44 protein-coding genes and 1 pseudogene (2 of these 45 running past the window's edge) are annotated in these 57,671 nt (G+C 60.9%); 31 read left to right on the forward strand and 14 right to left on the reverse strand.

Annotated features, from left to right (window positions below; all coding sequences use genetic code 11):
• From ACZ5BO_RS16655 to ubiT, 6 genes and pseudogenes are all read left to right on the forward strand, one after another.
• Positions 1 to 273: pseudogene (locus tag ACZ5BO_RS16655) on the forward strand (pyridoxine/pyridoxamine 5'-phosphate oxidase); it begins 214 nt to the left of the window's first position.
• 102 nt (positions 274 to 375) lie between these two features.
• Positions 376 to 930 carry a molybdenum cofactor biosynthesis protein B gene (gene moaB / locus ACZ5BO_RS16660; RefSeq protein WP_464701127.1) on the forward strand — a complete coding sequence of 185 codons (555 nt, stop codon included), beginning with the start codon at positions 376 to 378 and terminating at the stop codon, positions 928 to 930.
• Positions 927 to 2,162: a molybdopterin molybdotransferase MoeA gene (locus ACZ5BO_RS16665; protein ID WP_464701129.1), complete on the forward strand. Its 1,236-nt coding sequence runs from the start codon at positions 927 to 929 to the stop codon at positions 2,160 to 2,162. The genes moaB and ACZ5BO_RS16665 overlap by 4 nt, the downstream gene beginning before the upstream one ends.
• A 130-nt stretch (positions 2,163 to 2,292) precedes the next feature.
• Positions 2,293 to 3,288 carry a ubiquinone anaerobic biosynthesis protein UbiU gene (gene ubiU, locus ACZ5BO_RS16670; protein ID WP_464701131.1) on the forward strand — a complete coding sequence of 332 codons (996 nt, stop codon included), beginning with the start codon at positions 2,293 to 2,295 and terminating at the stop codon, positions 3,286 to 3,288.
• 10 nt (positions 3,289 to 3,298) lie between these two features.
• Positions 3,299 to 4,189 carry a U32 family peptidase gene (locus ACZ5BO_RS16675; RefSeq protein ID WP_464701133.1) on the forward strand — a complete coding sequence of 297 codons (891 nt, stop codon included), beginning with the start codon at positions 3,299 to 3,301 and terminating at the stop codon, positions 4,187 to 4,189.
• Positions 4,183 to 4,671, forward strand: coding sequence for a ubiquinone anaerobic biosynthesis accessory factor UbiT (gene ubiT / locus ACZ5BO_RS16680; RefSeq protein ID WP_464701135.1), 489 nt, complete (start codon positions 4,183 to 4,185; stop codon positions 4,669 to 4,671). Before ACZ5BO_RS16675 ends, ubiT begins: the two co-directional genes overlap by 7 nt.
• Positions 4,672 to 4,712: 41 nt before the next feature.
• Here ubiT and narL read toward each other — a convergent pair whose 3' ends face one another.
• Complete coding sequence (gene narL, locus ACZ5BO_RS16685; protein WP_025129134.1) at positions 4,713 to 5,360, reverse strand: two-component system response regulator NarL; 648 nt, start codon at positions 5,358 to 5,360, stop codon at positions 4,713 to 4,715.
• Positions 5,357 to 7,159 (reverse strand): HAMP domain-containing protein, encoded by a 1,803-nt coding sequence (locus ACZ5BO_RS16690; protein WP_464701138.1) that lies wholly within the window; start codon positions 7,157 to 7,159, stop codon positions 5,357 to 5,359. Before ACZ5BO_RS16690 ends, narL begins: the two co-directional genes overlap by 4 nt.
• Before the next feature lie 314 nt (positions 7,160 to 7,473).
• On the opposite strand from ACZ5BO_RS16690, the gene ACZ5BO_RS16695 reads away from it, so the two are divergent.
• From ACZ5BO_RS16695 to ACZ5BO_RS16750, 12 genes are all read left to right on the forward strand, one after another.
• Entirely contained in the window at positions 7,474 to 8,769 is a 1,296-nt protein-coding gene (locus ACZ5BO_RS16695; protein WP_025129132.1) for an MFS transporter, read from the forward strand.
• A complete protein-coding gene (locus tag ACZ5BO_RS16700; RefSeq protein ID WP_464701140.1) occupies positions 8,756 to 10,153 on the forward strand; it encodes a NarK family nitrate/nitrite MFS transporter in 1,398 nt (465 codons plus the stop codon). Before ACZ5BO_RS16695 ends, ACZ5BO_RS16700 begins: the two co-directional genes overlap by 14 nt.
• A gap of 69 nt (positions 10,154 to 10,222) precedes the next feature.
• Entirely contained in the window at positions 10,223 to 13,990 is a 3,768-nt protein-coding gene (locus ACZ5BO_RS16705; protein WP_464701142.1) for a nitrate reductase subunit alpha, read from the forward strand.
• A gap of 11 nt (positions 13,991 to 14,001) precedes the next feature.
• The gene (narH, locus tag ACZ5BO_RS16710) at positions 14,002 to 15,540 is read left to right on the forward strand and encodes a nitrate reductase subunit beta (RefSeq protein ID WP_025129129.1); all 1,539 of its coding nucleotides are present in this window, start codon (positions 14,002 to 14,004) and stop codon (positions 15,538 to 15,540) included.
• A gap of 2 nt (positions 15,541 to 15,542) precedes the next feature.
• A complete protein-coding gene (narJ, locus tag ACZ5BO_RS16715) occupies positions 15,543 to 16,298 on the forward strand; it encodes a nitrate reductase molybdenum cofactor assembly chaperone (protein WP_464701144.1) in 756 nt (251 codons plus the stop codon).
• Entirely contained in the window at positions 16,291 to 16,971 is a 681-nt protein-coding gene (narI, locus tag ACZ5BO_RS16720; RefSeq protein WP_464701146.1) for a respiratory nitrate reductase subunit gamma, read from the forward strand. Before narJ ends, narI begins: the two co-directional genes overlap by 8 nt.
• A 10-nt stretch (positions 16,972 to 16,981) precedes the next feature.
• Positions 16,982 to 17,899 carry a peptidylprolyl isomerase gene (locus ACZ5BO_RS16725; RefSeq protein ID WP_025129127.1) on the forward strand — a complete coding sequence of 306 codons (918 nt, stop codon included), beginning with the start codon at positions 16,982 to 16,984 and terminating at the stop codon, positions 17,897 to 17,899.
• Between the two features lie 10 nt (positions 17,900 to 17,909).
• On the forward strand, positions 17,910 to 18,902 hold the full coding sequence (gene moaA, locus ACZ5BO_RS16730; RefSeq protein WP_464701149.1) for a GTP 3',8-cyclase MoaA: 993 nt from the start codon (positions 17,910 to 17,912) through the stop codon (positions 18,900 to 18,902).
• Positions 18,903 to 19,045: 143 nt separating this feature from the next.
• Positions 19,046 to 21,058, forward strand: a complete 2,013-nt coding sequence (locus ACZ5BO_RS16735; RefSeq protein WP_025129125.1) for a ribonucleoside triphosphate reductase — start codon at positions 19,046 to 19,048, stop codon at positions 21,056 to 21,058.
• Positions 21,059 to 21,090: 32 nt separating this feature from the next.
• The gene (nrdD, locus tag ACZ5BO_RS16740) at positions 21,091 to 21,258 is read left to right on the forward strand and encodes an anaerobic ribonucleoside-triphosphate reductase (RefSeq protein ID WP_025129124.1); all 168 of its coding nucleotides are present in this window, start codon (positions 21,091 to 21,093) and stop codon (positions 21,256 to 21,258) included.
• Positions 21,255 to 21,950, forward strand: a complete 696-nt coding sequence (locus tag ACZ5BO_RS16745) for an anaerobic ribonucleoside-triphosphate reductase activating protein (protein ID WP_029978425.1) — start codon at positions 21,255 to 21,257, stop codon at positions 21,948 to 21,950. Before nrdD ends, ACZ5BO_RS16745 begins: the two co-directional genes overlap by 4 nt.
• A gap of 274 nt (positions 21,951 to 22,224) precedes the next feature.
• The gene (locus ACZ5BO_RS16750) at positions 22,225 to 22,854 is read left to right on the forward strand and encodes a LysE family translocator (RefSeq protein ID WP_025129122.1); all 630 of its coding nucleotides are present in this window, start codon (positions 22,225 to 22,227) and stop codon (positions 22,852 to 22,854) included.
• Between the two features lie 293 nt (positions 22,855 to 23,147).
• On the opposite strand, the gene ACZ5BO_RS16755 is transcribed toward ACZ5BO_RS16750, so the two are convergent.
• Positions 23,148 to 23,780, reverse strand: coding sequence for a TetR/AcrR family transcriptional regulator (locus tag ACZ5BO_RS16755; protein WP_464701153.1), 633 nt, complete (start codon positions 23,778 to 23,780; stop codon positions 23,148 to 23,150).
• 279 nt (positions 23,781 to 24,059) lie between these two features.
• Between ACZ5BO_RS16755 and ACZ5BO_RS16760 the strand changes: the two genes are divergently transcribed.
• From ACZ5BO_RS16760 to ACZ5BO_RS16790, 7 genes are all read left to right on the forward strand, one after another.
• A complete protein-coding gene (locus ACZ5BO_RS16760) occupies positions 24,060 to 25,847 on the forward strand; it encodes an ABC transporter ATP-binding protein (protein WP_464701155.1) in 1,788 nt (595 codons plus the stop codon).
• Positions 25,841 to 27,607, forward strand: a complete 1,767-nt coding sequence (locus ACZ5BO_RS16765; RefSeq protein ID WP_464701157.1) for an ABC transporter ATP-binding protein — start codon at positions 25,841 to 25,843, stop codon at positions 27,605 to 27,607. Before ACZ5BO_RS16760 ends, ACZ5BO_RS16765 begins: the two co-directional genes overlap by 7 nt.
• Positions 27,607 to 28,548, forward strand: a complete 942-nt coding sequence (locus ACZ5BO_RS16770) for an ABC transporter permease (protein WP_025129118.1) — start codon at positions 27,607 to 27,609, stop codon at positions 28,546 to 28,548. The genes ACZ5BO_RS16765 and ACZ5BO_RS16770 overlap by 1 nt, the downstream gene beginning before the upstream one ends.
• The gene (locus tag ACZ5BO_RS16775) at positions 28,545 to 29,495 is read left to right on the forward strand and encodes an iron chelate uptake ABC transporter family permease subunit (RefSeq protein WP_029978424.1); all 951 of its coding nucleotides are present in this window, start codon (positions 28,545 to 28,547) and stop codon (positions 29,493 to 29,495) included. The genes ACZ5BO_RS16770 and ACZ5BO_RS16775 overlap by 4 nt, the downstream gene beginning before the upstream one ends.
• A complete protein-coding gene (locus ACZ5BO_RS16780) occupies positions 29,492 to 30,253 on the forward strand; it encodes an iron ABC transporter ATP-binding protein (protein WP_464701160.1) in 762 nt (253 codons plus the stop codon). The genes ACZ5BO_RS16775 and ACZ5BO_RS16780 overlap by 4 nt, the downstream gene beginning before the upstream one ends.
• 10 nt (positions 30,254 to 30,263) lie before the next feature.
• A complete protein-coding gene (locus ACZ5BO_RS16785) occupies positions 30,264 to 31,259 on the forward strand; it encodes a siderophore ABC transporter substrate-binding protein (RefSeq protein WP_464701162.1) in 996 nt (331 codons plus the stop codon).
• A 121-nt stretch (positions 31,260 to 31,380) separates the two neighbouring features.
• Positions 31,381 to 33,600 (forward strand): TonB-dependent receptor, encoded by a 2,220-nt coding sequence (locus tag ACZ5BO_RS16790; protein WP_025129114.1) that lies wholly within the window; start codon positions 31,381 to 31,383, stop codon positions 33,598 to 33,600.
• 233 nt (positions 33,601 to 33,833) lie between these two features.
• Here the strand turns inward: ACZ5BO_RS16790 and ACZ5BO_RS16795 are convergent, their stop codons facing one another.
• The 8 genes from ACZ5BO_RS16795 to ACZ5BO_RS16830 form a co-directional block, all read right to left on the reverse strand.
• Complete coding sequence (locus ACZ5BO_RS16795) at positions 33,834 to 36,872, reverse strand: HD domain-containing protein (RefSeq protein WP_464701164.1); 3,039 nt, start codon at positions 36,870 to 36,872, stop codon at positions 33,834 to 33,836.
• A gap of 1,005 nt (positions 36,873 to 37,877) precedes the next feature.
• Complete coding sequence (locus tag ACZ5BO_RS16800) at positions 37,878 to 38,633, reverse strand: ABC transporter ATP-binding protein (RefSeq protein WP_025129113.1); 756 nt, start codon at positions 38,631 to 38,633, stop codon at positions 37,878 to 37,880.
• Positions 38,627 to 39,688 carry a FecCD family ABC transporter permease gene (locus tag ACZ5BO_RS16805; RefSeq protein WP_464701167.1) on the reverse strand — a complete coding sequence of 354 codons (1,062 nt, stop codon included), beginning with the start codon at positions 39,686 to 39,688 and terminating at the stop codon, positions 38,627 to 38,629. The genes ACZ5BO_RS16800 and ACZ5BO_RS16805 overlap by 7 nt, the downstream gene beginning before the upstream one ends.
• Positions 39,685 to 40,863 (reverse strand): ABC transporter substrate-binding protein, encoded by a 1,179-nt coding sequence (locus ACZ5BO_RS16810; protein ID WP_464695785.1) that lies wholly within the window; start codon positions 40,861 to 40,863, stop codon positions 39,685 to 39,687. The genes ACZ5BO_RS16805 and ACZ5BO_RS16810 overlap by 4 nt, the downstream gene beginning before the upstream one ends.
• 61 nt (positions 40,864 to 40,924) lie before the next feature.
• Complete coding sequence (locus tag ACZ5BO_RS16815; protein ID WP_464695786.1) at positions 40,925 to 43,339, reverse strand: TonB-dependent siderophore receptor; 2,415 nt, start codon at positions 43,337 to 43,339, stop codon at positions 40,925 to 40,927.
• Positions 43,340 to 43,437: 98 nt separating this feature from the next.
• Positions 43,438 to 44,415 (reverse strand): FecR domain-containing protein, encoded by a 978-nt coding sequence (locus ACZ5BO_RS16820; protein ID WP_464695787.1) that lies wholly within the window; start codon positions 44,413 to 44,415, stop codon positions 43,438 to 43,440.
• Complete coding sequence (locus ACZ5BO_RS16825; RefSeq protein WP_464695788.1) at positions 44,416 to 44,931, reverse strand: sigma-70 family RNA polymerase sigma factor; 516 nt, start codon at positions 44,929 to 44,931, stop codon at positions 44,416 to 44,418.
• Positions 44,932 to 45,253: 322 nt separating this feature from the next.
• A complete protein-coding gene (locus ACZ5BO_RS16830; RefSeq protein WP_464695789.1) occupies positions 45,254 to 46,498 on the reverse strand; it encodes an MFS transporter in 1,245 nt (414 codons plus the stop codon).
• A gap of 553 nt (positions 46,499 to 47,051) precedes the next feature.
• On the opposite strand from ACZ5BO_RS16830, the gene ACZ5BO_RS16835 reads away from it, so the two are divergent.
• Together ACZ5BO_RS16835 and ACZ5BO_RS16840 are read left to right on the forward strand one after the other, a co-directional pair.
• A complete protein-coding gene (locus ACZ5BO_RS16835) occupies positions 47,052 to 49,292 on the forward strand; it encodes a TonB-dependent receptor (RefSeq protein ID WP_464695790.1) in 2,241 nt (746 codons plus the stop codon).
• Positions 49,293 to 49,361: 69 nt separating this feature from the next.
• On the forward strand, positions 49,362 to 49,739 hold the full coding sequence (locus ACZ5BO_RS16840) for a fe2+ zn2+ uptake regulation protein (protein WP_464695791.1): 378 nt from the start codon (positions 49,362 to 49,364) through the stop codon (positions 49,737 to 49,739).
• A gap of 243 nt (positions 49,740 to 49,982) precedes the next feature.
• Here ACZ5BO_RS16840 and ACZ5BO_RS16845 read toward each other — a convergent pair whose 3' ends face one another.
• The 3 genes from ACZ5BO_RS16845 to ACZ5BO_RS16855 all read right to left on the reverse strand — a co-directional run bounded on the left by ACZ5BO_RS16845 (position 49,983) and on the right by ACZ5BO_RS16855 (position 51,357).
• Complete coding sequence (locus ACZ5BO_RS16845) at positions 49,983 to 50,174, reverse strand: hypothetical protein (protein ID WP_464695792.1); 192 nt, start codon at positions 50,172 to 50,174, stop codon at positions 49,983 to 49,985.
• A complete protein-coding gene (locus ACZ5BO_RS16850) occupies positions 50,174 to 50,473 on the reverse strand; it encodes a hypothetical protein (RefSeq protein ID WP_464695793.1) in 300 nt (99 codons plus the stop codon). Before ACZ5BO_RS16850 ends, ACZ5BO_RS16845 begins: the two co-directional genes overlap by 1 nt.
• Positions 50,474 to 51,024: 551 nt before the next feature.
• Positions 51,025 to 51,357: a hypothetical protein gene (locus tag ACZ5BO_RS16855; protein ID WP_464695794.1), complete on the reverse strand. Its 333-nt coding sequence runs from the start codon at positions 51,355 to 51,357 to the stop codon at positions 51,025 to 51,027.
• A gap of 1,177 nt (positions 51,358 to 52,534) precedes the next feature.
• On the opposite strand from ACZ5BO_RS16855, the gene ACZ5BO_RS16860 reads away from it, so the two are divergent.
• From ACZ5BO_RS16860 to ACZ5BO_RS16875, 4 genes are all read left to right on the forward strand, one after another.
• Positions 52,535 to 53,685, forward strand: a protein-coding gene (locus ACZ5BO_RS16860) for an IS3 family transposase (RefSeq protein ID WP_464695795.1) whose coding sequence is annotated in 2 segments (ribosomal slippage) — positions 52,535 to 52,778 and positions 52,778 to 53,685 — 1,152 coding nt in all. Because the reading frame shifts where the segments join, the coding sequence is not laid out codon by codon here.
• Positions 53,686 to 54,025: 340 nt separating this feature from the next.
• Positions 54,026 to 55,459 carry a hypothetical protein gene (locus ACZ5BO_RS16865; RefSeq protein WP_464695796.1) on the forward strand — a complete coding sequence of 478 codons (1,434 nt, stop codon included), beginning with the start codon at positions 54,026 to 54,028 and terminating at the stop codon, positions 55,457 to 55,459.
• Between the two features lie 10 nt (positions 55,460 to 55,469).
• Positions 55,470 to 56,276, forward strand: coding sequence for a hypothetical protein (locus tag ACZ5BO_RS16870; protein ID WP_464695797.1), 807 nt, complete (start codon positions 55,470 to 55,472; stop codon positions 56,274 to 56,276).
• On the forward strand, positions 56,277 to 57,671 hold the 5' portion of the coding sequence (locus tag ACZ5BO_RS16875; protein WP_464695798.1) for a hypothetical protein. Its footprint extends 90 nt past the window's final position; only the first 1,395 of its 1,485 coding nucleotides appear in the window; it begins with the start codon at positions 56,277 to 56,279; its stop codon lies off the right edge, out of view.

Consider the following 57,671-nt stretch of genomic DNA (forward strand, 5'->3'; position numbering starts at 1 on the left):
ACCACGAGGGCTTCACCTTCTTCGGCAATTACCTGAGCGCCAAGGGCCTGGAGCTGGCCGCCAATCCCCATGCCGCCATGACCTTCTTCTGGCCGGGCCCAGACCATCCGCCGCTTTGTCGACGAGCCCCTGCACCGTCCCGAGCACTGGGGCGGCTATTGCCTGCGGCCCGAGCGGCTGGAGTTCTGGCAGGGGCGCGCCGACCGCCTGCATGACCGTCTCGACTACCGCCGCCAGGACGGCCAGTGGCGACGCCGGCGCCTGGCACCTTGAGTCGCACCCCCGGAGGTACCTCCAAGGAGGGATGGGTTCAGCGCAGCTTTGGGTCCAGGCTTGGACCCATTCCCCATCCCCCCGCCAGAGGAGACCCTGGTCATGGCCCATTTGTCGCAACGCAGTTTCCAGCCCTTGAATATCGCGGTGCTGACCATCAGCGATACCCGCACCTTCGATACCGACAGTTCCGGACAGACCCTGGTCGACCTGTTGCAGGCCGCCGGCCATGTGCTGGTGGAGCGTGATCTGGTCAAGGATGACATCTACCAGATCCGCGCCACGCTCTCGCGCTGGATCGCCGACCCCAGGGTGCAGGTGGTGCTGACCACCGGCGGCACCGGCTTCACTGCTCGGGACAACACGCCGCAAGCGGTGCTGCCGCTGCTGGACAAGCATGTGGAAGGGTTCGGCGAGCTGTTTCGCCAGGTGTCCCTGGCAGAGATCGGCATGTCGACCCTGCAATCCCGGGCCCTGGCCGGAGTCAGCAACGCCGTGCTGGTGTGCTGCGTACCCGGTTCGCCCGGGGCGTGCCGCACCGCCTGGACGCAGATCCTGCACAACCAACTGGACAGCCGCACCGGCCCGTGCAACTTCGCCCCCCATCTCAAGCCGCAACCCGGCACGGCGGTCGAGGCATGTGAGGCACGACCATGAACGCCAGCCCCTGCAACAGCGGCGCGCTGATGCCGGTGGACCTGGCCATCGCTCACTTGCTCGAGCGTGCGCCCGGCCCACCGCAGGTGCATGGCCTGGCCCTGGACCAGGCCCTGGGCCGGGTACTGGGGGCAGCTATCCATGCCCCGCGCCAGTTGCCCGGCTGGGACAACAGCGCCATGGACGGTTACGCCTTGCGCGCGGCCGACCTGCCGGCCACTGGCGGCTGCCTGACCCTGGCCGGGCGCATCGCCGCGGGCCAGCCGGCGACCAGGGCCTTGCTGCCCGGACAGGCGCTGCGCATCTTCACCGGGGCGCCCTTGCCGCCGGGCGCCGACACGGTGGTGCCCCAGGAACTGTGCCGGGTCGAAGGCCAACAGCTGTGGCTGCCAGCGGTCAGGGGTGGCGAGCACGTGCGCAAGGCCGGCGAAGAGGTGCGCCAGGGCCATCTGCTGCTGCCCGCCGGCAAGCGCCTGCGGGCCCAGGAACTGGGCCTGCTGGCAGCCTGTGGGGTGAACTGGGTCGAGGTCTACCGGCCGCTGCGGGTCGGTGTGTTGAGCAGCGGTGACGAGTTGCGTGAGCCCGGCCAGCCGTTGGCTCCGGGGCAGATCTACAACAGCAATCGCTATTGCCTGTCGGCGCTGCTGCAAGGCTGGGGTGTCCAGGTGCACGACTACGGCGCCATGGCCGATGAACTCCAGGCCAGCCAGCAGGCCCTGTACCTGGCGGCGCAGGAGTGCGATCTGCTGCTGACCTCCGGCGGGGTCTCGGTGGGCGAGGAGGATCATCTCAAGCAGGCGATCCAGGAGCTGGGGCAGGTGGATTTCTGGCGCCTGGCGATCCAGCCCGGCAAGCCCCTGGCCTTTGGCCGGGTGGCGGGCAAGCCCTGGTTCGGCCTGCCGGGCAACCCGGCAGCGGCGCTGATCACCGCCTTGGTGGTGCTGCGCCCGTTCCTGCTGCGCGCCCAGGGCCGGCGCGATGTATTGCCACAGCCGGTTGGCCTGCCGGCCGGTTTCGACTGGCTGCAGGCCAACCGGCGCCGCCAGTACCTGCGCGCCCGGCTGGTGGCCGATGGTACGGGGGGCTGCAGCGTGCAACTGCACCCGCAGCAAAGCTCGGCGATGCTCAGTGCTGCCTGCTGGGCCGATGGCCTGGCGCTGGTGGAGTGCGAACAACGGCTGCAGCGGCAGGACAAGGTGCAGTTCCTGTCGTTTGCCGAGCTGATGCAGTGAGCGCGGTTGATTATGGTCAAGGTGCCCGCGGGGGCCCTGGCTAGACTGGCAGCGCTTTCTCCAGCGCTCCGGGCCTGCTCGCGGTCTGCACGACAGGCGAGTGGAGCAGGTCCTTTGAAGAGGAATGCCCATGCAACTGGTCTGTCCGGCAGGCAACCTGCCTGCACTCAAGGCTGCGGTGCGCCAAGGCGCCGATGCGGTCTACGTCGGTTTTCGCGATGACACCAATGCCCGGCATTTTGCTGGGCTGAACATGGACGACAAGCAGTTCGACGCCGCCGTCGCCCATATCCGCCAGCACCAGCGCCAGCTCTATGTGGCGGTCAACACCTATCCCCAGCCCCAGGGCTGGGAGCGCTGGCAGCGGGCGGTGGATCGCGCCGCCGACCATGGCGTGGATGCCCTGATCGCCGCCGACCCCGGAGTGCTGGGTTATGCCACCCAGCGCCATCCGCACCTGAGCCTGCACCTGTCGGTGCAGGGCTCGGCCACCAATGCCGCTGCCCTGGCGTTCTACTCCGAGCACTACAACATCCGCCGCGCGGTGTTGCCGCGGGTGCTGTCCCTGGCCCAGGTGCGCCAGGTGGCGGTCAACAGCGCGGTGCCCATCGAGGTGTTCGCCTTCGGCAGCCTGTGCATCATGGCCGAGGGGCGTTGCCACCTGTCTTCCTATGTCACCGGCGAGTCGCCGAACCTGTGCGGCGTCTGCTCGCCGGCCAAGGCGGTGCGCTGGAGCGAGGATGCCGAGGGCCTGAGTGCGCGCCTGAGCGAGGTGCTGATCGACCGCTACGGCGCCGACGAGCCGGCGGGCTACCCGACCCTGTGCAAGGGGCGTTTCATGGTCGGCGGCAAACGCTTCCATGCCCTGGAAGAACCCACCAGCCTCGACACCCTCGACCTGCTGCCGGAGCTCGCGGCGATCGGTGTGCAGGCAGTGAAGATCGAAGGGCGCCAGCGCAGCCCGGCCTATGTCGAGCAGGTCACCCAGGTCTGGCGCGCAGCGCTGGACGCCCACCGTCTGGCGCCGCAACGCTTCGCGGTCAAGGACCAGTGGCGCCGGGTGCTGGCCGGTCTTTCCGAAGGCAGCCAGACCACCCTGGGTGCCTATCACCGTTCATGGCAATGAGGGATGTGCAATGAAACTCAGCCTGGGCCCCGTGCTCTTCTACTGGGACAAGCAACGATTGACGCAATTCTATGGCCAGATGGCCAGCCTGCCGCTGGAGACGATCTACCTGGGGGAGACCGTGTGCTCCAAGCGCCGGGCGCTGAACCTGGACCAGTGGCTGGGCCTGGGCCGCGAGCTGCAGGAAGCCGGTTCGGCGCAGATCGTGCTGTCGAGCCTGACCCTGATCGAGGCCGCCTCCGAGCTGTCGAGCCTGCGCCGCCTGTGTGATAACGGCCAGTGGCTGGTGGAGGCCAACGACATGGGCGCGGTGCAGTTCCTCGTCGAGCGCAAGCTGCCGTTCGTGGCAGGCCCAGCGCTGAACCTGTACAACGGCCATGCCCTGGCCAAGCTGCAGGACTGCGGGATGATCCGCTGGGTGCCGCCCGTGGAGTGTTCGGCGACGCTGATCCGCGCGGTGCTCGACCAGCTCGCCGGCCAGGGCCGGGCGTTGCCCGAGGTCGAGGTGTTCGCCTATGGCCACCTGCCGCTGGCCTATTCGGCGCGCTGCTTTACCGCTCGGGCGGAAAACCGGCCCAAGGACGATTGCCAGTTCTGCTGCATCAAGCACCCCGACGGCCTGGCCCTGAGCAGTCAGGAGGGCCAGGCGCTGTTCACCCTCAATGGCATCCAGACCCTGTCGGCCGAGGTCACCAACCTGCTGGCCGACTATCCGGGGCTGGTGGCTTGCGGCGCCGATCTGCTGCGCCTGAGCCCCCGTGCCGAGGGCATGCCCGAGGTGATCGAGGCTTTCGCCCGGGTGTGCCAGGGCGCCGCGCCGCCGTTGTTCGTCGACGGCTGCAACGGCTATTGGCATGGCCAGGCGGGCATGCTGCGGGTAGAGGAGGTGGGGCTGTGCTGAACCATGGACCGTGGCTGCTCAAGGGCGCCGAGCGGGTGTTGCCGCTGCTGCGCCGGGTGCCGTTCAGCCTGCAGCGGCTGGCCCTGGAGCAGATGCTCAAGCGCTGCCTGGCCGAGCCCCTGGCCGACGGTGAGTTCGAACTGCTGCGCGGACGCTGGTTGTGCCTGCGCATTGTCGACCTGGACCTGACCTGGTACCTGACCCGGCATCGCGACGGCCTGCAGATAGCCCGGCAGGCCAGGGCCGATGTCACGGTCCGCGGCAACTGGCGCGAGTTCCTGCTGCTGGCCAGCCGTGAGGAAGATCCCGACACCCTGTTTTTCCGTCGACGCCTGGTGATCGAGGGCGATACCGAACTGGGGCTGGCCCTGAAGAACCTGATCGACAGCCTCGATCCAGAGGTGCTGCCGCCAGGGTTGTGGCGCGCTTTGCAGCGTGCCGGCAAGGGCCTGGCCAGCGAGCCCGGCGCCCAGCCCGGCTAGCCGGCCAGGCGCGCTGCTCAGGCCGGCCTGCACAGGCGTCGTCAGGCGTTGTGGCGCAAGTGCTCCATGGCCCAGACGGCGGCCTCGACCCGCGAGCGCAGGCCGAGCTTGTGCAGCAGGTTCTTCACATGCACCTTGACCGTGCCTTCGGTGATGCCCAGCTTGTGGCCGATGACCTTGTTGCTGTAGCCGCCGGCGATGGTCCGCAGCACCTGGCGCTCGCGCTCGGTGAGCTCGACCTCGGACTGACGCGGTGGTGAACGCAAGGCCTGGGCCATGACCCGGGTCAGCCCCGGGCTGATTACCAGGGCACCGTTCATGGCGTCGCGGATGTAGGGGATCAGCAGCTCCGGTTCCATGTCCTTGAGCAGGTAGCCGTCGGCGTCTAGCCGAAGCGCGTCGCGGATATCGTCTTCGGCATCGGACACGGTGAACAGCAGGACCTTGCCGGCAAAGTTCAGGCTGCGCAGATGGCGCAGGGTTTCAATGCCGTTCATCTGCGGCATGTTGTTGTCCAGCAGCACCAGGTCGGGGCGCGACGGTTCGATCAGGGCCAGGGCCTCTTCGCCATGGCTGGCTTCGCCGACAATCTCGAAGTCGTCTTCCAGTTCGAGCATCTGGCGAATGCCGCGACGCATCATTGGGTGGTCGTCCACCAGCAGGATCCGGTAGCGCGGGGAGGGGGTCATGAGGGATTGCCTTCTGTCAGGTGCCCGAAGAACTCCGGGCGAAATTCCATCCGTACCAGGGTGCCTTGCGGCGTGCGGGAAAAGATCTGCAATTGCCCGCGCAGGCTGCGCGCCCGCTCATCCATGATATTCAGGCCGTGGTGTTCGCGCAGGTCGTGGGTGCCGCTGAAGCCGCGTCCGTCATCCTCGATCGACAGGTAGACACGTTCACCGTTCTGGCGCAGTTCCAGCCAGGCGTTCTCTGCGTGGGCATGGCGCAGGCAGTTGGACAGGGCCTCGCGGGTGATCTGCAAGAGGTGGATCTGCTCGCTGGCCGAGAGTTCGAAGGCCAGGCTATCCACATGCAGGTGCACCTGGAATTCGCCGCGGCGGGAGAACTCCTCGGCCGTGTCCTTGAGTTCCTGTACCAGCCCGGCATCGTGGATCTGCAGGCGAAAGGTGGTGAGCAATTCACGCAGTTGCCGGTAGGCGGTGTTCAGCCCCTCGCGCAGCTCGCCAGTGACGACCTCCAGAGTCGCCACCGGCTCGCCACGGCGCAGCAGGGTTTGCATGCGGCTGACTTGCAGCTTCATGTAGGACAACGCCTGCGCCAGGGAATCGTGCAGTTCGCGGGCGATGATCGCGCGTTCCTCCAGCAGCACCAGCCGATGATCCTGTTCGCGTTGGCGCTTGAGGGACAGCGAGGTGCCGATCAGGTTGGCCAGGGCCTGGATCAGCTCGGTCTCCCAGGCTTGCGGCTCCTGGCCATCGATGAAGTGCGCCTTGAGCTCGCCCAGGGTGCTGCCCTGGTTGCTGATGCTGAAGGTCTGGCTATGGCTGCGCGGGTGGCGCTGGCAACTGGCGCAGTCGCTGCTGGCGCAGATCTTGCGGCTGTCGGTGCCATGCAACATGAGCAACTGCGAGGCCGGTGCCTGTACCTGGCCGTGCAGGCACAGCGACAGGCGCAAGCCTGGCAGGCGCTGCTGGAAGCGGCGGATCAGCTCATCGAGGCCTTCGGCATTGGCCAGGCGGGTGGCCTGGCTGCGACTGCTTTGGTACAGCAGTTCGAGGGCAGCGTTGGCCTGTTGCAAGTTGAGGGTTTTTTGCCGCACCTGGGTTTCCAGGGTGCGATGGGACTCTTCGATCGTTTCGGCCATGGCGTTGAAGCTGGTGGCCAACTGGCCGAGCTCGTCTGCGGACTGGTGATTGACCCGGGTCTGGAACTCGCCGCAGCGAAAACGCTGAGTCGCGTCCACCAACTCCTTGAGTGGGGTGATCACGCCGTACTGCAGCTCGTACAGGCCAAACAGCAGGATGATCATGGTGGTGAACAGCGCGGCTCCCTGGATTACCTGCTGCCAGCTCTGCTTATGTTCGTTCTGCTGCTGCAGCAGGCTGACGAACTGGTTGAGCTGGTCGACGAAGGCTTGGGCGCTGGCTTGAAAGCCTGCGGCGTCGCGGTTGTGCAAGGCCGCGAGCAGGGTCTGGCGCCAGTAGGTCTGCAACTGTTGGTAGCTGGTCTGCAGCGCGGCGTTGTTGCCGTCTTCGAGTACCGCCTTCAGGGCCGGGCTATTGAGGCGCTGCTGCAGGCTATCGCTGATCAGGCGGATTTCCGCTTCACCGGCACCGGCGGCGAGTTTCCAACTCAGGTGGTAGGTTTCCATGCGCACCGAGCCTGCGGTGTTGATCGCCGCCGCGTCGCCCTGGCTGAACCAGGCGATCAGCCCGGCGCTGAGGGAGCTGGCGAGGGCCAGCACGGTGATCAGGATCACCGCCAGCCCCGCGCGCGCGGGCAAGGAACTGCGCAGCCAGCCGATCATGGACGACGGCCAGGGGCGGGAAGGGGGAAACGGCGCATGGGGTGCTCCAGGGTGTGCCAGCTGATTGTTCCGCAGCCGTTCCCTGGCGCTCTACCTCTAAAGAGTTTGCAACGGTCATTTTCCTGGCGATGCCCCGAGGAAACCCGGCAAGACCCTGATAAACAAAGGGTTTAGAGGTTTTTTGGCTCTACCTCGTTGGAGGTAGGCGGCGCAAGCATAGGCATGGAGGCGCCTGGCGTTCATTGATCAGGGTCAAGTTTTTCCGGGGTTTGCCTCTCTAGTCTGCGGCCATAGCTAACGACTGGAGGCCCCTTATGACTCAACCGCGAATACGCCAAGGCCTGGTACTGGGCATGAGTACGCTGGCTTTCACTGTCTGTTTCATGGTCTGGATGATGTTTGCCGTGCTCGGCGTGCCGATCAAGGAACTGCTGCACCTGAACGAAACCCAGTTCGGCCTGTTGGCCGCGACGCCGGTGCTCACCGGTTCGCTGGTGCGCCTGCCGCTGGGAATGCTCACCGATCGCTTCGGCGGGCGCAGCGTGTTCTTCCTCTTGATGCTGTCCTGCGTGCTGCCGCTGTACCTGATCAGCCACGCCACCGCCTATTGGCAGTTCCTGGTACTGGGGCTGTTCGTGGGGTTGGCCGGTGGTTCGTTCTCGGTGGGCATCGCCTATGTCGCCAAGTGGTTCGAGCAGGACAACCAGGGCCTGGCCATGGGCATCTTCGGCGCTGGCAACGCAGGCGCCGCGGTCACCAAGTTTCTCGCTCCAGCACTGATTGCCGCGGGCAGCTGGCAGCTGGTGCCGAAAGTCTTCAGCGCCATCCTGTTCATTACCGCCTTGCTGTTCTGGTTCCTCAGCGCCGAGAACAAGGCCCATCGCAGCGTCGCCGGGGCGAGTCTCGGCGAGCAGCTCAAGGCCTTGTCCGAGCCGGCGGTGTGGCGCTATTGCCAGTACTACTCGATCGTGTTCGGCGGCTATGTAGCCCTGGCCCTGTGGATGACCCAGTACTACGTCGAGGAATACGGCTTCAACCTGCAAAGCGCTGCGCTGCTAGCCGCCTGCTTCTCTCTGCCGGGTGGCGTGCTGCGTGCCGTCGGCGGCTGGATGTCGGATCGCTGGGGCGCCCAGAGCGTCACCTGGTGGGTGCTGTGGGTCAGTTGGATCTGCCTGTTCCTGCTGTCGTATCCACAAACCCAGTTGCAGGTGCAGACCGTCAATGGCCCGGTGGATTTCCACATCGGCCTGAGTCCGGCACTGTTCACCGTGCTGCTGTTCGTCATGGGGATCGCCTTCGCTTTCGGCAAGGCCTCGGTATTCAAGTACATCGCCAGCGACTACCCGCAGAACATGGGCGCGGTCTCCGGCATCGTCGGCCTGGCCGGAGGCCTGGGCGGCTTCATCCTGCCGATCCTGTTCGGCGCCCTGGTCGACCTCACCGGCGTGCGCTCCTCCTGTTTCATGCTGATGTACGGCGTGGTCTGGGTGTCGCTCACCTGGATGTACCTCAGCGAAATCCGCAAGCGACCGCTGCTGGGCAAGCAGCGGCCGGCGACCTCGTATCCGTTTTCCAGCCTGACCCAAGGAGAAGAACATGTCGGTTCTTAACACCCCTGACAAAGGCCCGGTGATTCACGACTGGCGCCCGGAAGATCCCGCGTTCTGGGGGCGCAGCGGCAAGAAGACCGCGGCCCGCAACCTGTGGATCTCGATTCCTGCACTGCTCCTGGCCTTTGCCGTGTGGATGGTGTGGAGCACGGTGATCGTGCGCCTCAATGCCATCGGCTTCAGCTTCACCACCGACCAGCTGTTCTGGCTGGCAGCGCTGCCGGGGCTCTCCGGGGCTGCCTTGCGGGTGTTCTACTCGTTCATGGTGCCGATCTTCGGCGGCCGGCGCTGGACGGCCCTGAGCACAGCGTCGCTGCTGATCCCGTCGCTGTGGATGGGCTTTGCCGTGCAGGATCCGAACACCCCCTACAGCGTGTTCGTGATGATCGCGCTGCTCTGCGGATTGGGGGGTGGCAACTTTGCCTCGAGCATGTCCAACATCAGCTTCTTCTATCCCAAGTCGCAGCAGGGCACGGCCCTGGGCCTGAATGCCGGCCTGGGCAACCTCGGTGTCTCGGTGATGCAGTTCTGTGTGCCGCTGGCCATCACCTTCGGCCTGTTCGGAATGCTGGGCGGGCAGCCCCAGGTGCTGGCGGACGGTGGCCAGCTGTGGCTGCAGAATGCCGGCTTCATCTGGGTCCCCTTCATCATCATCGTGACCTTGCTGGCCTGGTTCGGCATGAACGATCTGTCCAGCGCCAAGGCCTCGTTCAGCGAACAGGCGGTGATCTTCAAACGCAAGCACAACTGGCTGATGTGCTGGCTGTACTTGGCCACCTTCGGTTCGTTCATCGGTTTTTCGGCGGCCTTCCCGCTGCTGATCAAGACTGCCTTTCCCCAGGTCAACGCCTTGACCTTCGCCTTTCTCGGCCCGCTGGTCGGGGCGCTGGTGCGCCCCCTGGGTGGCTGGCTGGCAGACAAGCTGGGGGGCGCCCGGGTAACCCTGTGGAACTTCGTCCTGATGATCGCGATGGTCTTCGGCGTGCTGGGGTTCATACCGCAGCCGGGTACAAGCGGCAACTTCTACGGCTTTCTCGGCATGTTCATGTTGCTGTTCATCACCACCGGCATCGGCAACGGTTCGACCTTCCGCATGATCCCGGTGATCTTCCGCACCCTGCATGAGCGGGCCGCCAGCGGCAAAGGCGCTGCGGCTCGCGAACAGGCGATCCGCGATGCCGGCAAGGAGTCGGCCGCAGTGCTCGGTTTCAGCTCGGCCATGGGGGCCTTCGGCGCCTTCTTCATTCCCAAGACCTTCGGCAGCTCCATGACCCTGACCGGCAGCCCGGCGATGGCGTTCTACATGTTCGTGGGTTTCTACCTGAGCTGCATTGTCGTGACCTGGTGGTGGTACGCCCGCAAGGGTGCCGAAACCCCCTGCTGACATGACCCGAATCCAACTGTTGCCTGGATGGGGCACAGAACCCCACAGCAAGCCTGAGAGGAAAGCATCATGAGTCATCTGCTCGATCAACTGCGGTTCTTCAACCGCAAGCAAGGCGAGTTTTCCCAGGGCCACGGGGAAACTCGCAAGGAGTCCCGCGACTGGGAGAACGTCTACCGTTCGCGCTGGCAGTACGACAAGATCGTGCGTTCCACCCATGGAGTGAACTGCACCGGCTCCTGTTCGTGGAAGATCTACGTGAAGAACGGTCTGATCACCTGGGAAACCCAGCAGACCGACTACCCGCGCACGCGCAATGACCTGCCCAACCATGAGCCGCGGGGCTGCCCCCGTGGCGCCAGCTACAGCTGGTACATCTACAGTGCCAATCGGCTCAAGTACCCGAAGATTCGCAAACCGCTGCTCAAGCTATGGCGTGAGGCGCGCCAGACCCTGGCACCGGTCGAGGCCTGGGCAAGCATTGTCGAGGACCCGGCCAAGGCCGAGTCGTACAAGAGCAAGCGCGGCATGGGGGGCTTCATTCGCTCCCACTGGGATGAGGTCAACGAGATCATCGCTGCCGCCAACGTCTATACCGTCAAGCAATACGGGCCGGACCGGGTGGTGGGGTTCTCGCCAATCCCGGCCATGTCCATGGTCAGCTACGCCGCAGGCTCGCGCTATCTGTCGCTGATCGGCGGCGTATGCCTGAGTTTCTACGACTGGTACTGCGACCTGCCACCGGCTTCGCCAATGGTCTGGGGCGAGCAGACCGACGTGCCGGAGTCGGCCGACTGGTACAACTCCAACTACATCATCGCCTGGGGTTCGAACGTTCCGCAGACCCGAACCCCGGATGCGCACTTCTTCACCGAGGTCCGCTACAAGGGCACCAAGACCGTGGCCATCACCCCCGACTATTCGGAAGTGGCCAAGCTCACCGACCTGTGGTTGAACCCCAAGCAGGGCACTGACGCAGCCCTGGCCCAGGCCTTCAACCATGTGATCTTCAAGGAATTTCACCTGGATCGACCGAGCGCCTACTTCACCGACTACGTCAAGCGCTACACCGACTTGCCGGTGCTGGTGATGCTCAAGCCGGTGACCGGCTTCGCACCGGGAGCCGGATTCCAGCCGGATCGTTTCCTGCGGGCCTCGGACCTCACCGGCAACCTCGGCCAGGACAACAATCCGCAGTGGAAGACCATTGCACTCGACGAGAGCGGCGAGCTGGTCTCGCCGCAAGGCTCCATCGGCTATCGCTGGGGTGAGCAGGGCAAGTGGAACATCCTCGCCAAGGAGGGCGGTGAAGGTCGGGCGATCGACCTGAAGCTGAGCCTGATCGGCAATGAGGTCGCCGAAGTGGCCTTCCCGTACTTTGCCGGTGAAAGCCACGAGCACTTCCAGCACGTTGCCGGCGACGCCGTGCAGTTTCGCCGGGTGCCGGTGCACAGTGTGACCCTGGCCGACGGCAGCGTAGCCAAGGTGGCCAGCGTGTTCGACTTGTCGGCCGCCAACCTGGCCATCGACCGTGGCCTGGGTGGCAGCAATGTGGCCAGGGACTATGACGACGCCAGCGTGCCGGGCACGCCGGCCTGGCAGGAAGCGATCACCGGCGTCAGCCGTGAAAAGGCCATCCAGATCGCCCGCGAGTTCGCCGACAACGCCGACAAGACCCGGGGCCGCTCGATGATCATCGTCGGCGCGGCGATGAATCACTGGTACCACATGGACATGAACTACCGTGGGCTGATCAACATGCTCATGCTCTGTGGTTGCGTTGGCCAGACCGGCGGTGGCTGGGCTCACTACGTCGGCCAGGAAAAGCTCCGTCCGCAGTGCGGCTGGCTGCCACTGGCCTTTGGCCTGGACTGGAACCGTCCGCCACGGCAGATGAACGGCACCAGCTTCTTCTACGCCCACAGTTCGCAATGGCGCCACGAGAAGATGAGCATGCACGACGTGCTCTCGCCGCTGGCTGACAAGAGCCAGTTTCCCGAGCACGCCCTGGACTACAACATCCGCGCCGAACGTGCCGGCTGGCTGCCCAGCGCACCGCAGCTCAACCGCAACCCGCTGCATGTCTGCCGTGACGCCGCTGCCGCTGGCATGGAGCCCAAGGACTACGTGCTCAAGGGCTGGCAGGACGGCAGCCTGCGCTTTGCCTGCGAACAGCCGGACAACCCGGCGAACTTCCCGCGCAACCTGTTCATCTGGCGGTCCAACCTGCTGGGTTCCTCCGGCAAGGGCCACGAGTACATGCTCAAGTACCTGTTGGGCACCCGGAACGGGGTGATGAACGAAGACATCGGCCACAGTGCCGAATGCAAGCCGAGCGAGGCCGAGTGGGTCGACGAGGGCGCCATTGGCAAGCTTGACCTGGTGACCACCCTGGACTTTCGCATGTCCTCGACCTGCGTGTATTCCGACATCGTCCTGCCGACCGCGACCTGGTACGAGAAGGACGACATGAACACCTCGGACATGCATCCCTTCATCCATCCGTTGTCGGCCGCCATCGACCCGGCCTGGGAATCGCGTTCGGACTGGGAAATCTACAAGGGCATCGCCAAGGCCTTTTCGCGCATGACCGAAGGGCACCTGGGCGTCGAGCAGGATCTGGTCACCGTGCCGCTGATGCATGACAGCGTTGGTGAGCTGGCCCAGCCGTTCGGCGGCAGCGACTGGAAAACCGCCGGCGTTGCCCCGCAGCCTGGCAAGAATGCGCCCAACCTGCAGGTGGTCGAACGTGACTACCCGAATATCTACAAGCAATTTTCCTCCCTCGGCCCGCTGCTGGAGAAGCTTGGCAACGGCGGCAAGGGCATCAACTGGAACACCGATGAGGAAGTGCAGTTCCTTGGCGAACTGAACTACCGCGAGACCGCTGCCGGGATCAGCCAGGGCCGGCCGAAGATCGATACCGCGATCGACGCCGCTGAAGTGATCCTGTCCCTGGCGCCGGAAACCAACGGGCATGTGGCGGTCAAGGCGTGGGCGGCATTGTCGGCCTTCACCGGCATCGACCACAGTCACCTGGCGCTGCCCAAGGCGCACGAGGCCATTCGTTTCCGCGACATCCAGGCCCAGCCGCGCAAGATCATCTCCAGCCCGACCTGGTCAGGCCTTGAAGACGATCACGTCAGCTACAACGCCGGCTACACCAACGTCCACGAGAACATCCCGTGGCGCACCATCACCGGCCGCCAGCAGTTCTACCAGGACCACCCATGGATGCAGGCCTTCGGTGAGCAGTTGATGAGCTACCGGCCACCGGTCAACACCCAGACCATTGCCGGGGTGAAGGACAAGCGCAGCAACGGCCACCCCGAGATCGTCCTGAACTGGATCACTCCGCACCAGAAATGGGGCATCCACAGCACCTACAGCGACAACCTGCTGATGCTCACCCTGAGCCGCGGCGGACCGATCGTCTGGCTGTCGGAGATCGACGCGCAGCAGGCCGGTATCGAGGACAACGACTGGGTCGAGTGCTTCAACGTCAACGGTGCCCTGACGGCCCGCGCGGTGGTCAGCCAGCGGGTCAAGGAAGGCATGGTGATGATGTACCACGCCCAGGAACGGATCGTGAACGTGCCGGGCTCGGAAACCACCAAGACCCGAGGCGGCCACCACAACTCGGTGACCCGAGTGGTGCTCAAGCCGACCCACATGATTGGCGGTTATGCCCAACAGGCCTACGGCTTCAACTATTACGGCACGGTCGGCTGCAACCGCGATGAGTTCGTCGTGGTGCGCAAGATGGCCAAGGTCGACTGGCTCGACGGCTCGCGTGGCGATGAGTTGCCCCGTCCGCTGTCGGGCGCGATGGAATAAGGAGTGCTGTGATGAAGATTCGCTCACAAATTGGCATGGTCCTGAACCTGGACAAATGCATCGGCTGCCACACCTGTTCGATCACCTGCAAGAACGTCTGGACCAGCCGCGAGGGCATGGAGTACGCCTGGTTCAACAACGTCGAAAGCAAGCCTGGGGTAGGTTATCCGAAAGAATGGGAAAACCAGGACAAATGGAAGGGCGGCTGGGCGCGCAACAGTAACGGCAGCATCAGCCCGCGCATCGGCGGCAAGTTCCGGGTGCTGGCGAACATCTTCGCCAACCCCGACCTGCCGGGCCTAGATGACTACTACGAGCCGTTCGACTTCGACTACCAGCACCTGCACACCGCGCCCCTGGGGCAGCACCAGCCCACCGCACGCCCGCGTTCGCTGGTGTCCGGCAAGCGCATGGAGAAGATCGTGTGGGGGCCGAACTGGGAAGAGATCCTGGGCAGCGAGTTTGCCAAGCGCCGCAAGGACAGGAACTTCGATCAGATTCAGGCGGACATCTACGGCGAGTACGAAAACACCTTCATGATGTACCTGCCGCGCCTGTGCGAGCACTGCCTGAACCCGGCTTGCGCGGCCGCGTGCCCGAGCGGGGCGATCTACAAGCGTGAAGAGGACGGCATTGTCCTGATCGACCAGGAGAAGTGCCGCGGCTGGCGCATGTGCATCAGTGGCTGCCCGTACAAGAAGATCTACTTCAACTGGAAAAGCGGCAAGTCCGAGAAGTGCATTTTCTGCTACCCGCGGATCGAGGCCGGGATGCCGACTGTCTGCGCCGAAACCTGCGTTGGGCGCATTCGCTACCTCGGCGTGCTGCTGTACGACGCTGACCGCATCAGTGACGTGGCCAGCACGGCCAACGAGCATGACCTGTACGAGAAGCAACTGGAGATCTTCCTCGACCCCAACGACCCGGCGGTGATCCGTCAGGCCCTGGAGGATGGCGTGCCGCAGTCGGTGATCGACGCCGCGCAACGTTCGCCGGTGTACAAGATGGCCGTCGACTGGAAGCTGGCGCTGCCACTGCACCCGGAATACCGCACCCTGCCGATGGTCTGGTACGTGCCACCGCTGTCACCGATCCAGAACGCCGCCGCCGCGGGTACCGTGGGCATGAGCGGGGTGATCCCGGATGTCGACAGTCTGCGTATCCCGCTGCGCTACCTGGCCAACCTGCTGACCGCCGGCGACGAGAAACCGGTGAAGCGCGCACTCAAGCGCCTGCTGGCGATGCGTGCCTACAAGCGGGCGGAACAGGTCGAGGGCGTGCAGGACCTGAAAGTGCTCGAAGACGTCGGCCTCAGCGTCGGCCAGGTCGAGGAAATGTACCGCTACCTGGCCATCGCCAACTACGAAGACCGCTACGTGGTGCCCAGCGCGCACCGTGAAGAGGCCATGAGCGACGCCTTTGCCGAGCGTTCCGGTTGCGGCTTCAGTTTCGGCAGCGGCTGCAGTGGCAGCTCCGACACCAACCTGTTCGGCGCGAAGAAGGCCAACCGCCGCGACATCCTCAAAACCGTACAGCTGTGGGAGGACTGAGCATGCGCATTCTCAAAGTGATTTCGCTGTTGCTCGATTACCCGACCGAGGCCCTGGTCGCCGGTCGCGATGAACTGGAACAGGCGATCATCCAGTCCCGGGAAATCAGCCCGCATCAGCGCGGGGCGCTGTTCGAGCTGCTGGAACTGATCTGCAGCAACGACCTGATGGATGGCCAGGAACACTACGGGGCGCTGTTCGGCCGGGGCCGGGCACTGTCGCTGCGGTTGTTCGAACATGTGCATGGCGAGTCGCGGGACCGTGGCCAGGCCATGGTCGACATGCTCGCCCAGTATGAGGCGGCGGGCTTTGCCATCGGCGTCAAGGAGTTGCCGGACTACATCCCGCTGTACCTGGAATACCTCTCGACCCGGGAAAGCCTCGAGGCCCGCGAGGGCCTGGCCGACGTCGCGCACCTGCTGGCCTTGCTGGCCGCACGCCTGGAGGAGCGCGAGAGCGCCTATGCCAGCTGTTTCCGGGCCCTGCTGCAGATCTCCGGCGCTGAACCGCACCAGGCGGTGGCCGACCTGCGCGAGCAAGTGGCGGCCGAGCAGCGGGACGACTCACTTGAAGCCCTGGACAAGGTCTGGGAAGAGGAGGCCGTGGACTTTCTCCAGGCCGAGCAGCAGGAGCGGTGTGGCTCGCTGCCCAGTGCCCCCGGCAAGGCTCGCGAAGAAAGCGCGGTGCCGCTGCACTGGGTCGATTTTCAGCATCAAGGGCCGGCCAGCGTGCCGGCCGGGGAGGTGGACAATGTCTAAGTGGAATCTGTTGGTGTTCGGGGTCTATCCCTATGTAGCCCTGGCGATCTGCCTGCTGGGCAGCTGGGCGCGTTTCGACCTGTCCCAGTACACCTGGAAGGCCGGCTCCAGCCAGATGCTGTCCGGGCGTGGCATGCGCGTGGCGAGCAACTGCTTCCATATTGGCGTGCTGTTCGTGCTGGCCGGGCACTTCGTCGGCCTGCTGACACCCGCCTCGGTCTATCACTCGGTGATCAGTACCGAACACAAGCAACTGCTGGCGATGGTCTCAGGTGGCTTCTTCGGCCTGGTGTGCCTGTTCGGGTTGGTGATGCTGATCCATCGACGGCTGACCGATGCGCGGGTACGCGCCACGTCCAGCACCTCGGACATCCTGATCCTGATGGTGCTGCTGGCACAGCTGGTACTGGGCCTGCTGACGATCGTCGCGTCCACCGGCCACATGGACGGATCGGTCATGGTGAGGTTGGCCGACTGGGCACAGAACACCGTGCTGCTGCGTCCCGTGGCGGCGGCAGCGGCCATCGCCCCGGTCAGCCTGGTGTACAAGCTGCACGTATTCCTTGGCCTGACGCTGTTCGTGCTGTTCCCGTTCACCCGTCTGGTGCACATCGTCAGCGCACCGATCTGGTACCTGGGACGACGCTATCAGATCGTTCGGCAGAAAGTTTGAGGAGGCAATCATGTCAAGCGGATGTGGATGTGGCGGCGGTAGTGGCGGCGGCGTTGGCTGCGCGTCTTCGCGCCAGGAGCCGGTGGTCGTCGAGGCCGCTGTGCCCGTGCTGGAAAACCCAGCGCAACTGATCGCCAGCAGTGAACAGCAATGGCCGATCATCAGTGTCAATCAGGTGCCGATCAGCCCTGAGGCACTGGCCCAGGAACTGCAATACCACCCGGCCGCCGATCGCCAGGAGGCGATGTTCATGGCGGCTCGCGCCCTGGTGATACGCGAGCTGCTGCAGCAGCGGATCGCCGCACTGGGGCTGCAGTTGCAGGTCGGCGCCGGGGAGAACCAGGAGGAGGCTGCGACCCGTTTGCTGCTGGAGCGCGAGGTGCAAGTGCCTGGGTGTGACGAAGCCACCTGCCAGCGTTATTACGACCGCAACCGAGGGCGCTTTCACAGCGCACCGTTGCTGGCAGTGCGGCACATTCTGCTCGAGTGCGCCCCGGATGATGCCGAAGCGCGCAGCCTGGCGCTGGTGCAGGCCGAGATGCTCCAGGAGCGCCTGAGGCGCTTCCCGGAACAGTTTGCCGAGCTGGCACTGCAGTACTCGGCCTGCCCGTCGAAGGCGCAGGGGGGGGAGCTGGGCCAGATCAGCAAGGGCCAGACCGTGCCGGAGCTGGAGCGCCAGTTGTTCACCCTGGCGCCGGGGCTGGCCGAGCAACCGCTGGAAAGCCGCTATGGCTGGCATGTGCTGAGCATCGATCAGCGCATCGAAGGCCAGCCACTGCCCTATGAGGCCGTCGCCACGGCGATCCGCACCCAGTTGCAACAGGGCGTGTGGCAGAAGGCGGTGGTGCAGTACCTGCAGACCCTGATCGGTGCGGCAGACATTTGCGGGATCCAGTTGCAGGGTACCGATTCCCCCTTGGTGCAGTAGGAGGCAGGCGATGGGCAATGTGATGCAGGACGGCTTCGGGAGACAGATCGACTACCTGCGCATGTCGGTAACGGATCGTTGTGATTTTCGCTGCCTGTACTGCATGGCTGCCAACATGACCTTTCTGCCGCGTCAGCAGGTGCTGACCCTGGAGGAATTGCAGCGCCTGGCCAGCCTGTTCGTTGGCCAGGGCGTGCGCAAGATCCGCCTGACCGGCGGCGAGCCGCTGATTCGCCCGGGGATTGTCGACCTGTGCCGTCACATTGCCGCCTTGCCGGGCTTGCGCGAACTGGTGATGACCAGCAATGGCTCGCAATTGCAGCGCCTGGCCCGGCCGCTGGTCGACGCCGGGGTCAAGCGCATGAACATCAGCCTCGACAGCCTGGACCGCCAGCGCTTTCGCGCGATTACCCGCAACGGCGACCTCGACCAGGTATTGCGTGGCATCGACGTGGCGAGCACGGCGGGGTTCGAGCGGGTCAAGCTCAACTGCGTGGTGATGCAGGGGCGCAATTTCGACGAGGTGCTGCCTTTGCTGCAGTACGCCATCGACCTGGGCATCGACATCACCTTTATCGAAGAGATGCCCCTGGGTGATGTGGGGCGCTCGCGTGCGGAGTCGTTGTGTTCCAGCGATGAGGTGCGGGCGCTGATTGCGGCCCGGCATCCTTTGCTCGACAGCGCCGAGAACAGCGGCGGCCCAGCGCGGTATGTGCGTCTGGCGCACCACCCGGATACCCGCATCGGTTTCATCTCGCCCAACAGTCACAACTTCTGCGGCAGTTGCAACCGCGTGCGCATGACCGTGGAGGGACGCTTGCTGCTGTGCCTGGGCCAGGAGGACTCCGTGGACCTGCGCGGCTTGCTGCGACGCTACCCGCTGGATGACCAGCCGCTGGTCAGTGCCTTGCGACAGGCGTTGCAACGCAAGCCCTTGCGTCATGACTTCAGCCCTGAGGGTGAGGTCCAGATCCTGCGCTTCATGAACATGAGCGGTGGTTGAATCCGGGCTCGTGCCCGGCGTCGCGACAGTTGCTGCCGATCTTGATGTCGATCAATTGTTTCCCCGGTCTTTATCCGTAGCCTGCACTACATGTTGTGTTTTGTTGCTTATTAAATATCCATATGTAGTTTTTTGGAGGTCGGATGGACAGCACGCTGAGCAGGGTAGGCCACAACGGGTTGTACAAGCGCGATGGCAGTCTGGTGGCCTTTGCTGCGGACAAGATCCGTCAGGCGCTGATCGCCGCCGGCAAGGCCAGCGGTGATTACGCCGAGGCGCAGGCCGAGGGATTGCTCGACGCGGTACTGGCTCGTCTGCAAGCCTGCACGAGGTTGCAGGTCGAGCAGGTCCAGGATCGAGTCGAACGGGTGCTGATGGACGCCGGGCACTTTCAAGCTCTGCGCGCTTATATCGTTTACCGGGAGCAGCACGGGCGCTTGCGACGCGACCGCAAGACCCTGATCGAGGTGGCGGCCTCGATGAACGAATACCTCAACCGTGAAGACTGGCGAGTCCAGGCCAACGCCAACCAGGGGTACTCCCTGGGCGGGCTGGTGCTCAACGTGGCGGGCAAGGTCACGGCCAACTACTGGCTGGACGAGGTCTACAGCGAAGCCATAGGCCGTGCCCACCGCGAGGCCGATCTGCATGTCCACGACCTGGACATGCTCGCCGGCTATTGTGCGGGCTGGTCGCTGCGCATGCTGCTGCATGAAGGCCTCAACGGCGTGCCGGGGCGGGTCGAGGCCGGTCCGCCCAAGCACCTGAGCAGCGCCCTGGGGCAGATGGTGAACTTTCTAGGCACGCTGCAAAACGAATGGGCCGGAGCCCAAGCCTTCAGCTCGTTCGATACCTACCTGGCGCCCTATGTCCGCAAGGACCGGCTCAGTTATGAGCAAGTGCGCCAAGCCATCCAGGAGTTCATCTACAACCTCAACGTGCCGTCGCGCTGGGGAACCCAGACCCCTTTCACCAACCTGACTTTCGACTGGGTCTGCCCCCAGGACCTGCGCGAGCAGATCCCGGTGATCGGCGGTGAAGAAATGCCCTTTGCCTATGGCGAGCTGCAGGCCGAGATGGACGTGCTCAACCGGGCCTACATCGAGGTGATGCAAGAGGGCGATGCCAAGGGCCGGGTGTTCACCTTTCCGATCCCGACCTACAACATCACCCATGACTTTCCCTGGGACAGCGAAAACGCCGAGCGCCTGTTCGAGATGACTGCGCGCTATGGCCTGCCGTATTTCCAGAACTTCCTCAATTCGGACATGCAGCCCAATCAGGTGCGCTCCATGTGCTGTCGCCTGCAACTGGATGTGCGTGAACTGCTCAAGCGCGGTGGCGGCCTGTTCGGTTCCGCCGAGCAGACCGGCTCGCTGGGAGTGGTAACCCTTAATTGCGCGCGTCTGGGCTATCTGTTCAAGGGCGACCGCAGTGGTTTGCTGCAGCGCCTGGATACCCTGATGGCACTGGCCATGGAGAGCCTGGAGGTCAAGCGCAAGGTGATCCAGCATCATATGGACGCCGGTCTGTATCCCTACACCAAGCGTTACCTGGGCACCTTGCGCAATCATTTCTCGACCATCGGCGTCAACGGCCTGCATGAGATGCTGCGCAACTTCAGCAACGACCAGATGGGCCTGCACACCACGGAGGGGCGGCGCTTCGCCCTTGATGTGCTGGACCATGTGCGGGGCGCTCTGGTGCGTTTCCAGGAGGAAACCGGACACCTCTATAACCTGGAGGCAACCCCCGCTGAAGGCACCACCTATCGCTTTGCCAGGGAAGACCTCAAGCGCTTTCCCGGGATTATCCAGGCCGGTTGCCAGCAGGCTCCGTACTACACCAACTCCTCGCAACTGCCAGTGGGCTATACCGATGATCCTTTCGAGGCACTGGAGTTGCAGGACGAACTGCAATGCAAGTACACCGGCGGCACGGTGCTGCACCTGTACATGGCCGAGCGGATCTCCTCGGCCCGGGCCTGCAAGCAACTGGTGCGCAAGGCCCTGGGGCGGTTTCGGCTGCCTTACCTGACCGTCACCCCGACTTTTTCCATCTGCCCGGTGCACGGCTACCTGGAGGGCGAGCATGAGTTCTGCCCCAAATGCGACGAGGCCCTGTTGCTGGCGCACGCGTCGGGCCACGTCGATTGATTTCGATCCACTCAACCGCAAGGAGCTCCACCATGACTGCACTGCAAACCCTGCCTGTGGCGCAACGCCAGCGCTGCGAAGTCTGGACCCGGGTGATGGGCTATCACCGCCCGGTGTCGGCGTTCAACCCTGGTAAACAGTCCGAGCACCACGAGCGGCGGCACTTCCAGGAGGGAGCCGCCACGGCCGGCCACTCGTGAGTCGAACACTGCGGGTCGGGGGCCTGGTGCCCCTGACCACCCTTGATTACCCAGGCAGGCTGGCGTGCGTGGTGTTTTGTCAGGGGTGCGCTTGGCGCTGCCGTTACTGTCACAACCCTCTATTGATCCCCCCACGCGGTCGCCAGGAACTGGAATGGGAGCAGGTCCTGGCATTCCTCCAGCGGCGCCAGGGCCTGCTCGAAGCAGTGGTTTTCAGTGGTGGTGAAGCGACCCTGCAGGCCTGCCTGCCGGATGCCATGGCGCAGGTCCGAGCGCTGGGCTTCAAGGTTGGCCTGCACAGCGCCGGGATCAACCCGGCGGCTTTTGCCCGGGCCCTGCCGGGTGCCGACTGGATCGGTTTCGACGTCAAGGCCCTGGCCGAGGACTGCGCGAACATCACCGGCGTGCGCGGCAGCGGCATGGCCAACTGGCACAGCCTGGACCTGCTGCTGGCCAGCGGCATCGCCTATGAGTGCCGCACCACGGTGCATTGGCATTTGCTTGAGCCATCAGGTTTGTTGAGCCTGGCCCGGCGTTTGAATGAGCGCGGGGTCACGCGGTTCGTGGTACAGCGGGTGCGCACGGCCGACATGTTGGACCCGAGTCTGTCGAAGGCGCCGGCGCCGCCCCCGTTGCCCGCGTTGTGGGAGGCCCTGGGGCAACTGTTTCCCGCGTTCGAGGTGCGGGGCTGATCCCCATGACGGCCTGTCAAGGCTACGGGTGGTTGTTTCTACACAGGCGGGGCACAGGGCCCGGCCGCGATCCGGATTGAGCAGGTGGAGCCGGCAGTGCTGCTCGCCAGGGAAACACCTTGAGCGTCATCGCTCGGTTTGCCCAAGGGCGGTTCCGGCAAGCATGGCTGGGCTGGTGCTCGCGGTGCATCGGCGGCGCCATTGCCGGCCAGGTGGTGGGAAAGCTACATTGGCGCCACTGTCTGTTCTCCACGATCGCCGGAGCCTCCCTGTAATGGCCACTTCCACGTTGTTCCTCTATGTCGTTGCGGTAAGCGCGGTGATGATGACGCCTGGTCCGTCGATGCTCCTGGCACTGAGCAATGGTGCGGGCCACGGGATGCGGGTGGCGTCGTTCGGCATCGCCGGGGCGGCGTTGTCGGACCTGCTGCTGATCGCCGCCGTCGGTTGTGGCCTGGGGGCGTTGTTGCAGGCCTCCGAGCAACTGTTCTCAGTGGTGAAGTGGGCCGGCGCCGCCTACCTGCTGTACCTGGCCTGGGTCCTTTGGCATGCACCGATTCGGCCGTTGTCGGAGACGACCGTGGCTCGTTCGGCAACGGGGCGCTCGGCCTTTATGCGGGCATTGTTCGTCGGTCTTTCAAACCCCAAGGGCGTGCTGTTCTTTTCAGCCTTCCTGCCGCAGTTCATCCAGCCCGCGGAACCCGTCGCTGAGCAATACGTGATCCTGGCCGTCACCAGCGCACTCATCGATTGCCTGATGATGAGCCTCTACGCCTTGGGCGGGCGACAGGCGATGCGAACGTTTTCGTCAAGGGTGATGCAGTGGATCAACCGCTGCAGTGCCGGCATGCTGGCATTGCTTGCCCTGGGCCTGACCCTGTACCGCCGCAACGAGTCGCGTTGAGTTTGCCGGGGCAGGGGAGCATGGGCTGAAGTGCGGTTTTATGGGGCTGCAGATTCCTGGTCCCTTGCCTGAGCACTGAACGGCCTCGCCTCGATCGCGGCGCACCTGTCTTCAGTCCTGCGAGGTGTTCCCGCCGGGTGTGGCCAGCCCTGCACGCAGCGCACTGAGGCCACCCAGGCCGAAGCGGGCCTCGCTTGCTGAAGGCGCTTGGCCCACCGTCGACCCTCTCGATGGTGGGCCCTGGCCCGGGGTGCCTTGGCAAAGTGACGAAGACCCGGGGCGTGGCCGGCACTCTATGGCTGGGCGGGCGATGTCTGCGCCTGTTCCTCCAGCATGACCAGGGCGCCGACGATAAGTGCCTGCATGCCCTGGTCGAGTTCCGCCTCCATCTCCGTTTCCTCCGCTGCCCGATCGGCCTCGATCAGCGGTTCGCGGCCGGTGACCGAATACACCGTGTCGGCCACGGCGATGCCGTGGAAGGCCACGGTCGCCAGCAACCAGCGCGCGTGATCCTTGGAAAGGCCATAGGCCTGGGCGATGTGGCTCTGGTGTTCGTCGATCTTGCTGAGCATGGGCTGGGTCGCCGCCAGGCGGCGAATGACGTAGGGCGTGAGTCCCGGGTGGGCCTTGACGAAGACCCGCACCGAGGTGGCAAACACGGTCATGTATTCGCGCAGTCCGCCGCGTTGGCCAGCCTCGGCCCGGGGGATCTGCCAGCGGGTGAAGATCTCCTCGGCAACCATGCCTTTGAGCGCTTCCAGGTTGGCGACGTGCTTGTACAGCGCCATATGGCTGACCCCGAGTGCCGCGGCGACGCCGACGAAGGTGATGCTCGGCAAGCCCATCTCGATACCGGCATTGACGATGCGCTCGCGGGTGATGGTCCGAGGGCGGCCGCGGGTCGCGGGCTGTGGTGGCGCTTTCATGGTGGGTCCTTGATCGGTGGTGACAGTCTTTTAGCTGTCTTGTCAGCATTTCGCAAATTAGTTTATAGTCATGCAACTAATTGAGATTCTGATTTCCAAGGCTGTTCCATGCTGATCCCACGCCCTCTGTATCCCCCTTGCAGCCAGCCTCGATCGCACTCACCCAAGACCGACCGGCCCGTCATTGCATCGGGCACTGCCGCCAGCCGGCAGGCCGTGCGGTGTGACGGCCAGGCGCGAGCCATTCCATCCTTTTGAATTTGCGGATGTTCGATTTCCATGGATCCTCAACACACGGCCCCGGCCAACCCCGTGGTGCCCGGCTCGATCAGCCAGGTGCTCAATCCTATTCGTGGCCGGCTGATTGTCGCCGCGTTGCTGGCCGCCGCCGGCGCCATGCTGACGCTGGTGCCGCTGGCCGTCATTGCCCACATCGCCAGGGTCGCCCTGGCTGACAGCGGCATCGCCGCGGCCGAAATGGGGTGGGCGGTGGCTCTCGGGGTGGCCTGCCTGTTTGCCGGCATGTTGCTGATTTCCCTTGGCGAGTTGCTGGCCCACCTGGCAGACAACCGCATGACCCACCACCTGCGCCGGGCGATCGTCCAGCGCTTGAGCCGGGTGCCGCTCGGCTGGTTCAGCAGCCGGGCATCGGCCGAGGTGAAGCAGGCGATTCAGGACGACATCAACACGCTGCACAGCCTGACCGCGCATTTCTACACCACCGTGGGGCGCGCGGGCGGGGCGATCCTGATCTCGCTGATCTACCTGTTCGCCATGGATTGGCGCATGGCTATCGTCTCGCTGCTGCCGTTTCCCGGGTTCTTCCTGTTTTTCTCCCGGGCAATGAAGGCCAGCGAGGCGAACATGCAGGCGTTCTCCGCCGGGATGGGACGCATCGACAACGCGGTGGTCGAGTTCGTCAACGGTATTGCGGTGGTCAAGGCCTTTGGTGACAGCGGCAAGGCGCACAGCCGTTATCGCCAGGCGATCGATGAGTTCGCCCAGGCGTTCATCGGTTTCACTCGTCCATTGGTGGCCTCGATGGCCAATGCCAACGCGATGATCGCGCCGGTCGCGGTGCTGAGCGTGGTGCTGCTGTTCGGTACGCTGTTCGTGGCCCAGGGCTGGATCGCGGCGGCGGATGTCCTGCCGTTCGTGCTGGTCACTCCCGGCCTGTGCGGCCCTTTGCTGTTGCTGCACTACATCACCCATGAGCTGAGCCACGCCACCGGCGCTGCCCGCCGGGTGCAGGCCTTGCTGCAGACGCCGGTGCTGGAGGCGCCGGCGCCCGATATGCAGCAGTCGCCCAAAGGCTGCGAGGTGCGTTTCGAGGGGGTTGGCCATGCCTATGACGCCGAGCACCAGGTGCTGACAGACGTCAGCTTCTGTCTCGCACCGGGCAGCACCACGGCGATTGTCGGTCGCTCCGGTGCCGGCAAGTCGACCCTGGCCCGGTTGCTGCTGCGCTTCTTCGACCCGAGCACGGGCCGCATCACCCTGGGCGGTGTGGACCTGCGCCATCTTGAGTGCTCCAGCCTGTACCGGCACATCGGCTTCGTGCTGCAGGACGTGCGCCTGATCCACGCCAGTGTGCGCGACAACATTGCCTTGGGCAGGCCCAGCGCCAGCCAGCAGGAGATCGAGGCGGCGGCGCGCATCGCCAACCTCCACGAGCGGATTCTCGGCCTGCCACGCGGTTATGACTCGGTGGTCGGTGAAGACGCAGCCTTGTCCGGCGGCGAGCAGCAGCGGTTGAGCATTGCCCGCGCGGTGCTGCTCGACCCGCCGGTGCTGGTGCTCGACGAAGCCACGGCGGCGGCCGACGCCGAAAGCGAGGCCGCGATCCAGGATGCGCTGGCGCACTTTGCCGAAGGCCGCACGCTGCTGGTCATCGCCCATCGACTGGACACGGTGATGCACGCCGACCAGATCATCGTGCTCGACAACGGCGCGCTGCTTGAGCAGGGCCGCCACGGCGAATTGCTCGCCCGCCGCGGACTCTATGCGCAGCTGTGGGCGCAGGGCGGCTACTCACACTCTGAACCACGGGTGGTGCCGTCATGCTGAAGCCCTTTGTGCAACTGTTGGGCAGCGATATGCCGGTGCTGCGTCGCTACGTCTGGCTGGCGGTGGTGTATGGCCTGCTCAGCGGGCTGACCCTAGTGACGCTGGTGCCGGTCCTCAGCCGACTGCTGGTGGGTGATGTACGTGCTGCGGCGCCCTGGCTGCTCCTGACCCTGGCCGGCATGCTCGCCTGTTGGGCCTGCCGGCGTCGGGTGGAGAGAGCGGGGGTGGCAGTGGGCGTGAGCCTTTTGCAGGGCGCGCGGCAGCGCATCGGCGATCACGTCACGCGCCTGCCCCTGGGCTGGTTCAACGCGGACAACACCAGCCGTCTCGGCCATCTCATCAGCCAGGGCATGATGGCAGTGGCGCAACTCCCGGCCCACGTGTTCACCCCGGTGATCAGTGGTGCGGTGACACCGCTGGTGATCATGGTCGCGCTGTTTTTCCTGCACGGGACCATGGGCCTGATCGCGTTGTTGGCGCTGCCGATCCTGGCGGCCGGCCTGCTGCTCATAGCGCGCTTGGGGCGCCACGCGGACCAGGCCTTCCAGGGGCATTTTGCCGACGCCAGCCAGCGCATGGTCGAATTCGCCCAGGCCCAGTCGGTGCTGCGTGCGTTCAACGGGGAAGGCGGTGGTACTGCGCTGCTGGAACAGGCCATCGACCGGCAGCGCCAAGCGGGCACGCGGCTGATCTACCAGACCTCGCTGTCGGTGGTGCTCAATGCCTGGCTGGTGCAGGCGATCTTCGCCGCCTTGCTGATTGCCGCCGCCCTGTGGCTCAACGTCCATCTGGACAGCACATTGGAAACGGGCTCGGTGGTGGCGGTGATCGTCGCGCTGATATTGGCCAGCCGCTACATCGATTCGTTGCTGGACGTGGCCAGCTACGCGGAGATTCTGCGCAACGCCTACGGCCAGCTCGAAGCCGTGCAGCGACTGTTTGCGGTCCAGCCCCTGGTCGAGCCGGATCAGCCGCAGGCCCCGCGTGACGGCTCGATCGAGTTGCGCCAGGTGAGCTTGCGCCATGGGCCGGATCAGCCCGAGGTGCTGCGTGACATCAGCCTGCAGATCGCCCCTGGCAGCCTGACGGCGCTGATCGGCGCCTCCGGTTCGGGCAAGACCACGCTGCTGCGCTTGGTCGCGCGGTTTTTCGAGGCGAGCCAGGGCAGCGTACGGGTGGGTGGTGTCGATGTGCGGCAGATGTCCAGCGCTCAGTTGGCCGGGCAGATCAGCCAGATTTTCCAGGGCAGCTATCTGTTCCAGGGCAGCATTGCCGACAACATCCGCATCGGTAAGCCCGAGGCCAGCGATGCCGAAGTCCTCGACGCGGCGCAGCAGGCCGGCGTCGGCGAACTCATCCAGCGTCTGCCCCAGGGCCTGCAGACAGCGGTGGGCGAGGGCGGTGCGCAGTTGTCGGGTGGTGAACGCCAGCGCATCGCGATTGCCCGTGCGCTGATCAAGGACGCCCCGATCCTGTTGGTGGACGAAGCCACCGCCGCCCTCGACGCGGAGAACCAGTTGATCATTGCCCAGACGCTGGCCAGGTTACGCGGCCGGCGCACCCTGCTGGTGATTGCCCACCAACTGTCCACGGTGTCGATGGCCGATCAGATCCTGGTGCTCGAAGAGGGCCAACTGGTCGAGCAGGGCCCGCCGGCGGTATTGCGTGCCAGCTGCGGGCGCTATGCGCATTACCTCGAACAGCGTCAGGCCGCCAAGGGTTGGCGGATCGCTGCAGCGTCCCACAGTGAAGCCCACTGATGCGGGCCCCCTGGTTTGTGTTGTTGCTGGCGCTGTGCGTTGCATCCCTGCTGGTGGGGGTGCGACAGCTGGAGTGGTCGCAGCTGTTTTCGCTGTCCAGCGATGCCTGGCTGACCTTGACGGCCAGCCGCCTGCCACGCCTGGCCGCGTTGGTGCTGACCGGGATCGGCCTGGCGGTGTGCGGAGTGATCCTGCAGCACATCGTGCGCAACAAGTTTGTCGAGCCCGGCACTACGGGCGGACTGGACGCGGCCAAGCTCGGCATCCTGGCGTCGCTGGTACTGGCACCCACGGCCGGCACCCTGGGGCGGATGCTGTTCGCGCTGCTGTTCTGCTTCGTCGCGGGTTTGCTCTTCGTGCTGATCATCCGGCGTATCCGCTTCAAGAGCGCGGTGCTGGTGCCGGTCATCGGCTTGATGTACGGCGGGGTGTTGAGCGCCATCGCCGAGTTCTACGCCTATCGCAACAACATCATGCAAAGCATGCAGGGCTGGCTGCTGGGGGACTTTTCCAGGGTGGTGCAGGGCAACTACGAAATCATCTACCTGATCCTGCCGATCGTCGGGCTGACCTACCTCTATGCCCACCGTTTCACCGTGCTCGGCATGGGTGAGGACCTGGCCAGCAGCCTGGGCTTGAACTATGGGGCGACGGTGGCGCTGGGCCTGTTGCTGGTGGCGGTGACCGTGGCTGCCACGGTGATCACCGTCGGCTCGATCCCTTTTGTCGGGCTGGTCATTCCCAATCTGGTGGCGCTGCGCTATGGCGACAACCTGGGCCGTACGCTGCCCATCGTGGCCTTGTCGGGGGCATCGTTGCTGCTGGTCTGCGACATCCTCGGGCGCCTGCTGATCTACCCATTCGAGGTGCCCATCGGCCTGACCGCCGGCAGCGTGGGAGGCGTGCTGTTCCTGGCGCTGATCTTCTGGAGGCAGCGATGATGCGCCGACATTCGCAGTACCTGGCCTGGGCAGGGGTGCTGGTGCTGGCCCTGGTGTTCGTGATCGCCGGTTCGGGGCTGGATTTTACCTACGTGATTCCCAAGCGGCTCGCCCGGCTGGCGGCGATGCTGATTGGCGGGGTCTGTATCGCGTGGTCATCGATTACGTTCCAGACCCTCACCGGCAACCGGATACTGACCCCGGCGATCATGGGCTACGAGGCGGTCTACCTGCTGTTGCAGGCCCTGCTGATTCTGTTCTTGGGCACCTACAGCCTGGTGTTGCTCGGGATCACCGGCAACTTTCTGCTGTCGGTGCTGGTGATGTTCGCCTATTCGTGGCTGATCCATCACTGGCTGTTCCGCAGCGGCAGGAACAACCTGTATGTCCTGCTGCTGCTTGGGCTGGTGCTGAGCATGGTGATCACCACCTTCACCCAGTTTGTCCAGCTCAAGGTCAGCCCCGGCGAGTTTTCCGTGCTGCTGGGCTACAGCCAGGCCTCTTTCAACCGGGTGCAACCGCAGCAACTGTTGTACTCGGGGCTGCTCGTCACGGCGGTGTGCCTGGTGGGCCTGAAGACCCTGCCAACCCTGGATGTGCTGTCCCTGGGGCGGGACCAGGCGATGTCCCTGGGCGTCGACTATCGGCGCAGCGTGCGCCTGCATCTGGCGTTGATCGCCACCCTGGTGGCGGTTTCCACCAGCCTGCTGGGGCCCACGGCGTTCATGGGCATCTTCGTCGCCAACATCACCTATGCCCTGTGCCGGACCTTGCGCCACCGGGTCACGCTGGCGCTGGGCAGCGCGATTGCAATCGGCATGTTCATCAGCGCCCAACTGCTGGTCGAGCATGTCTTCAACTACAAGACCACCGTCGGCATTCTCGTCAACCTGGTGTGCGGCGGGTATTTCCTGGTGCTGATGGTGCGTACCCGAGGAACTCCATGATCACTGTCCACGACCTGCACAAGGCCTACGGCGCCAAGACTGTTGTGGGCGGCGTCGATGCCTGTTTTCCCGCACAGCGGCTGACCTCGCTGATCGGCCCCAATGGCGCCGGCAAGAGCACATTGCTGATGATGATCGCGCGGTTGATGGCGCCCACCCGCGGCGAGGTGCGCATCGAGGGCCGCCCGGTGGCCGGCATCCCTGTGGCTGAGTACGCCAGGCGCGTCGCCACCTTGCGTCAGGCCCCGGACTTCAACCTGCGGCTGACGGTGGAGGAACTGGTTGCCTTCGGGCGCTTCCCCTACAGCCGTGGTGCGCTGACCCGGGAAGACCGGCGGGTCATCGACGAGGCCATTGCCTTCTTGTCGCTGGAGCCGCTGCGCCAGGCCTACCTCGACGAACTCAGCGGCGGCCAGCGGCAGATGGCTTTCCTGGCCATGACCATCGCCCAGCAGACGGATTACCTATTGCTGGATGAGCCGCTGAACAACCTCGATATCAAGCACGCCGTGCAGATCATGCGCGCGCTGCGGCGCCTGTGCGACGAACAGGGGCGCACGGTGATCCTGGTGGTCCACGACATCAATTTTGCCGCCAGCTATTCCGACCACATCGTGGCGATGAAGGGCGGGGCGGTGCAGTGCGCCGGCAGCGTCGCCGAGGTGGTGACCGAAGCCCGGCTGGGCGAGCTGTACGGCCTGGACTTCGAGATCACCCATGGCCAGCGCGGGCGCCTGTGCAACTACTTCAACCCATAAGAGAACGGCAATGATGTTCAATCACAGATACCGGCGGTGGCCGTTGGCCCTGCTGATCGGGGCGGCTGTCGCGGTGCAGGGCTGCAACGACAAACCCGGCGCACCTCCCTCGGCCGCCACTGCGCCACCCTTGGCGCCGGCGGACCATGCACCGGTCACCGTGCAGCACCAGTTGGGCTCGACGCTGATCGAGCATGTTCCGCAGCGGGTAGTGGCCCTGGACATGAATGAGGTCGACTTCCTCGACCAGTTGGGGATTACCGTGGCGGGCATGCCGAAGGACTTCGTCCCGCATTTTCTTGCCCGCTACAAGGACGCGGCGAACGTCGAGGACCTGGGGGCGATTGTCCAGCCCAATCTGGAGCGGATCCATGGCCTCAAGCCCGACCTGATACTGATCACCTCGCTGCAGGCCAATCACTACCGGGAGCTGAGCGAGATGGCGCCGACGCTGCATTTCGATGTCGACTACCGCGACAGCGAGACCCGGCACATCGAAGTCATCAGGGACCACCTGCTGAGCCTGGGGCAGATCTTCGGCAAGTCGGCACTGGCCCGGGAACAAGCCGCGGCGCTTGAGGCCCAGGTCGAGGAGGCCCGGCGTATCACCCAGGGTCGCCCCGAGAAAGCACTGGTGGTGCTGCACAACAACGGCGCCTTCAGCTCGTTCGGCGTGCAGTCGCGATATGGCTTCATCTTCAACGCCCTGGGGGTCAAGCCCGCCAGCCCGACGGCCGAGGCCGGCCTGCACGGTCAGCCGATTTCCAGCGAGTTCATTCAGCAGGCCAACCCCGACATCCTTTATGTGGTGGACCGCACGGCAGTGATGGAGCGGCGCCCGGTGATGGACGCCCAGAGCATGGGCAACCCGTTGCTGCGCCAGACCAATGCCTGGAAAAACGGCCGGGTGATCTTTGTCGACGCCCAAGCCTGGTATGTCACCGGGGCCAGCCCGACCTCCCTGAAACTGATGATCGCCGACGTCCTCAAGGGCTATCGGGACTGACTCGGCCTTGGCCGTTGCCACGTGAATATTTGCTTATTAGCGATTCTCATTAAAAACAGCACTTCGATTCAGCTTTAAAAAATACAACAACCCTGCCTTCATCTCACAACGGAGTTCTAGCGTGAGCAAACGCCATTCCCACCCCCGTATTGCGCCACCCTGTGCAGTCTTTGCCCTGAACCGTACCGCTGCCGCCGTGCAGACGGTGCTGCTGGGCTTGAGTCTGGCGGTGATCGGGCTTCCCGCACAGGCCGAAAGTTCGAGTGCCGAGGAAGAGGAGCGCGGATTAACCTTGCCAGTCGCCACAGTGCAGGGCGAGATGGCCTTGCCCGCCGAGCTGCCGCCCACCTATGCGGGCGGGCAAGTGGCGACCGGCGGCCGGGTCGGCCTGCTGGGCAACAAGGACTTCATGGAGACGCCGTTCAGTACCATCAGCTACACAGAAAAATACATTGCCGACCGCCAGGCCAAGAACATCACCCAGGTCATTGCCGCCACCGATCCGGCGGTATTCAGCAACGGCCTGACCGGCACCTTCAGCGAGAACTACTCCATCCGCGGTTTCGCCAGCAGCATCAGCGACGTGACGGTTGGCGGGCTGTTCGGTATGGCCCCCTATTACCGGATCTCGCCGGAAATGTACGAGCGCATCGAGGTGCTCAAGGGCCCGTCGGCCCTGCTCAACGGCATGCCGCCGGGGGGCTCGGTGGGCGGCACTGTCAACCTGGTGCCCAAGCGTGCCGGGGAGGAGCCGCTGACGCGCCTGACCACCACCTACATGTCCGATGCACAGTACGGCGGGCACCTGGACGTGGGCCGGCGCTTTGGTGAGAACCAGCAGTTTGGCGTGCGCTTCAACAGTGTCTACCGGGATGGCGACGGGGCGATCGACCATCAAAAGCCCAAGACCCAGCTGAACGCCCTGGGCCTGGACTGGCGTGGCGAACGGGTCAGGCTTTCCGCCGATCTCTATGACAGCGAGGACCGCGTCCGCGGACAAAACCGCGGGATCAGCCTGGCTTCCGGCGTCTCGGTGCCCAAGCCACCGAAGTCGGACACCCTGTTGAATCCCGATTGGGGCTATGTCGAAACCCGGGACAAGGGCGCGATCTTGCGCGGCGAGTTCGACCTCAGCGACCACCTGATGGCCTATGCCGCCTATGGCGCCAGCAAGACCCACTACGCCTACAACGGCACCATGATGGCTACGGTGTTCAATGACGCGGGCGACTTTCGCACCAGCATGGGCCAGCTCAAGCAGGACCTGGAAAAGACCTCGGGGGAGCTGGGCTTGAAAGGTGATTTCAAGACCGGGCCCGTGAGCCATAACTGGTCGGTGAATGCCACCCACTACGGTGACAAGCAAAAGGACTATGGGCGCAGATCGGTACCCGGGGCGGACTGGGTCACCAATATCTACAACCCGGTCTGGGGCCCGGCCGCGGCTGCCAGCTGGCCGCTGATTGCCCACACTGAAAACCGGCTGACCAGCTATGGCCTGGCGGACACCCTGTCGATTCTCGAGGACCAGGTCCAACTGACCCTGGGCGTACGCCGCCAGCAGGTGCTCACCGACAGCTTCAGCACCCAGACCGGACAGCGCAGCGATCGTTATGACGAAAGCGCCACGACGCCAGCGGCGGCCTTGCTGATCAAGGTCACCGACCAGGTTTCCGTGTACGCCAACTACATCGAAGGCCTGAGCAAAGGCGCCAGTGCGCCGATGGGGGCGAAAAACGTGGGAGAGGTGTTCGCGCCCTACAAGTCCAAGCAGAAAGAGCTTGGTGTGAAGCTTGATCTCGGTGACTTCACCCACACCCTCAGCCTGTATGAAATCACCCGCCCCAGCGGTTATCTCGACCCGGACACCGAGATCTTTTCCTTTGGTGGCGAGCAGCGTAACCGTGGCATCGAGTGGGGCTTCTTCGGTTCGCCGCTGAGCGACGTGCGCCTGATGGGCGGCGTGGCCCGTGTCGACCCCAAACTCACCAAGACCGCGGGGGGTGTCAACGAAGGCAAGACAGCCATCGGCCAGCCCACGCTGCAAGGCAAGCTGGGGGTGGAATGGGATACCCCGGTCATCGAGGGCCTGACACTGACGGCCAACGCCACCTCCGTGTCCCAGCAGTACATCAGCGCCGACAACTCGCAGTCGATTCCGGGCTACACCATTTTCGATGTGGGCACGCGCTACGCCCTGCAGGTTGCCAGCCGCCCGGTGACCTTGCGCGGTAACGTCAGCAACCTGACCAACAAGGCCTACTGGGGGACGCCGTTATTGTCCAGCCTGGGCCTGGGGGCGCCGCGCACCTTTGAGCTGTCGGCTACGGTGGATTTCTGAGGAGCGAGTGGGGCTGGGATTCTGGCGGCATATGCCGCCGCAATCCAGGTGAAGATCTCACCGAGGTTTGAGCGCTTTGGCTCCTTCAGATTGCCGGGGGCTTGGGTCGGGCAGGGAGTGATCGGACACTCCCTGTATTCGGGCTCTGTCCCAGAGACAACATCTGGATAGAATTTTATCGGGCAGAGAAACCTCTCCATATGACGCAGAGAGGCTGGTATTCATGAAGTGATTTATTCGCAGCGAGCGTTCGTCCAACCCTTTGAGTGGACCATTATTTTATCTATGTAGGATGCCAAATGCTTATAAGCGGCAGAAATTTCCTCTATTTCCATCCAGTGTATTAGGTGCTGCTGGGTCCACCGGCTTAGCTTTTCTAGTTGTTGTGGGAGGAGCTGGATTTTTATGGCTTGTTCCTGTGCATTTCCCAGAAACAGGAAGGGCAGCAGGACTTTGTTGCGGTTAAGATCATGGTCGAAAATATTGAATGCGTTCAGCTCGGTCCCTGGCTTGAGGGATAGACTCTGGAATTCTTGATTTGCGTAAAAAAAGTAACGGGAGTTTCCGTAGTTGCTTCTAACTACGGCGTTGAGTTTGGTAGATATTGCGGAATCATCCCAGGGGTCTTGGGTGGAAAGTTTGAGGCTGTAGTAAAGGGTTTGTATCCTGCGGTTATCTTCTAAGGGCGAGTCAGTATTTTCCAAGTCGGCTGCATATTTTAGTAGCGACTCGGGTAGCGGGAACTCAGAAGTTGTAATTTTAATACTTGAATTGGTTTTTTTTGACCATTCCTTGAGGATTATTCCGCTCATGACGTCAAAGTCGGACTCGTAGAAGGTTATGTCAAAAGTACTCGAGTAAGACTCTGTCATGTAATTTGTTGCCGCTAACGTAAAACTTGAAAGTCTTAAACAGTCTCTGATTGTATTTTCATGGGTTTTGGGTTTTAAGTCGGTCCATGCGTCACCCAATATATTGGCCAGTGGCGCCCACTGCTCGCCATAGTGATATTCCATTATTTTTAAAAATAGTGAATAGTCCTTTCTGCAGCAATTCAAGCGGTCGAAACGCTTGTCGTGCGGTGCGTCAAGATCCTTTTCTATGCAATGCATAAGTGCTTTCAGGGTGAGGTTTTTCAACTTCGCATGTGCATTTTGAGAGACCTTGTCTCTATTGAAGCTCAACCAGGAGTCCGCAGTGCCAGATAAAATGTCAATCTTGATGTCTACATTGGGAATGTGAAGATTGCCGGGCTGGAAATACTGCCCTCGGTAAAAGGTCAAGAATGTTTCGTCTTGATCGAATGCTATATGTGGTTTGTATTGCATCCTGAGCTGGATATTTTCTATCTCGATGAAACGCCAGCTATCTGCACCCTTGTCGTTGTTTGAATGGTCAGCGTCAGGCAGATCATATTTGTCATCGCTGGTTGTGAGCGATCCTGTGATCGGGATTAACGAGCTCTGGGCGAAGTCGGCAACCTTGTCAAAAATGCTTGCTGCCTGATAGGGGAGAGAATTATCGAGTATGGGGTCATGTTTTTGAACGATTTTGAAGGCAGTCGTTTCTTCGTTGTTTACTGACCAGTCTTCGGGAAAGGCGTCCAGTTCAAGCTTCAGGCTTATCTCTGTGCCATAGGGGTGTGACAGGTCTGCGGGGAGCTTCCTGAAAACAACCAATCCGTTTTTCGGTCCGGTGGGGCTATACATCGTGATGGAAAAAATATCGTTGTTGGTGATGTTCTTGGTGACGATGGATAGCTCGTCGCACAGCATGAAAGCGCTTTGCAGGCCGATGCCGAAGGCACCTGAAGGTTTCATCCATTCGGGCATCTGTTGAATAACTTTTTGACGGCTCAGATTTTTTTGAGAACTTCCAATCCTCAGCATGAACTCCAGATCGGATTGGGTAATACCTGTGCCACAGTCCCTTATTTTAAGGTGCCATGTTGTTTTATCTGATGTGACATCTTGCTTTTTCATCTCTTCAAGAGTGACAACTATTGGCAGTGACTCAAGCAGGCCCATCGAGTTGTCAGGGCTGTCCCAAGTAGGGGAGATGTGTTGCATTTTGTTGGTTAGCCATAATTTCAGCAGTGTCGCGTCAACAGCGTTCTGCAAGAGCTCGCGAATACAAGCAAGTTTACTGCCATAGAGGTTTTCACCTTGGAGTAGTTTGATGGCTTTTTCCGAGTCGAGAGTAAATGCAGGACGCTCGCCATCTTTGAGGATCTGCAAGTCCCCGCTGAGTTTTACGGAAATCGGTCCCAACGTCGGCAGTAGTCCTAACTCCCTGTTAGGGACTATGTCCCGCCAGTTTTCTCTCTGGTTAGCGACTTCCTGTTGTAGCCAGTCAAACCATTTGAATGCCTCGAGATAGCCGTCGATTGTTTCACATTCTGCGCTGAGCTCAATGCGCTCAGGATCGATTCTGAGATGACGCATGCCGGCATGTTTATCCTCATGCGCCTTGCTTAGGGGCGAACGATGCTCTCCGGCAATCCCTTGCATGACCGGGCAGAATCTATTGTCATCGAGGTCTAGCAAATCGCCCATTCGCAACATGCAAGCGACGAATCTTGGATGGCAGTCATCCTGGCCTAGCCCTGACTCACGAAACGGCAATCCCCCAGGAGCCATCAGATCTTTAAAGGTTGAGCCGTGCATCTGGCAGACTCGGCCGAGCATTCTGAATAACCGCGCAGGTATCAGTTCGGTGCGGGGCGAACTCAGGCCAATCGACGCCATGGGAGAGCGAACTATTTCTTCGGCTCGTTCCGGGTGTTTTCTTCGAAACCACTCGGCCAGAAATTCTCGTAACTTGATGAGCATTTCAATGGGGCTGTTGTTCTCGAAAATCAGACCGGTATCCGATCTGTTTCTAAATGCACAGGCAAAGGCGTGCAGATCGTGATAGGGCTGGGCACAGAGAGACTCGACATAGTCTGAAAAGCCAGGTTCATTAATGGCTTTTTCAAGGTCAGCATGGGGCACCACCATGCCTATGTCGTGCCAGTAAGCGGCTTCCAGAATCAGCCAGGTGTCCGTTGCGGACAGCAGGCTTATATTTTCCCCAAGCAACCTTTCAATGTTGACCAGTATTTGCTTGCTGTGTGATTCGTCGTGGCGGCTGTAGTGAGGAAATAATCCGCTGATGGTTTGCAGCGCCTTGGGAATTAACCTCTCGTCAAAGTCCCACTGGCTGGCCAGCAGGTTTAACGCTGAATGTTCAGCAGATTTATTTTTCAGGTGTTTGACCAGCAAATCCGCCATAAGTCGTAATCTCCGTTCCTTCGTCACATGACTCAAGTGGCGTGCATATTTCCAATCAGGCTAGCCGGAGGAGGGGAGCGTTACGCCAAGCTTGAGATCAAAAGGGCGTACTTTATCTGGGTGATGGCTATTTGGCATAGTGTGGGGCGAAGGAGACAGTGGAAAATAGAGCCATCAACTCTGACTTCCAGGCCTTGGAAAATCGACGTACTAACGAGCAAGCCTTTCTGTACCAGCTTGAGCACTCTGGACAAAAAGTAGTATCGCGGCCTCCTTAAGACAACGGTGCAGCGTGGCCATTGCAGCAGGACTTTTTCCATACGTTCAGCCGTGTGCCCCCGTTGGTGTCGTTCCTTCAGGCGCCCTGCGATGAGGTTCCGTTCTCGATACCCGGAAGGATTGATTGGGTGCGGCAGGTCAAACATGGAAACAAGCTCGCCAGAACTTTACAGCCTCCTGCGCCGCTTCTACGTCCTTCACGCATTCGTTCCCGAAAATATCTGTGCCTTGTAGTGCCGTTCTCTCTCACCAGACACGTCCGAAGACATGATGATCCGTGTCGAAAGCGCTCACAGTAGAACGCTGTTCATGGGGCAGGGCCGCTCGCACCTGTATATCGCCGTAGCCATGCACCACCTGGTGATTGCTCGACTGGAACAGGCCCAGCGTTTCCAACGGGGCTTGCCGAGGACCAGCAGCAGAGCACGGTTAGTGGCTTTCAGGCCCTGTGCAAGGCAGTCTGTGAGAGAAGAAGTCCGGAGGTGATTCAGGCCATATTCAGCTCGTGAACAGGTGGTGTTCATCTACAGCCGCACGTTGTTGTAACTCCTACGATGCATTGAGTGATGTCACAGCTCGCCTGGCTGGGGTTGGCCTGATCGCATCGCCATACACGTTCTAGTTTCACCTTCAGGAGGAGCTGCTTAGTCAGGTTCGATCGCTGTTGTCCCGCCGATGCATCTACGTTGCGAGAAGCCGCTGTTGCGGGGCGATCACACCAACTGATCAAACAATCCCGTCAATCACGATATGCCGGTGCCCACGACTGCATTGCTCAATCCGGGCCTCGACCTTGTAAACGCTGCGCAGCATCAGTTCGGTAATCACTTCCTGGCTCGGGCCGCTGCCTTGAGTGGTGCCGTCGGCAATCACCAGGACCTGATCGGCAAAACGCAGCGCCTGGTTGAGGTCGTGGATGGCAATGAACACAATCACTTGGTTCTTGCGGGCCAGACTGCGCATGAAGTTCAGCACCTGAACCTGTCGATGCATATCGAGGGCGCTGGTGGGTTCGTCCATCAGCAGTATCTCCGGCTCCCTGACCAGGGTTTGGGCGATGGACACCAACTGCTGCTGACCGCCGCTGAGCTCTCCGAGGTTACGAAAGGACAACTCGCTGATGCCCAGCGCCGTCAGGGTCTCGTCGACCAGTGCCAATTCGTCATCGTGCACGGTCCATCCCGGTGCCAGTTGCTTGCGTGCCAGCAACACCGATTCATAGACCGTTAACCGCGCGCTGGCATTCAGACCCTGAGGCATGTAACTGATGCCTGCAGGACCTTTTTTCGAGTCCTGCAATATCACCTGCCCGGGGCCGTCGATCAGCCCCGCCATGCGCTTGAACAGCGTCGATTTGCCGGCCGCATTGGGGCCAACCACGGCGACCACCTGGCCACCGAAAAAAGCCGCCGTCGAAACACCGCGAATAATCTCGCGCTGCGCGTATTGGGCGCCGAGGTTTTCAAGTTGCAACTTCACCATGAGTTTTTCTTCCCGCCGAGGATCAGAGAGATGAAGAACGGCACGCCAATCAGTGACGTGACCACGCCAATGGGGAAAATCGCGCCGGGGATCAGTGCTTTGCTAATTACGGAACTGGCCGACAGAATCAATGCGCCGGTTAGCAGCGCGGCCGGCAGGAAGAACCGCTGGTCTTCACCGATCAGCATGCGGGCGATGTGCGGCCCGACCAGGCCGATGAAGCCGATGGTGCCGACAAAGGCCACTGGAAACGAGGCCAGCAGGCTGACCATGATCAGTGTCTGAAAGCGCAGGCTGCGGACGTTGATGCCGAAGCTGGCGGCCTTGTCGTCGCCCAGGCGAAGGGCGGTCAAGGCCCAGGCGCGTTTGGCGAAGATCGGCAGTGTGATGAGGATGACCAGGCAGATCACCCCGAGTTTCGGCCAGGTGGCTTTGGTCAGGCTGCCCATCGTCCAGAACACCACGGCGGCTACCGCTTGCTCGGTGGCAAAGAACTGCACCAGCGCCAACAAGGCGTTGAAGGTGAACACCAGGGCAATGCCAAGCAGCACAATGGTTTCGGCGGTCACGCCACGTCGCAGGCTCAGGAAGTGGATCAGCAACGCCGACAGCATGGCCATGATGAAGGCGTTCAGCGGCACCATGAATTGTGCCGCCAGCGGGAACAGGGCGACGCCGAATGCCAGCCCCAGGGCGGCACCGAAACTGGCGGCTGCGGAAATGCCCAGGGTGAACGGACTGGCGAGCGGGTTGTTGAGGATGGTCTGCATCTGCGCGCCCGCCAGCGACAACGCCGCCCCGACGGCCACCGCCATCAACGCCACCGGCAGGCGAATGTCCCACATGACCACGCGCACCTGCGGGGCCGCGCTGCTCGGCGAAAGCAGCGCGCCAAGCACGTCCTTGACGCTGTAGTTGGCCGGGCCCAACGCCAGGTCGAGCAGCACGCTGCACATCAACACGATTGCCAGCCCGGCAAGGATCAGGCACTTGCGCAGCACCAAACGGCGGTAGGTTTCGCGCTGCCGGGCCACGGCCTGGGTTAGCGTGCTCATGGTTTGACCTCGGGCTTGCGCAAGCTGACGAAGTAGCCCGACTCATACGGCACCGGCAGGAAACGCTCATGCAGCTCGCGCAATGATGCGTCCGGATCGAGGTCGGCAAACAACTCTGGATGGAACCATTTCGCCAACTGCTGGATAGCGGCGAACTGGTAAGGGCTGTTATAGAACTGATGCCAGATGGCATGGAAGGCTTGATGCTCCTGGGCCTTGATACCCGCATAGGCCGGGCGTTGGGTGTACCAGGCAAGCTTCTTCCGGGCTTGGGTCATGTCTGCGCCGGGGCCGACACCGACCCAGTGGCCTCCCGGGGCAAAGGCTTCCCAGTTGGCGCTGGTGACCACCACGTGCGCCGGGTTGGCGACTATGACCTGCTCGGGGTTCAACTGGCCGAACGTGCTGGGAATGATGCTCCGGGCTATGTTGTTGCCCCCGGCCATGTCGACGAAACGACCAAAGTTCTCGTTGCCGAAACTCAGGCAGCAATCATCGGTGTAGCCGCCGATGCGTTCGATGAACACGTCGGGGCGGGGCGGGTGGCTGCGTTCGATGACGTCTGTGACGCGATGAATCTGCTGGTTGCGAAAATCGATGAAGGCCTGGGCCCGTTGCTCTTTGCCAAACAGTTGGCCGAACAGGCGCATGGTCGGTTCGGTGTTCTGCATCGGGTTGTTGCGAAAGTCGACATACACCACTGGGATGCCCAGGGCGTCAAGCTTTTCGATATAGCGTGCATCTTCGGTTGCATGCTGTGCTTCGATATTGAGGATGATCACATCGGGTTGCTGGGCTATTGCCTGTTCGATATCGAAGGTCCCGTCTTCAAACCCGCCGAAGGTTGGAACCTTGGCAATCTCGGGAAACAGGCGCAGGTAGGCGTTGTAGGTGTCAGGGTCAGACTGGATCAGATCCTTGCGCCAGCCGACGATGCGTTCGAAGGGGTTGTGTGTGTCCAGTGCGGCGACCAGATACAGCTGTCGGCCCTCGCCGAGAATGACCCGCCTGACCGGCAGGTGCACCTTGACCTTGCGTCCCAGCAGGTCGCTGACCTCGGTACGTACTGCGTTCGCCTCGGATGCGTGGGTACTGAGGGGCACCAGGGAAAACAGGCTCAGCAGTCCAGCCAGCAGCGCCGCAACAACCAGGCTGCGTCGATCGAAAATCACCATGGTCAAAGCCTTTGCAAAGTCAGGTCGGCCAACGGTTCACACCGTCAGCCGGCTGAACGTTTCAGAAATCGACAGTTGCCGAGAGTAATAAGGTGCGCGGTGAACCCTGGGAAAATGCGCCGTAGGAGGCGACGCCCGACCAGTACTTGTGGTCGAGCACGTTCTGCACGGTGGCGCGAAAAGTGATCGGCCGCTGATCGATGCGAGTGGAGTAGCGTGCACCGACATCAAAGCGGGTCCAGTCATCCAGCTTCTGGGTGTTGGCCAGGTCGGCGTACTGGCTGCCGGTATGGATCGCTCCCCCGGTCAACGTCAGGCCTTCGATCCATGAGGTGTCCCATTCGGCCCACAGATTGGCTTGGACTTGCGGCACGCCCACCGGTTTATTGCCACGATTGCCAGCGACGGCCGTCTTGCTCAGTTGCGCGTCAAGCAAGGTCACGCCACCCAGTAGCCGGGTGCCTGGTGCCACTTCGCCGAACACGTTCAGTTCCAGCCCGCGGTTGCGTTGTTCGCCTTGCACCGCAAACACCCCGGACGCCAGCTCACCACTGGGTTTGGTGATTTGAAACAGGGCCAGGGTGGAGGTGAATACGTCGTAGTCGACCTTGACCCCGAGTTCGTGCTGGCGGGAAACGTAAGGAGCAAAGATCTCCCCGGCATTCGACGCGGTGGAGGGGGCAACGTCGCCCTTGCTCAGGCCTTCAAGGTAGTTGTAATAGAGTGAAACATGGTCCCAGGGCTTGAGCACTGCACCGAACAGCGGCGTGGTCCGGCCGTCGTCGTAGGCCGTGGAAACGGCTCCGGCCGCGTTGTAGTTGTCGGACTTGATGTTCTGTTTGCGCACGCCAAGGGTCACCTGGACGCGCTCGTCAAGTAACGCCAGGGTGTTGGCCAGCGCCACGCCGGTCAGTTCGCTGGCGGACACTTTCGGCGTATCCGGCTTGGGGATCGCGGGTTCGGGGCGATCCACGGGGTGATAGATGTTCGACAGGATCGGTGCGCCGGAGATGATCCCGCGGGACAGCACATCGCGATAGCGACTGACCTGCACGGTCGTGCGGTGACTGATGGGCCCGGTATCGAAGCGCAGGCGCACACCGGCGTCGAGGGTGTAGCGCTTGACTTCAAATTTGTAGTAACCGGGGATGGAAGAGGTGTCGCCAGCCGCATTGATAATGGTCGGGGTCTGGTCCGACATCCGTGCAACATCCGACTTGCCACCGCCGGCATGGGCGAAAACAGCCAGGGCGTCGCTGAGATCATATTCACCGGTGAGCAGGGCGGATTTGTCACGGGTTCGCGACCAGCCCCAATCCTGGCTGACATTGATACGACCGTTGGCTGCCGAGGGAATATCTACCCCCGGGGCGATCAGAAACGGCCGGGAAGCGGCGTCGAAGCGTTCTTGCTGATTGAGCCAGTCCAGGCTGGTGCGCAGGCGTTCACCCTGGTAGTCGAGGGATATTGCACCGATATCAACGTGACGGGACTGAGCATCGATCACCGTGTCGCCCAATTGGCTGCTGCCGTTGATGCGCACCCCAAACCGGCGATCTTCACCAAAGCGTCGGCTGACGTCGAGGTGGCCGCCCAGCTGAGAATCCAGCGCGTAACGGGTGGTAAAACGGGTCAGGTCTTGGTCGAGAGAACGCTTGGGTACTACGTTGATGACGCCGCCGACCGCGTTGTTGGGCGCCATGCCGTAGAGCAGGGCGCCGGGACCTTTGACCAGTTCGATGCGCTCGGCATAGTCGGTAAATACCCGGTAGTTGGGTGCCACGCCGTATACGCCGTCGAACGCCAGCTCACCGAGGTTGCCTTCACCAACGGGAAAACCCCGGATGAAGAACGAGTCGACAATCCCTCCGGCCTGTCCCGTGGAGCGCACCGACGAATCGCGTTCCAGCACATCACCGACGGTGACGGCCTGTTGATCCTTGATCAGCGCCGAGGTGTAGGTGCTGATGCTGAAGGGGGCATCCATCACATCGGTATTGCCGAGGATGCCCAGGCGCCCGCCATTGGCGACCTGTCCACCGGCATAGCTCGGTGGCAGGGTATCGCCGCGCTTGTCAGCACCGATCACCGTCGTCTCGTCCAGCGTCACCCGGGTTTGGATCAGGGTGTAGGTACCGTCGCTGCGCAACACCATTTCCAGGCCACTGCCTTGCAGCAAGCGCTTGACCGCCTCCTGGGTGGAGAAATGGCCGATCAGTGCCGGGCTGGTCAGGCCTTCGGTCAACGAGGGCTGGAACGACAGGGCGATACCGGCGTCCACGGCGAAGCTCGACAGGGTCGCGCCGAGCGGTCCCGAAGGCGTGTTGTAGGCACGGATCTCGACAGCGTCCAGTTGTGCAGGCACGACGGCCAAGGCCAATGGGCAAATGCTGCCCATCAGGGCCAGGCTGAGCAACGTACTGCGAATAATGGGTTTGAACTGACGATCCGGATGCAGATGGCGTGCCGCAGGCATGAATGGATGGACCTATGAACAGGGCAGTAGAGTTCTTCTTCTCAATAGCCAGCCGAGCGCAAAAAAAGTATCACCGGTGGGGCGATTTTTTTATCGGCTCAGGCGGGCGAGAGCATGATCCAGAGACCATTCAAATGGCCGCGGACCAGGATCGGGTAGGTCTGCGCCAGCATATTCAACGTGCGTGGGGTGTCGCTGATGGGATAGGCACCGGAAATCCGCAGGTCGGCCAACGCAGGGTCGAGGCGAACAATGCCCCGGTGATAGCGCGTCAGTTCGTCGATGAAGTCGGCCAGGCGCATCTTGTCGGCCATCAACATGCCACGTGTCCAGGCGCCTGTGTAACGGTCGGTGGCGGTGATCGGGCCGAAGGTGTGGGCAGAAAAGTCGGTACCTTGTCCTGCATTGATGATCAGCGGTGTTGCGCCTCGATTGTCTGCCAGTTCAACTTTAACCGCGCCTTCGAGCACCGCAAGGTGAGTGCGTGGCTGCCGTTCGCGCACCGTGAAGCGCGTGCCCAGCGCCTGCATCCGGCCTTGGCGGGTGCTGACCAGAAAGGGCCGGGGCAGCGGTGCATCATCTGGCGCGGTCTGCACCAGGATTTCACCTTCGCGCAGGTGAATGAGCCGTTGGCTGGCATCGAACCGCACGTCAATGGCGGTGTCGGTGTTCAGCGTGATTTTCGAGCCGTCAGCCAATGTCAGCTCCCGTTGTTGGCCGACAGGGCTGCGGTAGTCGGCGGTCCATTGCTGGGAATCTGCCAGTTTCCAGCTACCCCAACCGACCGGCAGGACCGCCAGAATCATCGCCAGCTTGCCCAGCGCTGCTCGGCGCTCAGGGCTGCTGGGGCGATCCAGTGTCGACATCGCCAGTGATGGCGGCAGGCCGCCGAGTTTGCTCTGTAACAATTTCGCTCGTGCCCAGGCGTGGCCGCGCTCGGGCGTGCTGGCTTTCCAGCGCTCCCACTCGGCCTGCTCCGGGTCGCTGAGTTCACCTTCACCCATGCGGATCAGCCAGTCGGCTGCCTCCTCGAGGGCTTGGTGTTTGAGGGACGGTTCACCGGGACGTGCGAGCATTCACTCCGCCAGCAACAGGCATTGCATGAAGGCCTGCTTCATGTAGCGCTTGACCGTGATCAGCGATACGCCCAATTGCTGGGCAATGTCGTCGTATTTCAAGCCGCTGATCTGCGAAAGCAGGAACGCACGTTTGACCAGCGGCGGCAAGGCGTCGAGCATCGCGTCAACTTCGTGCAGGGTTTCCAGCACCATGAACCGCAGTTCCGGTGAAGGCACTTCCTGTGGGGGAATGTGGGCGAGGGCGTCCAGGTAGGCGCGTTCCAGTGCTTTGCGCTGATACCAGTTGACCAGAATGCCCTTGGCCACGCAGCTCAGGTACGCCCGGGGTTGTTCGATGACAGTGACCTGGGAGGCGAGGATGCGGGCGAAGGTATCCTGCGCCAGATCCGCAGCATCCATGGCATTACCCAGTTTTTTTCTCAGCGTCGCGTATAGCCAGCCATGATGGCCGCTGTACAGGGCTTCGATCACGCGCAGATGATTGTCGTTATTGGCGGGAAGGGTTTCGCTCATGGCTGCAGGTTTTCATGCAATTGAGAAGTATTCCCAAGAGTAATTTACAACCCGACCAGGACGCAAGCGCCGAACGGCATCCCTGCAAGGCGCTTGGCAGACAGCGCCGTGAAGTGTTCATCGGGTGGATGTGCGACACGCTGTTGGCGCATTTCCGGGGCTCGATACCTGGTGCCTCGGCGCGACTGTTGAGGGCGGCGACTGCCCGCTGGAGCAGCGCATGCAGGTCGAGAAGGGCCGGCATCAGGCGCCGGAGCGTTGGAAGGGATCGGCAGCGCGGGACCACTTCAGTACGCTGGTTTTCAAAGCAGAAGCCAGCAGATCAATCCTCTGGCGAGGCAGGGTTCGGCTGCCCTGCTGCAGGGCGGTAGCGCAGCGTCATCAACGAAATCAGTGCCACCAGGTAGGCCAGGCACACGAACAGATAGGTGTACTGCAAGCCATAGGCCTGGCTGAGCATGCCACCCGCAGAAATGCCGGCGATCGAGGCGAATTGGGCAGTGCCCTGGGCGATCCCCAGTACCTGGCCCTGTCGCGAGTTGTCGGCAGTTTTCGAGATCAGCGCCATCAGCACGGGGGTCGTGGCACCCAGCAATACACCCCAGATGAAGTAGGCGATGACAAACACCAGGGGATTACGGGTGATGCCCGCCACGGCGGTCAGGGCGATACAGCCCATGACGATGTAGCTGATCCGATGCAGTGTGTCCTGCTGGCTGCGGTGTTCGAAATACCGCGACCATGCCGTGGCGGAAAGGATAAAGCCCAACGCCAGCAAGCCGTAGCACAAGCCGGCCACTGAGTGGCTCACCTCGAATATCGAGCTGACATACAGTGAGAAAACGCTCTGGGGCAGCATCCGCGCCAGCAGCAGAATGCCCATCACACTGAGCAGCGGCAGCAGCGCTGAACCTTGCCAGAGACTGGCGCAGCGAGCGGCCGGCGAGGCCTTGTCGATGACCGGCGCTCGCTTCACCGGTGGCACATTCGGCAAGGTGACTGCCGCGATTAGCGTGCACACCGCACACAGCGCCGAGGCCGTGATGTTGATCCAGAAGAACGTTGCGTAATCGAGGATCAAGCCACCGACGACTGCGCCGAGCAACGAGCCGACGTTGGTTGAAATCTGCAGAATGGCGAACAGCCGCGCCCGCCGCGACGGGGCCTCGATGCTGACGCCATACGCCTGTGCCGGAGCGATGTAGCCGGCGAAGGCGCCTTGCAGGAACCGCAGGATCAGAATGGCCCAGATATCACTGAAGAGAGCCAGCCCCAGTTGGGTCAGCGACAAACCGGCGAGCGCGCGGATCATCATCAGCTTGTGGCCATAGCGGTCCCCTATGCGGCCCCAGAATGCACTGCTCAGCATGATGCCGAGCATCGGCCCGACGTACACGGCGATGCTGGCGAAGCTGAAAAGCGATTCCGAGGTGGTGAGTCCTCGCAGGTGGAGAGGCCAGAATGGCCCGCTCATTTCCATCGCGCCCATGGAAACCAGCTGGATGGCAAAGAGAAGATAAATCAGGACCCAGACTCGCGAACCCTGAATGACACCTGCATGGGACATGAATCGACCTCGATCAAAGGCTAGCGAGCGGGCAGGCCGGAGAGGGTTGGCGACAGTGGTTGCACTGCAGCAACCGCCTGGGCAGCAAGGGGCACGGCCATGGAGCTGTCTGAGGTTGCGGTTCCCGCGATGCCGGCGCGACACGCTGGCGCATGGCCTTGAAGACAAGGTCGCTCTCGTCCCACAGGACCTCCCACAACCAAGAGTTGATCACACCCTGTTCCTTGGTCAGTCACAGGTTTGTTTGGTGTTGACGAGTGAGGAACACCGTGCCGAATACGAAGATGTACAGCGTTTCGATGAGACCGCGGGTCAGCAGACTACCCGTCTTGACCTTGGGTGAAAACAGCACCCGGTGCGCAAAGATATTTCCATATCCCCCTCGTTATGGGTTTGGCCCCCATTGCCGGTGACCCTGATCTTGCTGGAACAGCCGCATGGCGTGACTCGACCCGCTCAAGTCAAAAAACTTTACCGCGGGTGATACTTTTTCGCGGGTCGACTGGCAATAGGAGTAATAACCATTACCCATGCTGAATAGGATCCTCACGTCATGCCTGTTGTCAGTCGTCCTTGTGGTGAGCGGGTGCTAGCACTCGCCATTCGTACCGCCATGCTGAATTTTGTGTTGGTCGCCGGAAGCGCCAGTGCCTGGGCCGCGGGCCCCGAGCAACAAGAGGTTGCCGCCGACAAGACTGCAAACACTCCAGCGGCGACGCCGACCGACTCCAGCAACCCTGGGTTGATGCTCGACTCCACCACGATCAATGGCTATTACAGCGGCCCGACGTCGCTGCCGGAGGTGCTCGCCGGCGGCCAGGTCGCCCGCGGTGCAAGGCTGGGCATGATGGGCAACAAGGATGTGATGGACACCCCCTTCAGTGTCACCAGCTACACCGCCCAGACCCTGGCCGATCTGCAAACAGTCACCGTTGCCGATGCGCTGGAGCGTGATCCGTCGGTGCGTTCGACCGGTCAGACGGGAGGCATCGTCGACTCGTTTTTCATCCGTGGTTTTCCCGTCGGCGAAGGCAACCTCGGAGAGCTGGCCTACGACGGTGTGTACGGGGTAGCGCCCAACTACCGGGTATTTACCGAATACGCCGAGCGTGTCGAAGTGCTGAAGGGGCCGGGTGCACTGATGTACGGCATCTCGCCGAACAGCGGTGTCGGCGGAGTGATCAACATCGTTCCCAAGCGCCCGCTGGACGAGGACTTGACCCGGGTGACCAGCAGTTACGCCTCCGATTCCCAGGTGGGAGGTCACCTGGACATCAGCCGCCGCTTCGGTTCGGAGAATCAGTTCGGGGTGCGCTTCAACGGTAACCTGCAAGGTGGAGATACGGCCGTCAATGACCAGCACCGAGATTTGGGTGTCGGTGCCATTGCCCTCGATTATCGTGGTGAGCGCTTGCGCTTGAATCTGGACTTCATCAGCCAGAAAGAGAGCTATGAGGGCGCCTCGCGGCCGTTCACCATAGCGCCAGGCGTTGAGGTTCCTTCCGCGCCGAATGGCCGTACCAGTCTGCCGCAGAAGTGGGGCTGGTCGGACACCAAGGAGCAGTCGGCATTGCTCGGTGGCGAATATGACCTGAGCGATACGCTCAGCCTGTTTGCCCATGCCGGTGGCGGCAAATCGGATGTCAAGCGGATGTCTGACCAGGTACCGAGAATCCTCAACGAGGCCGGTGATACCAGCAATATTCCCGGCTACTACAAATTCAACGTTGATCGATCGACCGTCGATGTGGGTCTGCGCGGTGAGTTCGTTACTGGTGCGGTCAGCCACATGACCACCTTGATGGCAACCCGGTACCAGGACGAGTTGTCCCGTGGAATCAACAACGGCACTGAAATTCGCTCGAACATTTACCATCCGGTCGAGGTGCCGCAGCAATACATCAATTCGCCTAAAGTGCTGCGCATTTCCGAATCGCAGCTGTCGGGCGTCGCATTGACCGACACGCTATTGATGTTCGATGAGCGCTTCCAGCTGACCCTGGGTGTACGTCGGCAGGACATCGAGTCTCGTAACTACAACCCAGCGGGTTCGGTCAGTTCGAAATACAACGACAGCGCCACAACCCCGCTGGTTGGCGTGGTGATCAAGCCTTGGGAGGAGGTCTCGCTCTACTACAACTATGTCGAAGGGTTGAGCAAAGGAGACATTGCCCCCGGCACGGCTAGTAACGCCGGTGAGACATTCGCCCCGTACAAATCGAAGCAGCACGAACTGGGGGTCAAGTATGAACACGGCACCTTCATGACCACCGTGGCGCTGTTCCAGATCGAGAAACCCAGTGGCGAAGTCGGCGCCGGTAACCTGTTCTCTGTGCAGGCTGAACAACGCAACCGCGGCATCGAGCTGAGCATGTTCGGCGAAGTTGCACCCGGCACGCGCCTGATGGGGGGCGTGACGCTGCTTGATGGCGAGTTGACCGATTCGGCGACCGTGGCCAACCGTGGCAACAAGCCGGTCGGTGTGCCTGACGTACAAGCCAACCTCTGGGCTGAATGGGATACACCCTGGCTTGAAGGTTTCACCCTGACCGGCGGCGCGATTTACACCGACAGCCAATACGTTAACCAGGCCAATACCCAGGAGCTGGATGCCTGGACACGCTTCGATGCCGGCGCGCGTTATGCCACCAAGATCGAAGGCCGGCCGACGACGTTCCGCGCCACGGTGCAAAACGTCTTTGATCGTGAGTACTGGTCCGGCGTTGCCTCGTATGGCGCATTCTCCCAAGGTTATCCGCGCACGTTGCAACTGTCGGCCACCGTTGACTTCTGACCGCTGCGGGAGGGGTTGCCACAGCAAGAGTTGCAACCTCATCTGGTCCAATCGAAAAGGGAGTTTCGCGTGTTGAACAGCTCGGGCTCTGCGGCAGCAGGCATGCCTTCAACCTTGCGGACATTGACCCAGCGGTTGGCAATCGAATGTGATCGCAGCCCGAATGGGCACATCCGCGAGTTGCTTCGAGTCTATGGCCTGCGTACCAGCCTTATCCGCTTCAAGGTTCTCAACGCGCTGATCGCAGCCGCGTTGGAGGGGCGTGCGGTAGGCGTCCGGGGAGTGCATGCCTATCTAGGGACGGTATCGGCCGGGATGACATCTGCCCGTGTGCGCGAAGTGCTGAAACGCCTGTGCGCCGAGGGCGTCATCCTGCTTCAGGCTGATAAGAACTACCGGATTAACGAGGAAGCCTGGAGCATCCTGAAGCAGCACCGCGGTGGCTGAAATCCCCTGGAAGACGATGGAGCAGAGCAGATGTAGATCTGGCTGTGGATTCTGGATGGCGCTGAGCCGAGCTGATGCGGCCTGAAAGACTCAGGCTCCATTCCCTAAAAGACTCTCGCAATCGCCGAAGGCCATTTTGACTTGGCCTTAGGGGGGAGAAGCCATGGCCAATGCTCCATGACAACTCACCGAGAGCCTGTGTTTTTCACGGGTTTTCTCCCATGCAGGGGACGCGGGGAAGCCCTAGGCGGTGAGGACCGCGTTGAAAGCCATTAGCCCCATGCTCGCCAGGTTGATGATGGCGTTGGCATTCGCCACATCGGCAATCGTCTGCGCGAGTTTTTCCGCATTGTTGATGGTGTTCTGTACGGTACTGGGGCTTGGCGGCCTGATGGCCAGTTGGTCTGTCAGAAACGCGCGGCGTTGGTTTTTCATCAGCTCCAGGTCACGTTCGGATTCGAGCAGCAGTGCTCGGTCATGGCTGCGCTGGCTGATGTCCGCGACTTGATCGATTCGATAACTTCAGCAAGCGCGCGCAGACTCGTTGCCTTCAGCGACGAACCATCACCGTAAAACGGCCAGAAGAAATTGTCGGCCCAACAGGGAGAATTATACCCTTTGGCAGACACGGTCTTGAGCTGCTTGGCCAGCGTCGGCCCGCGCTGGGTGGCTAGGTCGGGGCGCTCGTACTTGGCGAAATACCCCAGTGCGTTTGCGATATCGCATTTGGGCAAGATCCTGAAGAAGTCAGATTCGCAGCTTACTCGACGACGCCTAAAGACTATCCGGATCACCAAAGAGTTTGAGTACAGCTACGAGTGGGCCGAGACAGTAAAGGACTTTGCGCGGGTGCCACACTTGATGGGGCTCTTCCCCCAGCAGACCCTGATGCTCGGATCCGATGCGACAAACGAAGTTGAAGACATCACCCGTTGGGAACAGGACAAAGCGGCAAAGTCCCTTCGGTGAGATCGGTCAAGGATGGTGCTGAAAAGCGTCAGTTTCGCATAAGATGTCGCAAGTTTGTCACTGAATAGAAGAGGGAAAGTTATTTTGTAAGGAGATACTTCTAGCTCCTCCACAAAGCAACTATCCCTCCTTTAACTTTATTTTTTCATTGGGCAGTTACGGGCATCATGACTGCGCCCACTGCAAATACTGCAACGTCTGGCATCCGGGCACGTTTGAGCATTATGCCCGGGTTTGCTGCATACAGAGCATCGATTAACGTTAGGGCAGTTCCGCAGTGTGTGATTACCAGCTCCGCATTGACTACACGACATATCTATACCTCTTGATCAGTTCCTTGGCGGTTTTTTAAAACGGCGTTGGCTGCCATTTTCTCTTCGAGCCTGCCTGTGTCGCGCAGTTTCTGTAACTGTGCATCCGGCAAGTCTTGATATGCTTCTTTCAGTCCATTTGCTTCACGTACTTTCTTTACTGCCGAAGTACCTGCGTAAAGAACGGAATTGAACAGCCCCTTGCCGAAAAGCTTGGCTCCAGCCAAGGCAGTGTCTTTGGCACCTATCGCTCCAGATACCTCTTGATAAGCATCCTTGAGATCGAAATAGGCAGATTTCGATTTTTTTTCCTGTTGTGAAGCCTCGTCGCTATCCATTGCTAGCTATCCTGCGAGCTACTAAAAGGAGGCAATTTTAACAATTTTGAGATCATGGTGCCACTACCTTGGATTGCAACACACATCCAGTAATCGGTGGATGTTGAAGGCGACACTGGTCGATCTCAAAGGCTATCCGGTCCCGCACCTTTATCTGATGGGCTTGGAATACTCACCATGATGTCCTTGCAAGGATGATGAGGGTTGGCGGCCGGGCTTTGTAAATAGCAAGCGCAAGCTTATGGACACATCCATTGATAGCTCCAAGCCACCATCATTGTTGATCACTCGATTATCCCTGCTTGCTCTTGTAAGGAGGGTCAGCTATTGACTGAGGTGATCGGATAGCGCTCTACGACGGCAGGGAACAGCAGCGGGTGATTTTTTGCGAAGGGAGTGTTGGACCTTGAGTTGGGGACATCCTTTTCAAACCATCCAAAACATGCCCTCAAATATGCCCCCAATGTAGCAATCCACTGGAAGTCAATGGAGCTCCATGGTTTGTGGAAAGACAGAAATGATTAGCCGAACAGCCTGCCCGACGACGCCTAAAGACTATCCGGATCACCAAAGAACATTTTGACTTGGCTCTAGCACGGTATTTTCAGGCCAAGAAAGTTTTGGTTTGCCCCCATTTTTGCCCCCATTCGCATGTGATGCACTGGCGATCGAGATTGCCCAGGTGTTGAAAATGTGTTGATCCAGCCTAGGGAACGGTAACCAGGCGCGCCTCAAAGCCCTGTAAAAACTCGCGAACCATCGTCGAGTAGGGTTCGCTCTCGATGGCACTCGCGAGATCCTCAGTCGCGTTCTGGAACTCCTGCTCGATGTAGGACTGCACCCGGTCGTGGTACCACGAAGGCGGAGTCTCATCAGTGGGGTGGCCTGGGTACTTCATTCGTCGTCTCCGCTGACATACTGCCCGGTTGTCGTTGGAACTCTAGCAACCACTCACATTGATGGCCCCTTCGGAGCGGGACGTTTTGATCTCCAGATTCGTTTTCCTTGAAGACTCTTGGAGGTTTCCTGAATTGATTTCGATAGATCTGTTCCGCTTCCTATGCGTTTGAAGTACTTAATTTTGTCCTCCAGCGCCTTGGTCGCTTGGTCCCAGTTGAATCGCCCCGGATTTTGTAGACACCTCCATGCCTTAAACTGAGGCCAATCAGGAGGTGCCATGAGCAACCCACGTTATCCCGAAGAATTCAAAATCCAAGCAGTCAATCACGTGACCGAAAAGAAGCTACCCGTTGCTGAGGTAGCGGCCCGTCTCGGCGTGTCGACGCATAGCCTCTATGCCTGGATAAAGCGCTACAGCAAACCTCAAGAAGAACGGCAGCAGGACGATGATCAGCACGCTGAACTGCGTCGTCTGCGAGCAGAACTCAAGCGGGTCACTGAAGAGCGAGACATCTTAAAAAAGGCCGCCGCGTACTTTGCCAAGGAGTGCGGTTGAAGTACGCCTTCATCAAGCAGCGAGCCGGCGACTATTCCATTCGACGGCTATGCCTGACGCTGAAAATCCATCCCAGCGGTTATTACGCCTGGTTGTCTGAGCCGCAATCTGCACGCGCTAAAGACGACCAGCGACTGCTGGGTTTGATCAAGCATGCATGGTTGGAGAGCGGCGGCGTTTATGGCTATCGCAAAATCCATGACGATCTGCGCGAGGTCGGTGAAGATTGTGGTCGTCATCGTGTGGCAAGGCTGATGCGTCTTGAAGGGCTGCGCTCTCAGACAGGGTATCGACGCCGCCCTGGAAAGTATGGCGGCAAGCCAGCGGTCGCCTCACCTAATTTGCTGAAGCGCCAGTTCGATGTCGTGGAGCCCAACAAGGTTTGGGTCACCGACATCACCTACATTCGTACGTATGAAGGCTGGTTGTATTTGGCGGTGGTGCTGGATCTGTTTTCTCGTCAGGTCGTTGGCTGGTCAATGAAGTCGCAGATGACCAGTGATCTGGCTATTGATGCGTTGTTGATGGCGATTTGGAGGCGTAAGCCGAAGCAAGAGGTGATGGTTCATTCCGACCAAGGTAGCCAGTACAGCAGCTCCGATTGGCGCAGCTTTTTGAAGGCAAATAATTTGATTGCCAGCATGAGTCGCCGAGGCAACTGTCATGACAACGCCGTGGCCGAGAGCTTTTTCCAGCTTCTGAAACGGGAACGGATCAAGCGGAAAATCTACACCTCGCGGCAAGATGCTCGTAGTGATGTATTTGATTACATCGAGATGTTCTACAACGCGAAACGCCGCCATGGTTTCAACAATCAGCTGTCGCCGGTAGAGTTTGAAAAGCGTTACGCAATGAGCTTGCAAGGTGTCTAGAGAATCCGGGGCGATTCAGTCTGGACATTGGCTGAAGGCTTCTGCGGCGGACAGTATGGGGTTAATGCGGAAATATCCAGCGGATCGCCTGTTAAGCGAGGCTCGCTAGAACAGGGCGGCTGGTATTCCCAGAACAGCACTGACCATTTGTCCAGAATCAAATATTTTTGTACTGATTTGTTGCCCTTATCTGTAGCGCTTGGCATTATTTAGCCACTACTCGACGCTGGCGCAGGGATGGCCGCGACACTCGCGTATTTCTATGCGTCCTATTGGACGTAAGCCTAGTGCTCTCCTATCTCTGCATCCCCTCCATTTCTGATTTTTTGTGGTTCTATAAATGAGTTTTTTTCGAAAGCTCCTGGCTTTCATCGTCCAGCTATTCAGTCGGAAGGATGAGCCGGATAGCGATGTACTGCCAAAAATTGATCCTGAGAAAATCCAACGGGAACTACGGGTCGTTGAGTTGGCAAAACTGCGTGGAGCAGCAGGTGTGCCGTCCAGTACAGCTACCCAGTTGTCAGATGTTGAGCACAGTATTCGAGGGGTGCTCGGCAGAATGCGCGAGCAGATACTCAAGTACGGCGAGCGGTCGCTCAAAATTCTGGATAATCGCTTGGACTCGATTGACGTGACCCGGGATATCAAGCGCACGATTGCATTAGGTGATGAGTTTGAGCGAAACGCTGATCAAGACATTTCAAAAATGGACGGCGAGCTATCGGAGCTTCAGCAGCTAGCTGAGGACAAGGCTCGTTCGCTGGAGGCGTTTCGCGAGCAGCACAAGTTGCAAGGTCGGCTTGCAGAGGCATCTGATGGCGATGCGAAATGGAAGAATGGTGGCCTGCTGATCGCGATGATTGTCATTGAGGGGGCGGGAAACGCTTTTTTGTTTTCAGAGGGCATGGCCAGCGGATATGTGGGCGGATTTGTCACTGCATTGATGCTTTCGGCATTCAACGTGCTTGTATGCTTTTTTCTCGGCAGGGCCGGTACTTATAAAAACCATGTAAAACCCTCTCTGGCTTTTGCAGGATATTTCGCGTTCGCTGCCTCCTTGCTGAGCATGGTCATTATTGGTCTAGGAACTGCGTATTTCCGTTTTGTGCTGCCTCAACTGGAAGATGAATCGCAATCATCGATTGCTCTGATTCTCGGCTATATCCACACGTCGGTCCTTCCATTCCAAGATATCAGCTCTTGCGCGTTATTTGCCCTGACGGTTATTTTCGGGCTGATAGCTGTTTATAAAGGTTATACCTGGACAGATCGTTATCCAGGGTACGCGAGGGCTTACCTAGCTTACGAAGACTCGCAACGCAGGTATGTTTTTGCAATTGAGGCCTTACGACAAGTGCTTGAACAGCGCAAGGTCGAATCATTGCTGCTGATCGACCAGAACGTTGATCGTGCCTCATCAGCCATCCAAAACTTCAAGCGAAGCATGAGCCAAAAAGCGGTCATCAAGAAAGTTGTGGATGAGCGTATGGTGCTGGCCGACGAAACACTGAACAGTCTGGTTCGCACATACCGAATTGAAAACGAAATGGCCCGACCTCGCGATAATCCGCCGCCGGCCTATTTCGACGAGCCGGTGACTTTTGTTGAGGTCGAGATGCCCAATTTTGGCACCGAAAAGGACGAGCTAAAACTGGCGGAACAAGAACGCTTGATGCACGAAATGATCTCCAGTCTCGAGACGATCAGAGCGCGGATCCAATCGTCCTTTAACCAGAAATACGATCAAGTACAGCCGCTGCAGCAGCTATTTTAAGGAGGTCAGGATGGCAATTTATGCCCAAAAAAAAGGGCTTTCCGGTAAAGCTGTCGGCGTAATATTCGGTGGTGTCGCCCTGATTGCGGCCAGCGCGATGATTTATATCAACTTCACCCGTGAAACCTTCGATAAGGAGACTCTTTGCCCGTCTACGGGGCCTAAAGGGCAATACGTGGTGTTGATCGACAACACGTCGCCGTTCCCGTTTACTCAGAAAGTTGCCTTGGGCCAACGGCTGAAAACGATGGTCACTGAGGAGCTGCCCGAAGGCTACCTGCTCTCGGTGTTTCTACTCGGTGAAGACTTCAAAAGCAATGAAAAACCGCTATTTGAGCGCTGCAATCCTGGGCAGTGGAAGGATAGAAACCAACAGACCAGTAACAAAAAGTTTGTTGATCGCGACTTTAACCAAAAATTCGTAAAACCGTTCGATGACATCGTGCACAAGATCTCGCTGGAGGAGCGCAGTAAAAACTCGCCAATTTTCCAGATGCTGCAGCTGGTAGGCATCAATGGATTTGAGCGAGCGCATGTGTCAGGTGAACGCAGGCTGGTGATTTACTCGGACATGCTGGCAAACATGTCGGAGTTCAGCATGTATAAGGCCTCCCTGCCGCAGTATGCGGAGTTTCGCAAAACTGCTTATGGGCAAAATGCTGCAGCGCCGGGGCTGAACGGTAGCAGTGTGGCGATCAATTTGTTGGCGGCTGATCAAAAAGTGCTGCAGAGCAACAAGTTGGCAGTGTTCTGGGAGCAATATTTTCAAGATAACGGTGTATCCGTGGAAGGGTTTTCTCGGGTTGAGGGGCTGTAAATGGACGTCAATAAATGGATCAGGCGCGTCAGCACCTACTTTGCGATCGCCGTAGTACTGAAAATCAGCCTGTCGATTGCCAGCCTGTTGCTAAAAGACCCTAAGTGGCTAGGGTTTGTTTTTCCTCTTTCGGTGATGGTGGGCTATTGGGCCATTGGCTATACGGTTCGACAAAAATGGGATAAGCAACTCACCCTGGCAAAGTTTGCCGACTCAGTTTACTACCTGGGTTTTCTGTTCACTGTCGCCAGCATCATCATCTGCTTGCTGGATATTGAGAGCCTAGGCGATAACCTGAATGGAATGGCTACTCGGTTTGGCGCCGCAATGGTCAGTACCGCGCTGGGTATGTTAGCGCGAGTTATTCATACCGGATTTCGTATCGACGCCAACGACGCGGTCAGAAGTGTCGAAGAACGGGCGATTCACGCAGCCGAAAACCTCGCTATCTCCTTTGACAATAGCTTCCAGCAGCTCGAAGTGTTCCGGGATAAAGTCGATATCGCTTCCCGAGAGGCTGTGCAGAGTGTGAAGGAGCAGGTCAAGGCGCTGTATGAGCACAACATCAACGTCACCGATGCTTACTTTGCCAATGCTACGCAGCAGAGCAATGAAGCCTTTTCGCTCATCCTGGAAAACACTCGGCTAGCCAGTGACCAATTGTTGATCACTATTAATGAACTGGCCGAAAAGAGCGCCATCACGTTGCGTCAGATGGAAGATAACGCGTTGGATTTCGGCACGATGGCGCGTGATCGTGTAGAGCAAATGATCTTTCCAGATGACCTGTTCACCCGCAAGTTGGGTGGTTCAATCGATACCTTGGCAGGCACAACGGACAGCGTCAGTGAAGGTGTTGCATCCCTCGCCGAAGATGTCAAAACTGCCACCCGCCAAGTCACCACGGCCATACGCAACCTGAACGCCAAAACTCAGACTCTGGATGAAAACCTAGTCGCGGTCGGCGCAATTGTGACGAGCCAGGAGCGTTTGGTGGATGCGATGAAACAGCAGAGCAAAGAAGTCATGGACAGCGTTGAGCGTGTGCAGAAAGAGTATCTGGATTCGCTGGACGACCAACAAGAGGAGTACCTCAACGAAATCAAGACTCGCCAGCAATCGGTTGAACGCATTGCAGACAAGCTGGAGGCCCTGAGCATTCGAATCGAAAACGCCGATACGGTAGAGCGACTGAGCACTGAAGTCACCGATGCCCTGAAAGGTGTACGTGAGGTCACTCAGACCAACCGAGACGTTTTGGCTGAGCGTCTTGAGTTCAGCTTGGCGCCGCTGATTCAGGCACTGGTTGATAGTAATGAAAAGCATCAGGGGATCGCCGCACGCATGGAGCAGCACAATCGTGCGATCGAAACCGCTCACAGCCAGATGGATGCT

This window comes from Pseudomonas sp. FFPRI_1 (assembly GCF_055384485.1).

Bases quoted from the DNA above. Each gene is read 5' to 3' on its own strand.
- ACZ5BO_RS16760 (WP_464701155.1), top strand. From the start codon at position 24,060: ATGGATCCTCAACACACGGCCCCGGCCAACCCCGTGGTGCCCGGCTCG.
- ACZ5BO_RS16695 (WP_025129132.1), top strand. From the start codon at position 7,474: ATGACTCAACCGCGAATACGCCAAGGCCTGGTACTGGGCATGAGTACG.
- ACZ5BO_RS16805 (WP_464701167.1), bottom strand. From the start codon at position 39,688: ATGAGCACGCTAACCCAGGCCGTGGCCCGGCAGCGCGAAACCTACCGC.
- nrdD (WP_025129124.1), top strand. From the start codon at position 21,091: ATGACTGCACTGCAAACCCTGCCTGTGGCGCAACGCCAGCGCTGCGAA.
- ACZ5BO_RS16810 (WP_464695785.1), bottom strand. From the start codon at position 40,863: ATGGTGATTTTCGATCGACGCAGCCTGGTTGTTGCGGCGCTGCTGGCT.
- ACZ5BO_RS16835 (WP_464695790.1), top strand. From the start codon at position 47,052: ATGCCTGTTGTCAGTCGTCCTTGTGGTGAGCGGGTGCTAGCACTCGCC.
- ACZ5BO_RS16765 (WP_464701157.1), top strand. From the start codon at position 25,841: ATGCTGAAGCCCTTTGTGCAACTGTTGGGCAGCGATATGCCGGTGCTG.
- ACZ5BO_RS16815 (WP_464695786.1), bottom strand. From the start codon at position 43,339: ATGCCTGCGGCACGCCATCTGCATCCGGATCGTCAGTTCAAACCCATT.
- ACZ5BO_RS16770 (WP_025129118.1), top strand. From the start codon at position 27,607: ATGCGGGCCCCCTGGTTTGTGTTGTTGCTGGCGCTGTGCGTTGCATCC.
- narL (WP_025129134.1), bottom strand. From the start codon at position 5,360: ATGACCCCCTCCCCGCGCTACCGGATCCTGCTGGTGGACGACCACCCA.
- ACZ5BO_RS16735 (WP_025129125.1), top strand. From the start codon at position 19,046: ATGGACAGCACGCTGAGCAGGGTAGGCCACAACGGGTTGTACAAGCGC.
- ACZ5BO_RS16855 (WP_464695794.1), bottom strand. From the start codon at position 51,357: ATGGATAGCGACGAGGCTTCACAACAGGAAAAAAAATCGAAATCTGCC.
- ACZ5BO_RS16750 (WP_025129122.1), top strand. From the start codon at position 22,225: ATGGCCACTTCCACGTTGTTCCTCTATGTCGTTGCGGTAAGCGCGGTG.
- ACZ5BO_RS16675 (WP_464701133.1), top strand. From the start codon at position 3,299: ATGAAACTCAGCCTGGGCCCCGTGCTCTTCTACTGGGACAAGCAACGA.
- ACZ5BO_RS16825 (WP_464695788.1), bottom strand. From the start codon at position 44,931: ATGAGCGAAACCCTTCCCGCCAATAACGACAATCATCTGCGCGTGATC.
- ACZ5BO_RS16665 (WP_464701129.1), top strand. From the start codon at position 927: ATGAACGCCAGCCCCTGCAACAGCGGCGCGCTGATGCCGGTGGACCTG.
- ACZ5BO_RS16705 (WP_464701142.1), top strand. From the start codon at position 10,223: ATGAGTCATCTGCTCGATCAACTGCGGTTCTTCAACCGCAAGCAAGGC.
- ubiU (WP_464701131.1), top strand. From the start codon at position 2,293: ATGCAACTGGTCTGTCCGGCAGGCAACCTGCCTGCACTCAAGGCTGCG.
- ACZ5BO_RS16775 (WP_029978424.1), top strand. From the start codon at position 28,545: ATGATGCGCCGACATTCGCAGTACCTGGCCTGGGCAGGGGTGCTGGTG.
- ACZ5BO_RS16865 (WP_464695796.1), top strand. From the start codon at position 54,026: ATGAGTTTTTTTCGAAAGCTCCTGGCTTTCATCGTCCAGCTATTCAGT.
- narJ (WP_464701144.1), top strand. From the start codon at position 15,543: ATGCGCATTCTCAAAGTGATTTCGCTGTTGCTCGATTACCCGACCGAG.
- ACZ5BO_RS16725 (WP_025129127.1), top strand. From the start codon at position 16,982: ATGTCAAGCGGATGTGGATGTGGCGGCGGTAGTGGCGGCGGCGTTGGC.
- ACZ5BO_RS16800 (WP_025129113.1), bottom strand. From the start codon at position 38,633: ATGGTGAAGTTGCAACTTGAAAACCTCGGCGCCCAATACGCGCAGCGC.
- ACZ5BO_RS16870 (WP_464695797.1), top strand. From the start codon at position 55,470: ATGGCAATTTATGCCCAAAAAAAAGGGCTTTCCGGTAAAGCTGTCGGC.
- ACZ5BO_RS16845 (WP_464695792.1), bottom strand. From the start codon at position 50,174: ATGAAAAACCAACGCCGCGCGTTTCTGACAGACCAACTGGCCATCAGG.
- ACZ5BO_RS16690 (WP_464701138.1), bottom strand. From the start codon at position 7,159: ATGATCGGCTGGCTGCGCAGTTCCTTGCCCGCGCGCGCGGGGCTGGCG.
- narH (WP_025129129.1), top strand. From the start codon at position 14,002: ATGAAGATTCGCTCACAAATTGGCATGGTCCTGAACCTGGACAAATGC.
- moaB (WP_464701127.1), top strand. From the start codon at position 376: ATGGCCCATTTGTCGCAACGCAGTTTCCAGCCCTTGAATATCGCGGTG.
- ACZ5BO_RS16700 (WP_464701140.1), top strand. From the start codon at position 8,756: ATGTCGGTTCTTAACACCCCTGACAAAGGCCCGGTGATTCACGACTGG.
- moaA (WP_464701149.1), top strand. From the start codon at position 17,910: ATGGGCAATGTGATGCAGGACGGCTTCGGGAGACAGATCGACTACCTG.
- ACZ5BO_RS16820 (WP_464695787.1), bottom strand. From the start codon at position 44,415: ATGCTCGCACGTCCCGGTGAACCGTCCCTCAAACACCAAGCCCTCGAG.
- ACZ5BO_RS16755 (WP_464701153.1), bottom strand. From the start codon at position 23,780: ATGAAAGCGCCACCACAGCCCGCGACCCGCGGCCGCCCTCGGACCATC.
- ACZ5BO_RS16785 (WP_464701162.1), top strand. From the start codon at position 30,264: ATGATGTTCAATCACAGATACCGGCGGTGGCCGTTGGCCCTGCTGATC.
- ACZ5BO_RS16780 (WP_464701160.1), top strand. From the start codon at position 29,492: ATGATCACTGTCCACGACCTGCACAAGGCCTACGGCGCCAAGACTGTT.
- ACZ5BO_RS16795 (WP_464701164.1), bottom strand. From the start codon at position 36,872: ATGGCGGATTTGCTGGTCAAACACCTGAAAAATAAATCTGCTGAACAT.
- narI (WP_464701146.1), top strand. From the start codon at position 16,291: ATGTCTAAGTGGAATCTGTTGGTGTTCGGGGTCTATCCCTATGTAGCC.
- ACZ5BO_RS16830 (WP_464695789.1), bottom strand. From the start codon at position 46,498: ATGTCCCATGCAGGTGTCATTCAGGGTTCGCGAGTCTGGGTCCTGATT.